This is a genomic window from Fusobacterium sp. IOR10 (assembly GCF_010367435.1).
GTDB lineage: Bacteria > Fusobacteriota > Fusobacteriia > Fusobacteriales > Fusobacteriaceae > Fusobacterium_B.
Window position 1 is genome coordinate 1 of sequence record NZ_WJWY01000019.1, and the last position, 42,307, is coordinate 42,307.

The window sequence follows — 42,307 nt, forward strand, 5'->3', positions numbered from 1 at the left end:
ATTATATTGATTATTATAATAATCAGAGAATTAAAATAAAATTAAAAGGATTAACTCCTGCAGAATACAGGAATCAATCCTTAAATTAAATATTAAATTTCATGTCCAAGAAAATGGGTTCACTACATTTACAGTCCCTCTTTATTTTGAAAAATTAAAAATTGTTGTTATTATATTTTTCAGTTTATTTTTTTTAATATTTGATTCATCTATATATTTTATTGTTAGACCTGTATACCCATAAATTGCTGAAATTACTGGATTTATTAAATTTAAAAAACAATATGGTACATATACCCATGGAGCTATTCCTAAAGTAGCTATCATATAAGCTCCACAACTATTCCAAGGTATAAGAGGCGACGTCATTGTTCCTGAATCTTCTAAAACTCTAGATAAAGTTACTGGATGTAAATTTCTCTTTCTATAGGCATCTTTAAATATTCTTCCTGTTATTACAATTGATAAATATTGCTCTGAAGCTAATGCATTTGCAGCTAAAGCTGTAAGCAATGTTGCAAGAATTAGACTCCCTGTTGAATTTGCTAGTTCTAATATTTTATTTGCTATAGCTGAAAGCATACCAGTTCTTTCCATCACTCCACCAAAGAATAAGGCACAAATTATTAAAGATACTGTCCACATCATACTATTCATTCCACCACGTGTTAAAAGAGAATCAACAACGTTATTTCCTGAATTAGATACATAACCAATTTGAAGAGAAGTAACAAAATCTTTTAATTTAACACCTTGAATAAAAACTGCTGCTATACCACCTATTATACTACCGCACACTAATCCAGGAATTGCAGGTATTTTTTTTATAACCAATCCTATTGTAATAATTGGTACTATAAATAAAACTGGAGTAATTACAAATTGTGAATTCAATGTTTCTAAAATTGAATTTAACACCTCTGTATTTATTTGAGAATTAGAATATTTATTTCCTATTATCATAAATAATATTATTGTTATTATAAAACTAGGTATTGTTGTATATAACATATATTTTATATGTTCAAATAATTTAGACCCTGCCATGGCTGGAGCTAAATTCGTTGTATCTGAAAGAGGGGACAACTTATCCCCCATATAAGCTCCTGAAATTATTGCACCTGCTGTTATTTGAGCAGGTATTCCCAATCCTGCTCCAACTCCCATAAGGGCAATTCCTATAGTGGCAGCTGTACTCCAAGAACTTCCTGTTGCTATTGCCACAATAAAAGAAAGCATTAAAGTTGCTGGTAAAAATATACTAGGGGACATTATCTTTAGCCCATAAAAAATCATTGTTGGTACAACACCAGAAATAATCCAACTTCCCACAACCATACCAATAATCAATAGAATTATTGCTGCTTCCATTGAAGACTTTATAGTTTCTAATATTCCTTCTAATATTTCATCCCAATTATATTTTAACGAGAACATAGCAATACAAGCAGCAAGCATCCCAGACATCATTATAGGTATATGAGGATCTGCCCCTGTAAACTTCAAGGTATAAAAAAGAGAACCTACTAGAAATATCAACGGTATCATAGCATGTATAAATTTAGTTTCTTTTACTTCCTTGGTAGTTCTTCCATTACAATCATTTTTTTTCATTTTTTATTTTTCCTCCTAGCTATTAAATTTTAGTCCTAAAGGCTAAAATTTTAATTATCACCCCTATTTTTCAATATTTTAACAATAAAAAAAACATCATTGATTTTAAAACCAATGATGTTTAACCACTTTTCCATTGGATCCCAAATCTACCTGTCAATATTTAGACGAGGTTAGCTACGGATATTAATCCGATTAGAATGGGTCCCCCGCTTTCTTCTTAATTATAATTGTTAAAAATTATAAATAAAACTAAGCGATTTATTTGCTATTTCAATCTATTATATAATAAAATTAAAATATGTCAATATTTTTTAAACTATTTTTGTTTCTAATTTTTTTCCACCTAAAAGATGAAAATGAATGTGAAATACTTCTTGTCCACCATACTCGTTACAATTGCTTATAACTCTATATCCTTGGTCAGCTATACCTAAATCTTTGGCTATTTTTCCTATAGCTAAATATATTTCCCCAATTAATTCTCTATCTTCTTCTTTTAAATCATTTATTGTTGGTATTTCTTTTTTAGGAACAACTAAAATATGTATTGGAGCTTGTGGATTAATGTCCTTAAAAGCCAACACTTTATCATTTTCAAAAACTATTGTTGCTGGTATTTCTCTATTAATTATTTTTGTAAATATAGTTGCCATTTTAAAATCCTCCATAAATTTTTAAATTAATCTTCTATCATGGATACTCTTCTTAAATGTCTTCCCCCTTGAAACTCTGTATTTAAAAATGTATCTACTATTTCCAATGCAAGAACATCCCCTATAATTCTAGCTCCAAAAGCTAAAACATTTGCATTATTATGTTCTCTTGTAAGTTTAGCCATTGTTGTATTCATACAAAGTCCAGCTCTTACACCTTTTACTTTGTTTGCTGCTATTGAAATTCCTATTCCAGTACCACAAATAACTATTCCACAATCAGCTTTTTTCCCAACAACTGCTTCCCCAACTGCTTTCCCATAAATAGGATAATCTACTGATTCTTTAGAGGCACACCCTAAATCTAATACTTCATACCCTTGTTTTTCTAAATGTTCTTTTACAGTTATCTTTAATTCATATCCACCATGGTCACATCCTAAAGCTACTTTCATTTTTTCTCCTCACATTTATATTAAATTTTTATTAAAAGCCTTCAAACAATGGCTCTCCTGCCTCTACTTCCTTTTCTGTAGGTTCTCTCACACCTTTTACTTCAACTTCAAATCTAACTTCTCTTCCTGAAAAAGGATGATTTCCATCAGCTATTATTTTATCATCTAAAATTTCTTTTATTATAAAAGATTGTTCTTCACCATCTTCTAAATCAGCTATAAAATCAAGTCCTTCATAAATATCTTCAAAATCTAAGAATTGTTCTCTATCCATTTCAATTATTAGATCTTTTTCTCTTTCTCCGTATCCTTCTTCTGGAGTTAAAACTATTTTACTTTTAAAACCTACACCTTTTCCTTCTAAAGCTTCTTCCACCTTTAAAACAAAATTTCCAAAACCTTGGATATAAAGAAATGGTCCCACTTCTTTAGTATCCTCTAGTAATTCGTTGTTCTTATTATCATAAACTTTAAAATCTAAAGTTACTACTTTTCCCTCTTCTATATTCATTTTTTCACCTCACTATTATATTTTATATTTTAAGAATACCATAAATTTATTTAAATTTCATCCTTTATTTTATAACCCATCTCTTTTTCTATTATTTTTCTATTGTCTGCTGAGGTTAACTTTTCTAAAAGTAAAAAAGCTAAATTAATAGCACTTTTAGGATTTGATGAAGTTATTATATTATCATCTTCTACTATTTCTTCCAAAACCCCATTAGCTCCATATTTATTTAATTGATTAAAATATCTTTTGTTTTCACTTAAGTATGTTGTTGCTTTTTTATTATTTAGAGTACCTATACTTCCTAGTGCTATTGCTCCTGTACAAATCCCTAAAATTAATTTTTTTCTTTGTACAAATTTAAAAATAAGTTCCTTTACTTCTTCTCTTAAAAAGTCATCAAAATAACCATATTTTCCAAAGCCTCCAGGTATAACTATTGCATAATAATCTTCCACATTTATTTTTTCTTTATTTAAATCTATTTCAGGTATTATTTTCATTCCACTAAAAGAAATTTTTGAAGACAAATCATCAGTAAATGAAGCTGTCACTACTTTTATTTCCCCATATTTTTTAAAAATTATATTATACCATCCGAATACATCTATAAAGGGAGCTATTTCTAAAATTTCGCTGCCATTGGATATTAAAAGTAATATCTTTTTCATATTATTTTCACCCTTTCAAAACATTATTTTCTTTTTAATTAAAAAAATAAAAAAAATATTGACTTAATGAAAAAAGTCAAATACAATACCTTGTTTGATTATATCATAAAAATAAATTTAAATAACAACTTTTTTTTATTTGTTGTATAATATTAAATAAAATATTAAGGAGGTTTGAATGGCTAAATTAGACCAAAATTTAACACCATTATTTACAGTTTTAAAAGATGTTTATGCAAAAAAAAATATTACTCCTTTCCATGTTCCTGGACACAAACAAGGGAATGGTATGGATAAAGAATTCCTTGAATTTATAGGTAGAAACCCCTTAAAAATAGACGTTACTATTTTTAAAATGGTTGATGGGCTACACCATCCAACAAGTTACATAAAACAAGCGCAAGAATTAGCTGCAGATGCCTATGGAGTAGACCAAAGTTTCTTTGCTGTTAATGGTACTTCTGGGGCCATTCAAGCTATGATCCTTGCAGTTGTAAAATCAGGAGAAAAAATATTAGTTCCTAGAAATGTTCATAAATCTGTTTCTGCTGGAATTATACTATCTGGAGCAATTCCTGTATATATGAATCCTGAAATTGACAATAATTTAGGAATAGCTCACGGGGTTAAACCTCATACTGTTGAAAAAATGTTAGAACAACATCCAGATGCTAAGGCTGTTTTAATTATCAATCCAACTTATTATGGAGTTGCCACTGATATTAAAAAAATAGCTGATATTGTTCATGATTTTGATTTACCATTAATAGTAGATGAAGCTCATGGACCTCATCTTCATTTTCATGAAGATCTACCTATCTCAGCAGTTGATGCAGGAGCTGATATTTGTTGTCAAAGTACACATAAGATAATTGGAGCTATGACTCAAATGTCTTTATTACATGTTAATTCAGATAGAGTTAGCCCTAGTAGAATTCAACAAATACTTAGTCTTTTACATACAACTTCACCTTCATATCCTCTTATGGCATCACTTGATTGTGCTAGGAGGCAAATTGCAACAAATGGTAGAGAACTTATTTCAAAGGCTATTGATCTTGCTAACTTTACTAGATCAGAATTAAATAAAATTCCTGGTGTTTTTTCTTTTGGAGAAGAAATAGTAGGAACAGAAGGAGTATTTGCCTTTGATCCAACAAAGTTGAGTATTTCCATAAAAGAAATGGGAATTACAGGATTTGAATTAGAAAGAATTTTAATTGAAGAATATGATATTCAAATGGAACTTTCAGATTTCTATAATGTTTTAGGAGTAATTACTTTAGGAGATTCTAAAGAAAGTGTTACTAAATTAATTGACGCACTTAAGGATATTAGTTTAAGATTTTTTAACACTAAAGATGTTAAGCCAATAAAATCTATCAGAATTCCTTCTGTTCCAGAACAAGTTTTAATACCAAGAGAAGCTTTCTACAGTGAAACAAATGTAATCCCTTTTGATGAAAGTGAAGGTAAAATTTGCGCTGAAATGATAATGGCTTATCCACCAGGAATTCCAATAATAACTCCTGGGGAAAGAATTAGTAAAGAAATTGTGGATTATGTTTATGAACTTAAAGAAACTAAAATCCAACTTCAAGGAATGGAAGATTCTCAATTAAATACTATTAAAGTAATTGAAGAAGAAGACGCTATGTATATCTATACTGAAAAAATGAAAAATAAATTATTTGGTGTTCCTTTAAATTTAGGGGCAGATAAATCTGGAATAGAATTTGGTATTGACGTTTTAATTGAAAATTATCAAGATACTTTTGATGAAATTGAAGTGATTGAAGTTGAAAAACAAAGGGAGAATTTCAATTCTCCAAATTTAAAATATAAAAACACAATTTTGCACACATGCGAAAAACTTGCTAAAGCAGTTGATGAATCTATTATGGATGGGTATAGGCCTATAATAATTGGTGGAGACCATTCTATTTCCCTTGGAAGTATTTCTGGTGTTGCAAAAACTAATAGAAATCTTGGAGTAGTGTGGATTGATGCCCATGCTGACATGAATACAGATGAAACTACATTAACAGGAAACATTCATGGAATGCCGCTTGCTTTACTTCAAGGAGCTGGAGACTCTGAGTTAGTTAATTGTTTCTTTGAAGGTCAAAAAATAAATCCTAAAAATGTTGTTATTATTGGTGCTAGAGATATTGATGTAAGAGAATATGATGTTATTAAAGAACTAGGAGTTAAAGTTATACATTATGATGATATTATTAGAAAAGGTATGGATAATGTATTAGAAGAAATTAAAGATTACTTGAAAGTTGAAGATATCCATATAAGTTTGGATATTGATTCTATTAATCCTAATTTTGCTCCAGGAGTTAGTACTCCAGTTAAAAATGGTTTAGATGAAGATGATGTTTATAAGAGTTTTAAATTTTTATTTAAAAATTATTTTATAACTTCTGTGGATATTGTTGAGTATAATCCAATATACGATATGAATCATAAAACTGCACATCTTGTTAAAGATTTTACAGATTATATTCTAAACCCTATATATTAAAAAGTATACATTAAGACAAATAAAAGAACATCCTTTAGAAAAACACATATTAGATAGAGCTATAAGTAAAACTTATAGCTCTATTATTTTTTACTATTTTACTTTTATTTTATTTTTTGATAGAATTCATTTATATTAGGTGGAAGAAAATTCCTAATTTCCCATCTAGTTTCCTTAACCTTATAGTTATAAATAAAAAAAAATGGAAAGTTGCCCCTTCCCATTTTTTTTTATTTATAACTATTTTTATTAGAATATAAATTTTATTTATGATAAAATCATAATGATCACTAAAAATATAGGAGGATTTATGATTAAATTAATTGTTTTAGATGTTGATGGAACACTTACAGATGGAAAACTATATATTGATAACTTTGGAAATGAAATGAAATCTTTTGATGTGAAAGATGGACTAGCTATCTCCCAAGCTATTAAACAAGGATTAAAAATAGCTATTATTACAGGAAAAACCTCTAATATTGTAGAAAAACGCTCTAAAGAACTTGGTATAAAGGATGTAATACAAGGAAGTAGAAATAAAGTTAATGATTTAAAAACTATACTAAAAAAATATAATATTTCTTTTGAAGAAACTGCTTATATGGGTGATGACTTAGTTGATTTAAAAGTTATGAAACATTGTGGACTTTCAGGTTGCCCAAAAGACTCTGTTAATGAAATAATTAATATATCGGACTTTATTTCTACAAAAAATGGTGGTAATGGAGCTGTGAGAGAATTTTTAGAATACTTGTTAAAAAAAGAAAATCTTTGGAATAATATTATTGACAACTTTTCTTCAACAGAACAATAATTAAAGGGGGTAATATTAAAATGTTTGAATTTATAAAAATATTTTCATTATTTTTATTTTCTCCTTTTATATTTATTTTGGTATTATTTTTTATTGGATTTTTCAATATTATTAATCGAAAAACTAAAAGTGGAATTTCTTTAATATTAATAAGTTTAATTACTTACTCTTGTTCTTGTAATTTTTTTGTTAGTCCACTTATACATACTTTAGAAAATAATTTTTCAAAAGTATCTGAAAAAAATATTGAACAGTCTGATATTTATATACTACTTGGAGGAGGAATTTTAACTAATAAATCATTAAGTTCTTTTCCAACCAAAAATGCCTATCCAAGACTTTTAAAAACCATTGAACTTTATAATAAAGAACAGAAACCAATTTATATCTCAGGGGGGAAAAGTTTCAACAATAAAGAAAGTGAAAGTTCAATTTATAAAAAAATTCTTATTGATTCTGGAATTAGCAAAGAAAATATTTTTATTGAAGAAAATAGCAGAAACACTGCTGAAAATTCTAAATATATAAAAGAAATAATGCATAATAATAATTTTAAATCTGGAATTTTAATAACATCAGCATATCATATGCCTAGATCTATGGCTATATTTAAGGATGATTCCCTTATTTTTTATCCTGAAAGTGCTGGTTATTTAGAAAATATATCCAATAAAAAATTCTTAAATTATCTTCCTAATTTTGAGAATTTATCTATTTTTAATATTGTCTTACATGAATATATAGGAAGAATTTACTATTATATGAGATACTAAATTAACAAAAAGGGGTTGATATGCTACAAATAATAAGCAAGATTTTTCCAATAATAGTTCTATTTACTATAGGAATTTTTATACGTAAAAATAATTACTTAAGTATTCTAGGAATGAAAGAAATTAAAAAACTAGTTGTCAATATTTCTTTGCCTGCTGTTCTTTTCAAAGCTTTTTTTATTATGAAATTTGATATTAAATTTTTAAAGTTATCTTTAATAACCACATGCCTACTAGTTTTCATGTATTTTCTTGGATTTTTAATCTACAAATTAAAATTTATTTCTTCCAATATGTCTCCTTTTTTTAGTAGTGGATTTGCTTTTGGACTTATTGGAATTCCATTATTTTCAATAATGTATGGAGAAGAAAATCTTGGCCTTTTTTCAATTATTGGACTTGGACATGAATTTTTTATTTGGTTCATATATTATTCTTTAGTTAATATGAAATTGTATAATCATAAATTTTCTATCTCATATTGTAAAGGATTCTTTAAATCTCCTCTAATTATTTCCATTGGTCTTGGACTTTTCTTTAACCAATTAGGTGTCAATGAACTTATTCATACTAATTACCTTGTAAATGGAATCTTTTCTGCTATAACATATGTTGGCTCTCTAGCAACACCTCTTATTTTAATTAGTATTGGATATTCCTCTAAAATTTCATTGAAAAATTCAAAGGAAACTTTTAAACTAATTATAGCTCGGTTTATATGTGTTATAAGTACAGGAATTATTTTTAAAATTTTTGTTATTAATAATTTTTTTGAATCAACATGGCTATTAAATGTTTCCTATACAACTTTATTTGTTCTTCCTCCTGTATACTCTCTAACAGTTTTTCTAGGGGTTGCTGGAGATACTAAAAATGAAGAATTGATTAGTAATGCTACAATTATATATACACTTATAAGTATTGTTTTATTTATAATAACTGCTTTATATTTTAAAATTTAAAAATATAACATTGATAATAAAAACTATTTCATTGTATAATAAGTGAAGAAGAAAAAATTTAGGAGGACTAAGATGCTAGAAGAAATTGCTAAAAAATATTACCATGAAAAAGGCTATAACTGTGCTGAATCAATTTTACTTGCTACAAATGAATATTACCATCTAAATTTAAAGGATAATGATTTTCAACTTGTAACTGCTTTTGGTGGAGGTCTTGGATGTGGAAGAATTTGTGGAGCTTTAACAGGAGGACTTGCAGCTTTAGGGAAAATTTTTATTGTGGAAAAAGAAGTAATGCACGAACTTTCAACTGAATTTATTTCCAATTTTGAAAAAAAATTAGAAACAAGCGTTTGTACTGATTTAAAGGAAAAATATAGAAGTGAAGAATTCCATTGTTTAAAAACTGTTGAACTTGCTGCTAATGTCCTTGAAAATTTTATTTCAGAAAAAAAAAATTATATTAAAGCTAAATAAAAAAAGACTCTCTATAATATGCTGTTCTAAAGAATTTTAAATTCAAATTCTAGGAATCATATAAAAAGAGGGTCTTTTTTTGTTTTAATATATTATTACTCCAATTAATCCAGAAATAATTATTATTCCAATTGGATTCATTTTTCTTTTTTTAAATATTATGTAACAAAATAAAAAAATTCCTAATGCTGTCAGATTTATATCCCTTAACTTTCCTATTTCTTTATTCCCCCAAAAAGCAACTGACATTATTGAAACTCCTGCAGTACCAATTAAGGCTACAACAACTGGTCTTAGAGTTTCTAAAACTTTTTTTACACTTTTTAAATTTTTATATTTATAATAAAAATGAGCTAATGTTATTACAATAATACAAGATGGAGTAACGCATCCTATTGTGGCAACTATTGCCCCTGGAATTCCACCTAATTTAGTTCCAACAAAGGTTGATGCATTTATTGCAATTGGTCCTGGAGTCATAGAAGCTATAGTTATTAAATCTGTAAATTGCCCCATAGTAATCCAATGGTTTTGATTAACTAAAATTTGTTCAATTAAAGGAAGAGCAGCATAACCTCCTCCTATACTAAAAAGACCTATTTGTACAAAGCTTAAAAATATTTTAATGTACATCATTTTCTAATCACCCCAATTATCATTGCAACTATTATTACTATTGCCACATTTACTTTAAATATATAAGCAGCTAAAAATGCTAATATCATTAATAATACCATAAAAATTTTTTTACTTCTTAAAATTGTTATAGCCATTGTGGATACCACATCGAAAATTATAACAGCTACCCCTGCCTGCATTCCTTTTAAAACTGCATTAACTATTCTATTATCTCTAAAAACAGAATAAAACATAGAGACTATTGTAATAATTATTAAAGGAGGTAAAACTGTTCCTGAAATTGTTACAAATGCTCCCTTTAATCCTCCCATTCTATATCCTATTAATATTGAAGTGTTTACTGCAATTGCTCCAGGGGAAGATTGCCCTATTGCAATTAAATCTAACATCTCTTTTTCTTCTATCCATTTTAAATCTTCAACAAATTTCTTTTTCATCAAAGGTACTATTACATATCCTCCACCAAAAGTAAAAGCACTTAAATAAAAGGTAGAAATAAATAATTTTAAATATAAGTGTTTATCTTTATCCATTAATATTCTCCTTTAAATTATTATATATTAATTATACATCAATTCAATTTTTTTACAAATAAAAAGAAAGCTATTTTTCAATAACTTTCTTCACTATAATTAATTTTTTTTCAAAAATTTAAGTTCATAATCTTTTAAAGAATCTATTGCTTGACCAGATAATGGTAAAATAGCCAAAATATTAAATACTGTCATTAAAGCTACACCTAAATCTCCTAAATTCCAAACCCAAGTATATTGAGCAATCCCCCCAAAGAATAACATTGCTATCATAAATATTCTGTAAATATTTTGAGCCTTCCAGCTATCTCCAAATAAAAATGCCACATTTCCTCTAGCATAGAAAGTTAATCCTAAAAAAGTACTAAAACTAAATAAGAATAAAATTATTGCAATAAATATAACTCCAATTTCTCCAATATGATATCTCATTGCCTCTTGTAATAAATCCATCCCCATAAGTCCCTTCATTTTATCACTAGGAACTAATAGTATAATAAAAGCTGAACAACTACAAATAAATAATGTATCTATAAATACTCCTAAAGATTGAATTAAACCTTGCTTTGCAGGATGATCTATATCTGCTGCTGCTGCTGCACAAGGAGCTGACCCTGACCCTGCCTCATTTGAAAACAATCCTCTTTTAACTCCATTCATTAAAACTGCTCCAAATCCTCCTGCTACAACTTGCTTAAAGCCTAAAGCTTGACTTATAATTTCTCTAAACATATTTGGAATAACTGTTATATTTTTAAATAAAATAAATATTGTTATAAGTAAATATAACCCTGCCATAACAGGCACTATCCTATCTAAAATCATAACAACTGCTTGTTTTTTAAATATAACTATTGATGATAAAACTACCAACAATATAGTAGTATATAAAGGAGATATACCAAAAGCATTGTTAAATGATTGGGATACTGAATTAGCAACTATTTGACTTATTCCTCCCCAACATATTAAAGCTGATATTGCAAATAATCCTGCCATCAGTTTAAACTCAGAAGCTTTTCTAAATACTTTCCCACAGCTACCTTTTAATTTATTACTATCTTTTAATTGGATTTTGTTAATATCTTCTTCTTCTATTTTTGTAACTAAAGACATTCTTTTTATATAATAAGCTGGTCCACCTCTATATCCACCATATAATGGATCTTTTTCTTTGTATATCTGTGCTAAGGTAGATTCTATAAAAGCTGTTGCTGAACCTAATAAAGCCACTATCCACATCCAAAACACTGCACCTGCACCACCAAATGTTATTGCTGCTGCAACTCCTGCTAAATTTCCCATACCTACCCTTGTTGCTGTTGCAACAATTAAAGCTTGAAACCCTGAAATACTTTTACTATCATTTGTTTTTTTTGGCTCAACTACAGCCTTTAACATTTGAGGAAATAATCTAAAGGGTAAAAACTTAGTTTTAATAGTAAAATATATACCTGAAGGCAATAATAATAAAACTATTATACTTAATCCTATTTTCACTCCTCCTAAATTAAAAACAATTACATCTCCCCATAAAAATTTATTTAAAGCATCTATTACACTAATAAATACCCTAGCCACTATATTTTCTATCATCTATCCTCCATTTTTTCAAAGAAATTTAAACACTTTTGTAATCTAATATTTATGTTTTTACATACTTATAAAAAAGTATACACTATTAAACATTATAAAGTCAAGACTACTGTTTAATTTTTTTTGTTTAATTTTTTTTTAATCTTTTAAAATAATGTGGGGAATCTCCCTTTTGAAAGTATCCCACTTCCTCTCCTATATTTTTTAAATTTTCATCCAATGATTTCTTTACATCATTTGAATTATCTTTCAATCCTGGTTTTCCATTATATAAATTATAATTTTTTCTTGCATCCTTTTTAGTTACATTTGGCATTATGATATTTGCCCCTGCTTTTATTCCTTGCTCTCTTCCAAATTTATCTAACACTTGTAATGCTGTTGTTGCAGCTATATTTATATTTTGAAGATAAATTCTACAAATTGCAATCATTTTTAAAGATAACTCTAACCTTTTTTTATTTGGAAGAAGTTTGTCTTTAAATTCAATACCCATCGGAGTATCTTCATGTAAAATATAAGGACCCATTCCTATCATATCAATATCTATTTCTTTGAAAAATAAAATATCATTCACAAGATCTTCTTCTGTTTGTCCTGGAAGCCCAATCATAACACCAGTTCCCACTTGGTATCCAATTTTTTTTAAATCTTTTAAAGCTTTTATTCTTTTTTCATAAGAATGTAGTTTATCCTTATAATGTATTTTTGTAAACAAATCTCTATTTGTTGTTTCTATCCTTAAAAGATATCTAGTCGCTCCCGCATCAAACCATCTTTTATATGTTTCATAAGTTTGCTCTCCTAAAGATAATGTTATTCCCATATCTAATTTTGACATATTTTGAATAGAATATACTACGTCTTCAATAAAATCAATATATTTTTTATCATTTCTTTCTCCAGCTTGTATAGCCATAGAAGCGTATCCGCTATCATAAATAATTTTAGCTGAATCTAATATATCTTCTTTACTTAGAATAAATCTATCTACTTTTTTATTTTCGTTTCTTATTCCGCAATATTTACAGTTTTTTATACAAATATTACTGCATTCTATTAAGCCTCTATAAAAAACTTTGTTACTTCTATATTTTAATTTAATCTCATATGCTTTTTCTAAAAGTATATTTAAATCTTCTTGGTTATCTATTAACATTAATTTTAATAAATCTTCTTTATTTAATACTTTTTTTTCTAATATTCTCTTTATCATTTTTCCTCCTTAAATTAAATTTTATAACATCTATATAATAACATTTTTTTTGTTTTTTAAAAAAATTCTTTACAAAATAGTTACATACATGATAATATTTATACATATGGGGGTATATCCTAAAACGGAGGTCTATTATGAAATTAGAATTAACTGTACATAACTTAAGCTGTGCCCATTGTGCTCAAAAAATTGAAACTGCTCTTAAGGATTTACCTGAAGTAGAAACATGTCATTTAAATTTCTATTCAAAAAAATTATTTATAACTTCAACTGAAAATTTAAATAAAGATTCCCTTGCTAAAAAAATTAACTTAATTGCTGGAAAAATAGAACATGGAGTTACTTTCAACTTAGAAAGTCTTAATGAAAATAAAAATTTAGATTCTAAAGAAAATTTCTATTTTCATGATAAATTAGAAGGTTTTACTTTAATTGCTGTTAGTATTGTTTTGGCAGTTTCATTTTTATTTCAAAATAATTTATATAAAACAATAGTTTTAATAATTTTATATTTAATAATTGGTTATGATATTCTTTGGAAATCAGTTGTTAATTTAAAGAACAAAAACTTTTTAGATGAAAATTTTTTAATGTCCATTGCAACTATAGGAGCTATTTCAATAGGAGAATACACTGAAGCTATTGGAGTTATGATCTTTTATAAAATAGGAGAACATTTTCAAGAAAAAGCTGTTGAAAATTCTAAAAAATCAATTGAATCACTTTTAAAATTAAAAAATATTAATGCTAATCTTAAAACTAAATCAGGGGACATGAAGGTTGTTAAACCTGAAACTTTAAAAAAAGATGATATTATTATTGTCAAAGTTGGAGAAAGTATTCCTGTAGATGGAATTGTAGTAAAGGGAAACTCTAACCTTAATACGTCCACATTAACTGGAGAATCATTACCTCTCTTTGTAGAAGAAAGATCAGAAGTTTTAAGTGGTAGTGTTAATCTTGGAAAAGTTCTTGAAATTAGAGTACTTCGAGAATATAAAAATTCTGCTATTAATAAAATTATTAAAATGGTTGAAGAATCAAATGTCAATAAAGCTGATGTGGAAAAATTTATTACTAAATTTGCAAGATACTATACTCCAATGGTTGTTGTTTCAGCAATTATTATTGGAATTTTCCCTCCATTATTTTTTGGAAATTTCCAAATTTGGTTTAAAAAATCTTTAATATTTTTAGTTATATCATGTCCTTGTGCACTTGTATTATCTATTCCTTTAACTTTCTTTAGTAGTATTGGGTTAGCTTCCAAAAGAGGAATTCTCATAAAAGGAGCAAATTTTTTAGAAAGATTAACTAATATTGATTCTGTTGTCTTTGATAAAACAGGAACTTTAACTAAGGGGATTTTTATGGTTAATAAAGTTATAAATTTCAATTCTTCTGAAAAGGAAATTATTGAACTTGCAAAGGCTGGTGAGCTTTATTCAAATCATCCTTTAGCAAAGGCAATTCTAAAATATAAAAATATAAAAATAGATGAAAGTGAAATAAAAAATCATGAAGAAATTTCTGGAAAAGGAACTTCTTGCATCTATAAAAATAATTCTATATTAGTTGGAAACATTAAATTAATGGAGCATTTTAAAATTGATTGTCATCTTTCAAAATTAAAAGAAACAAATTCTGTTATATATATTGCTAAAAACAATGCTCTTATTGGAGCTATTTTGTTATCAGATGAAATAAAAAAAGATTCTAAGGAAACTATAGAGTTCCTTGATACTCTTAATATTTCTTCATATTTATTAACTGGCGATAACAAGGAAACTGGAGAAATGATAGGAAGACAAATTGGTTTTAAAAAAGAAAATATTTTCACCAATTTGCTTCCTGAAAATAAAGTTTCTATTTTAAATAATATTAAAAATAAAAGCGTTGGAACAATTTTCATTGGGGATGGTATAAATGATGCACCTTCTTTAAATGTATCGGATATTGGTATTGCCATGGGTGGAATTGGAAGTGACCTTGCTATTGAATCAGCAAATATTGTTTTAATAAACGACGAACCTTCTAAATTAATTGAACTTTTAAAAATTGTCAAAATTAATAAAAAGGTTGTTAAAGAAAACATTGTTTTTTCCATTGGAATAAAACTTGCTGTAATGTTACTTAGCCTTTTTGGATTTGCTAATATATGGATGGCTATCTTTGCAGATGTTGGTGTCTCATTAATTGCTGTTTTAAATGCTTCTAAAATATTAACCATTAAAAAACTATAATTTATGATATAATACAAATGTTAGTTCAAAACATTTAAAGGTTCCTGTACTAAATATAGGAACCTTTTTTAGGAGGTTATAATTTTGATTTATTTTTTATATGGAGATACACTATTACAACTTAAGTATGAAACTCTATTGAAAAAAGTGAGAGCTGAAAATAAAAATTTAACTGAAAAAATTTTTGATGCTTCTCAAGATAATATAGAAATAATTTTTCAATCATTATCATCTAATAACATGTTTTCTCCTATGGAGCTTATTATTGTAAAAAAAACTGAAACTTTAAAAAATTTATCTAAATTTTTTAAAGGTCTGAATGAATTTAATTATTCTAAAAAAATTATAATTTTATTATATAATGAAATTTTTAATGATTTTGGAGTTATACAAAATGAAGTTTCAAAAACCACTTTAAAATCTGCTGAAAAAATATGTAAACTAATTTCAGCTAGAAAAAATGATGAAAAAAAAGCATTATTATTCTATGCTAAAGAAAAATTAAATTGTTCCAATTATGAAGCTGAAAAAGTTTTAGAAATGGTAGGAGAGGATTTTATTAAATTAAAAAATGAAATTGATAAAGTTAACTTATTTTTAAATAATACACCCTTTAACTTGGAAAAAATTATTCCTATTTTATCAATAAGTAATGAGTTTAATTTAAATTTTCTTTCTCAAAATTTAATATATAAAAATCAAAGTAAAGATTTAATATTAAATTTAAAAAACACAAAAAATTATATGCTCTTTTTAAATATTATTTCTGAAGAAATTTCCTTACTAATAAAATTAAAAGATTTAGAAGAAAGAGGTATTATTAACTCCACAATGAATTTCAATTTGTTTAAAAATGAAGTTTATACAGGTATAAAAGAAATATTTAAAAATAAAAATCGCTATACTCATCCTTATCCCTTATTTTTAAAATTTAAATATCTTAAGAATTTCAAAATTGATTTTTTAGAAAAAAAATTAATAGAGTGTTTAAAAGCTGAATTCAAATTTAAAGCTGGATTAATGGATAGTTTCTCCTCTATTGAATTATTTATATTAAATTTTAATAACTAATAAAGGTGGTAATTTATGAAAAAAATATTAATAGGGCTATTTTTAACAACATCTTTAATCTCCTTTGGAATTGAAAAAGAAGGATATGTTGACTCTAAAATAAAAGAAAATATGACTAAGAATGATAAACTTTCATTTCTTATTGTACATTTTGGAACAACTTTTGATGACACTAGAGTCAAAACTATTGATGCACTTAATAATGACGCTAAAAATAAATTTTCTGACTTTAAAGTTGTTGAAGCTTATACTTCTAGAATTATAATGAGACGATTAAAAAGTAGAAATATTATAAAAGATAATCCTGCTGAAGCTATTGATAAACTTGAAAAAGAAGGATACACTTACTTAATAGTTCAACCTAGTAATATTATTCCTGGGATAGAATTTAAAACTTTAGAAAAACAAATTGAATTATATAAAACTAAATTTAAAGATATTAGAATCGGAGCTCCTCTTCTTGGAGAAAATGAAAACTATAAAAAAGTATTAACTATTCTAAAAAAAGATATTGGAGATTTAGAGGATAATGAAGGAGTTGTTCTTGTGGGACATGGAACTAGAGATTCTGCCAATTCCACTTATGCTTGTGTTGACTACACTGCTAAAGATCTTGGACTTCCTTTTTATGTTGGTACCATTGAAGGCTATCCAACTATTGATAATGTCATTAAAAATTTAAAAAAAGACAATATTAAAAAAGTTATCCTTACTCCTTTTATGTTTGTTGCTGGAGATCATGCAAATAACGATATTGCAGTTGATTGGAAAGAAAAACTTGAAGAAAATGGTTTCATTGTTATAAATAGAGTTAAAGGGCTAGGGGAAATAAAAGAAATTAGAGAATTAATGATTGAAAATGCTAATTTTATGATCACTCATAAAAAAGAAGATATGATTTCTAAAAAACTTTTCTATAGCAAACAAAAGGATAAATAATTTAATTAATATATTAAAAGGATTGTATTTTATAAGATACAATCCTTTTAATAATTTTTCAACGCCTCTAAAAAATCTTGTTTCATTTCTTCTCTTAAATCTAGTGGTTCTAATATTATAGCTTCTTTTAAAAACTGTCTAAAATATAATTTTGCATTCTCATTAGAAGCTTCAAAAATATAAATATCATTCTTTTTACTTACTAATTGTGGTCTATAATTGGTAAGCCCTTTAAGAAGTTTTTTTCCTTCCTCTGAAAGTTTAACTTTAACAAAATTTCCATTTCCTAAAAAAGGATCAAATTTTTTCCTGACGCTTTCTATGTATTTTTTATTTTTCCCTTTTATTTTTTCTTCTAATATTGAAATAACCTCTAAATCTTTCAATTTGTAATTGTGATAAACTTTTTCTAAATCTGTGAAACAAAACAAGAAATTTTCATCCCCTTGTTCTTCTCTTTTTAAAAAATAAGGTTCTATTGTTTCAATTTTATTATTATATTTTATTTTTATTTTTTTCTTGTTTCTTATGGCTTCTAGTATTATCTTAACCTTATCTTCAAAAACAAATAATTCCCTTATATATTTAAATTTAGAACAGTATCTTTCAAATAATTCTCTAAAAAATTCAGCTTCTATTTCAACATTATTTTCTTTTAAGATATCATAATAAATTTTTTTATTTGAAACATTTAAATCAAATTGAACTATTTTTTTTAAAGGTCTACCTTGGGTTTCTAGTTCTTTTTCAATATCTATTTCTTTTTTATACTTTAATTTATCTAAAATATAATTGCAAAGTTTATTATTATTTATTCCAAATTCTTCAATATCATTTTTCATCATACGCCAAATATCTTCTGGTACTGTCACTCTTATTTTTTTCATTTTGACCACCTTCCAAAAAATAATAAATTATTTTCTCTATTATAACATAATTTATATTTTTTAGTGTATAATATATTCAATATAATCACTTCTAAAAAAGGAGAAATTTATGAAACTTTTAAAATTTATTTCAAAAAACTCAAAGCAAGAAAATCTTGGTATTCTGTCAAAATGTGAAAAATTTGTTATTGAATTAAAGTCTATTGATTCTGCCTTTAATTTTCATTCAACTTTAGAATTAATAGAAACTCTTAGTGAAAAAGATATTCTCAAATTAAATAAAGTAAGTACTTCTAATAGTTTGGAAAAATATACTATTTTTCCAGTTGAAAACATTATTATTTTATCTCCCTTTAAAAGTACAAAACACGACATAATTTGTGCTGGATTTAATTATATGGATCACTTAAAAGAAATAAAAAAATCAATAGATAATAATAAAAAAAATACAATTTATTTTTCTAAAAGAGCTACTTACATACTTGGACCAGAGGATTATATTATTCCTCATTTTGATATTAATGATTCTTTAGACTACGAAGTTGAATTAGCTGTTATTATTGGGAAGAAAGGTTTTCAAATACAGGAAGAAAATGTTGAAGATTATATATTTGGCTATACTATTATGAATGATATTTCTTCTAGAAATCTTCAAGGTAAATATAGACAATGGTATATAGGTAAAAGTTTAGATTCCTTTACATCTCTTGGACCTTTTATTGTTCATAAATCTTCACTACCAATGCCTTTTAATCTTGAAATTTCAAGCTCTTTAAATGGAGAACTTAGACAAAAATCAAATACTGAAAATATGATTACCCCAATTAATAAAATGATCTCAGAGCTCTCTCAAGGCATTACTCTTGAACCAGGGGATATTATTGCCACTGGAACATGCTCAGGAGTTGGAGTAGGCTTTAATCCTCCAAAATACATGCATTCTGGTGATAAAATAGAATGTTTTATAGAAAGAATTGGAAATCTTATAAATATTGTTAAATAAAAAAGTGGAGCTATTGATATAGCTCCACTTTTAATTAATTTATTAATTATTAGAAATTTTCTGAAAAAGCTTGTAAAGAAGTTCTTGCTTGACCAAAATCTACCATTTGTTGGTCAAAACCAAATTTAACATGAGGCATTCCAGCTTCATCTAAAGCTTTTCTTAATGATGGATATTCCATTTCTTCTGGGTCACAGAATTGCATCATACCTATGATAACACCTTCAGCACCTGCTTTTTTAGCTTGTTCTGCTACATAAGTTGGTCTTGTAAATATAGTTGGATCGTATAAGATAGTATCGTTATCTTGATTAGCAAATTGAGTTGCTAAAGCTCTCATTGGATCTTTTTCATCCATAGGAACGTCTTCTCTTATTGCTCTTGTTTCTTGAGCTACATCATCACCAACTATTACTAATCCATATTCATCAAATAATTGTAATAATTTTGGATTATCCATAATAATTCCAGAAGTGAATACTTTTGCTCCTTTAGGAGTTACTTCTGCCATTTTCTTTAATTCTTCATTTAATTCTTTTACTAAAGCTGTATGTTCATCTTTTAATGTAAAGAATGCACTTTTTAATACTGCTGATCTTGAAACTGCTGATATTACATCTGAATGTTTTCCAGCAAGTTCTATAAATTCTCTTCTTGCTGCTCTACTTTCATTGTATACTTTAAATGCATTAACTAATTTTTCATCAGTTATTTTTTCTCCAGCTATTTCTTCTAGTTGTCCTTTTATTCTATTATATTCAGTCATTGTATATTTAATTCCATATTCAGGTTTTCTGCTTTGTGGATGTGCAAGAAACATGAATGGTAATTGAGGAACTGCAACACGGAAATTTTGAGTAAATGGACGTAAAGTATCACATATTGAACTTAATATTACTCCTGACAATCCATCTAAAGTTCCGTCTAATCCCATTTCTAATCCCATTTGTGCTATTGTACAATAGAATGATGGAAAATATTCTTTTGCTTTATTAGGAGTTCCACTTTTTCCCCAAACTCCCATTGGTACCATATCTGCTGCATAAACTAATTCTTCTGGAATATAGTATGGAAAACATCCTATAACTTTTTTACCTTGTGATTTATATTTAGCTAATTGATTTTTTGGATTATATGCAATGTCTTTAAATTCTTTTATTAATTCTTCTATTCTAGTCATTATTTGTTTCCTCCCTCTTTTGCAGCTTTATTTGCTTCCATTACTTCAAAAAGTCCTTCTACACGAGTATTATATTGTTCTTCAGAGAAGTTTCTTGGATCAGCTTGGTCACCATCAAATCCTGCAACTGCTACACCTAAATCTTTACGGAATCTTCTTTCCATTTCTGGCATGTAACCACTCCATGGTTTACAACTTCTATTATAATGTACTAAAATTCCATCAACATTATTTTCTTTACAAATTGTTTCTCTCCATTCTACACCTTTTTCTATACAAACTGAGTTTGGAGCTTTACAATATGCTGCCATTAATTCATCCATATTATTATATTCAAAACCAAATGCAGGAGCATATACAACAGCTGTTGTATTTATTCCTCTTTCTTTTAATGGTTTAAATAATTTTCCTAATTGAGGCCAACAAGGGATTCCTTCAAACATAATTCTATGATTTTCATCATATTTCCATGTTGATTTTCCTGTTTTTACATTTTCTTCTAATTCTTCAGCTAATTGTTCAAAAGCTAATGCTGTTGATTTTTTTGCACGGGCAGTAACTATATCTGCCATATGGTTAAATAAATCAAATCCTGCAAAAGGAGCTGGAGTATATTGTAAGTAACTACATACTTTTAACCATGCTTTTGCTGCTCTATTTGCGTTAGAACAAGCTTCTTCAAATTTTGCCATATCCATTTTACGACCAGCTATTTCTTCTAATTTTTTTATAGCATCGTCAAATTGCCCACGAATGTAGTCTATTTTATTTTGATCTGGTTCTTTTGTATTTGCATAAGGAACATCTATCATAATTAGAGGAATATTATGCATTCTTGCTAGATTTTCATACCATTTTGTCATACAATTACAAATGTTATTACAACATAAAACAAAATCTGGTTGTGGCATTGGTTTTTCTGCTGCTTCATGTCCTGCAGCGTAAGCTAAGTTTATTCTTGCATAAGCACAAATATCATTGTCAAATCCCATAGCTTCAGCATGTTCACACATTCTTTCTCCACCATGTTTTGCCCCTATTGCTGCTGCTTGATTTTCTGGATAAACTAAATTTAGTCCTAAAGCTTCTGTTATTTCAGAAGGGAATTTAGAAGATGACCACCCTACAGGTTCTCCTCTTTTTTTAGCATCCCATGCTGCTTGGTAAACTTCTCTCTCTACTACTTCTCTAAGTACATATTTTGCAGCTTTTTTTTCTTCAGCTGGTTTATTTATTGCTTCGCTCATTTCTTATCCACTCCTTCATATTTTTTATATGCAAACAATGCTGCCCCTATTGCTCCTGTATATTGTGTCAATGGAGATCTCTTTATTTTATGATTTAAAGTTTCTTCTAGGGCTTCAACCACACCACCATTTAATGCAACTCCCCCTGTCATTACTAAATCATCTTCTATTCCAATTCTTTTTGCTAATCCTCCAACTCTTCCTGCTACTGAACGATGGATTCCTTTAATTATATCATTTTTATGAACCCCTTTAGATAATTGAGAAATAACTTCTGATTCTGCAAATACAGTACAAGTTGAACTTATACTAACATCTTCAGTAGATTTTTCTCCTAATCCCTCAAGCTCACCAATATTAACTTCTAATATTTTAGCCATTACATCTAAAAATCTTCCTGTTCCTGCTGCACATTTATCATTCATTACAAAATTAATTAGAACTCCGTTTGGACCAACTTTTAAGACTTTAGCATCTTGACCACCAATATCTATTACTGTTCGTACATTTGGAAATAAATAATTGGCTCCTTTTGCATGACAACTTAATTCACTCATTTGGTTATCTGCCCATTCTAATAAAGAATTACGACCATATCCTGTAGCTAAAATATAGCTGATATCTTCTCTAGAAAGACCTGCTGCCTTAGTTACTTCTTCTATAACTCTTTTTGGCCCACTAGTTCCTGCCCCTACATCAATAACTGCTTTACTTATTATTTCTTTTCCGTCTTTTAGTATAACACTTTTTGATGCTGTAGAACCTATATCAATTCCCATTGTATATATAGCGCTCATTATTCCTCCAATCAAAATTATATCTGTCAATATTTCATTTTCCATAACTTTATAGTTATATATGATAATGCAAGATTATCTCTCCCCTCTTAAAGAGGAAAGAGATAATCTCAGCTATTTCATATTTTTAAATTTTTATTACTTTTTAAAAGTTTGAAATTCACGTATAGCTCTTGGTAATAACATTTGATGGAATGCACATATTGATTTTGGATTTTGATAAGCTGCCTCTGCGAAAGCTTCTATATATCCACGCATTGCCTTCATATCAATAATCTCATCAATCATTCCTGCTGCTGCACATGGTAAAGGTCTTGATTCAGCAGTGAATTTCTCAATTAATTTATTCATTTTATCTATTGTTGGTTGTAAATCTTTTCCAGCTTTTTTATCTTTAGCAAGTCTTCTTGAGTACATTGCTGAAGCTGCTGTTTCTCCATTCATTACATAAACTTCAGATGCTGCTGTTCCTAGTGAGAATACATTTGTATTATTCCCTTGAGGTCCTCCAAGAACATAATGAGCTGCAGCTGATGCTTTTCTTAAAGTTAATTCTACTTGAGGTACTTTTGAGTTTTCAATTGAATATATTAAAGATTGACCTAATCCTAATAATTCAGCTTTTTCTGCCTCATCCCCAACATCTATTCCTGTTGTATCTTGTAACCAAACTATTGGAAGACGATCTCTACCACATAAAGTTACAAATTCATTCATTTTTACAAGTCCTTGACGGTATAGTTTTCCACCAATTCCTATTGAATTTTCTTTATATTCTGGATATTTCATTAGTAATCCTTGAGCATTAGCAACGACTCCTACTAATAATCCGTTTACTTTTGCCATTCCTGTAACAACTTCTGGTCCATAACCTTTTTTATATTCAGAAAATTCACTGTTATCAAATAAACGTCCTATTACTTGGTATACGTCATAAGTTTTCTTTTGGTTCATAGGAATTATTGTATATAAATCTTCTGAATCAAATTTAGGTAATGCTGGATCATCTACTCTAAAGAAATCTAAATTATAAGCAGGAAGCATTCCTAAATATTTTTTAATTCCTTCTAGTACTCCTAATTCTTCTTGATATACTTCTCTCATGAATCCAGTTTCATTGAAATGAACTGAAACTGATCCTGGTGGTAATTGTTTTTTAGAATTGTTAACCATGTCTGCCATTTGTTCTGCAGATTCCATGTCAACATATCCTTTAGGATTCATTCCACCTAATATTCCTGCTCCACCAACTGCCATATTAGCATTTCTATGAGCAACTAATATTGTTGGACTGATACTGTGGTATCCTCCACCAGCTGGGTTTGTTCCATAAATTCCTACAATTACAGGAATTCCTAATTGTTGTAATTCTGCATTTCTAAAGAATGGAGTTCCTCCACCACGTCTGTTAGGATAAACTCTATCTTGTTCGTCGAATTTAACACCACTACAGTTTAAAATATATACTAAAGGTATATTTAATAATTTTGCTGTGTCAGATCCTCTTAATAAACTTTCTGCTTGACCTTTTATCCAAGCTCCAGCTAATTTTTTGTTGTCAGATGCAACTATTACAGCCCATCTTCCATCTATTTTACCTAAACCTTTTACAATCCCAACAGTTCCATGATCGTTTCCTTCTGGATTAAATAAAGAGTTTAATGGACACCAAGTCCCTTTATCTATTAACGCATCAATACGTTGTAAAGCTGTCATTTGTCCAGATTTATTTAAAGATTCTGTTGGACGCCCTGCTTCTTGAGCTGCTTTTATAGCTGCTTGTATTTCTTTTTCAACTTTTTTTATAGCTTCTTTATTTTCCTCGTTTGCTGCAGGAATAGGTTTACCTACTACAGGCATACCTTGAAAATATCTTGGCATTGAATAATTTTTCATTCTTTCCTCCTGAATTTTTATTTTACTTCAAAATTAACTATTTAGATTCCGCAGGCACTTTTATAAAAGCTTGTCCTGGATCAATTTCTTCTCTTATTAATTTTATTACTTCTGGATCAGGAGCGTCTAATTTAACTGCTCTTGAAACATCTATATCAAAACCTGTATTTGCTATTACATCTTCTGGAGATGAAGTTGGATAGTATCCTGCTAAATACATACGTTTAGTTTCATCATCAAACTTAAGTATTCCTCTATCTGTTACTACCATAACTGGTCCTCTGTTTCCAGGAAGTCCTACTTTTTCACGACCTCCAGGTCCGTCCATCCATCCTGCAGATGTTATGTAATCAACCTCTTTCATAAATCTTCTTTTTTCATGTTGCATCATGATTATTGTATTTGAATAAGTAGCTATACCATTTGCTCCACCTGAACCTGTGAATCTAGTTTTTGGATGGTTATAGTCTCCTATTGATGTTGAGTTAACATTTCCATATGGATCTATTTGAGCTCCACCTATGAAAGCTATTAATCTATCTGTATCATGTAACCATTCATTTGCTTCAAATCCTATGAATCTTACATTTGGCCATTGAACACCACAATGTGCCATGAATCTGTTGTCACCAACACTTCTTGGAACTTCTATTGGAGCGCAATCCATTAAACCACTTTCTACTATTAAGTTACATCCTGGAGCAAATACTCTTTTAGCAAGAGAAGCACCTATTAAAGGAAGCCCTGTCCCTACTATAACTATTTGTCCATCTTTTATTTGTCTTCCTATTGTAACTGCTTGCATTTCTTTATTAGTATATTTAGTATAATCTGCCATTGCTATTTTACCTCCTTAGCTGCTTTAGCATATCCAAGTCCTGGAACATTTTTTAAATCAATTAAACGCATAGCACCTAATTTATTCAAATAAGCCTCATGAGTTGGTACATCATATATCCACTCTTGTAAGAAAGCATCAAAATCTTCTTGTGTTTTACTTACAACATCATACATTTTTAAGAATTTATTATCATAATCATAATAATCATAACATTGAGATGGATGTGCTCCATAAGGGGCATGGATAACTGCGTCAACACAGAATCCAGGTATTGATGTTAATGCTGGATTTAAACGAATTTGTTCATTACTTATTACTTCTTCACAAGTAACTATACAACGTTTCCCTGCTACAGCTATATCTACATCATGGAATTCGTCTCCTAAAATTACACAAGTTCCATCTGGTGAAGCTTGTTGTACATGAATTATAGCTAAATCTATTGTAGGAACTGGAACAGCTACTACTTTTTCTCCTTCTTTAAAAGGATTATCTACATAAATAAATTTATCATTAGGTAATTTGTCTATTGTTTTTCTAACTTCTTTAGATATTCCCCATTTGTTTACAAGATCTGTTCCCATCATTAAACGAACTGGTAAATAAGGTAATCCTAATGATGCAGCATGTAACATTAACATGATTACATCTTGAGAATAATCTTCCATATTTAATTTTCCTTGTTCGAACCAAGCTCTGAAACGTCTTGAAACATTTGTTACTCCTGAATTTGCAGTATAACAGTTAATATAAGCTTTTACTCTCCCTGCTCCTATTAATGTATCCCAGTCTCCTCCTGCAGGTCCTGATTCACCTACAAAATCTGTAAATCCTTGTCTTAAAATTTCATTAACTATTGCGTATGGTTTTCTATTTGTAGTAAAACCACCTATAACCATGTGATCTCCATTTTTGACATATTTTGCTACTGCCTCTTTTAAAGACATTACTTTGTTCTCCACGTCAAAAACCTCCCTTTAATTTTATTTTTTTAATTAAATTATAATCTTATACTTTATTTATATTTAAAACAATTTTTTACCCAAATATCATCATAAAGAATCCAGCAGCTACTGCTGAACCTATAACACCTGCAACATTAGGACCCATTGCATGCATTAATAAGAAATTAGTTGGATTTGCTTTTGCTCCTTCAACTTGTGCAACTCTAGCTGCCATTGGTACTGCAGAAACTCCAGCTGCTCCTATTAATGGATTTATTTTCCCTTTTGTTAAGAAACATAGTAATTTTCCTAATAACAATCCACCTGTAGTAGAGAAACAGAAAGCTAAAAGTCCCATTCCTATAATTGCTAAAGTTTGAGTTCTTAAGAATATAACTCCATCAGATGTTGCTCCAACTGCTAATCCTAACATAATTGTTACTATGTTACACAAAGCATTTTGACATGTATCTGTTAAACGACCTACTACTCCTGATTCTCTCATTAGATTTCCATACATTAACATTCCAATTAATGGAGCTACTGAAGGAAGTAATAAAGAACAGAATAATGTTACGAATACTGGGAATACAACTTTTTCAGTTTTAGTAACTTTTCTTAATTGTCCCATTTTTATTTTTCTTTCTTTTTCTGTAGTTAATAGTCTCATAATTGGCGGTTGAATCATTGGAATTAACGCCATATAAGAATAGGCTGCAACTGCTATTGGAGCTACTAGTTGTGGAGCTAAATTATTTGCAATATATATTGCTGTTGGTCCATCTGCTCCTCCTATAATTCCTATAGCTGCTGCTTCACCAACTGAGAATAATCCAGTTGCATTAGCTAACATAAAGGCTATATAAATACCAAATTGAGCTGCTGCTCCTAAAACCAAACTAATTGGGTTTGCAATTAAAGGTCCAAAATCAGTCATTGCTCCAACACACATAAATATTAAACATGGGAATAAACTACTTTTTACCCCGTTATATATTATTCTTAAAATTCCTGATGAATACCAAGGATCTGCATGCTTCATCAAGTCTGCTAAAGGTAAGTTTGCTAAAAACATCCCAAAAGCTATTGGTAAAAGTAATAATGGTTCAAATTTTTTAACAATAGCTAGATATATTAGTACAAAAGCTACTAACATCATAACAGCTTGCTGCCAACTTATTGCTAAGAAACCTGATTGCATCAGTAATTCTTTTAATACTGTAAAAAAGTTCATTTAATGTTCCTCCTTATTTAAGAACAACTAAAGTTGCGTCTGTATCTACTGCATCACCTTTTTTAACAAGAACAGATTCTACTGTTCCGTCAGCTGAAGCAACTACTTCTGTTTCCATCTTCATAGCTTCTAGTATAACTACTACTTGTCCGTATTTAACTGTATCCCCAGCTTGAACTTTAACTTCTAAAACAGTTCCTGGTAAAGGACTTACTATACTTGAATCTCCTGCTGCTACTGGTGCTGGAGTTGCTGCTACTGGTGCTGGTGCTGCTTGAACTGGTGCTGCTTGAACTGGTGCTGCTGCAATAACTACATTAGGATTTGTTATTTCTTCACGTGTTAAAGCTCTGTACTCTTCAACTTTTTCTAATTCAACCTCATATTTTTTTCCGTTTAATGTTGCTATGTATTTCATATTAATATACCCCACCTTTCAATTTTTATTTTAGTTTTTAGTTTATTTTACTTCTTTAATTTCTTTAATTTTATATTCACCTTTTAAAGAACGTACTTCTTCTGATACTGCTGCCATAACAACTGCATAAACATCATCATTATTCTCTTTTTTTGCTTGAACTACTGGTTTTTTAGTTTCATCTTGTCCTGAAAATTTTCCAAATATTTTAGAAAATATTACTATTGACAAGGCTAATGTTACCAAAGCTGAAAAAACTATAGAAATACCCAATCCAGATATAACAAGTGATTCTGCAAAAGACATTACATTACCTTCGAACATTTAATAATACACCTCCTTGTGTTATTATTTTTGTTTTAAATTCCACATTATGGAATGCGTTCCACCAATTTTATAAAAAGATTATAATACAACCTTCCTTAGAAGTCAATAGTTTTTTTTAACTATAGTCGTATTACATAATATTTTCTCCTATTCAATTCATTGCATTCTACAACCGTACAGATAACAGTTGTCGTATATAAAATTTATATCTTTTTAGAATACCCCATACATTGAGATAATTCTTGTCCTTTTATTTTTACCACTTCTTTTAAAAACCCTATCCTTTCTTCTGTTAGGCTTTTATTTCTCAACACAACAATACCAATTGATGAAATAACTTTTCCGCTACTATTGAATATCGGAGCAGCTATCCCCATAGTTCCTTTCACATAATCTCCAGAAGAAGTTGAAATACCATCCTTCCTTATTTTTTCTAATTTTTTTAAAAGTTGTTCCCCCGTCATTTTTAATTTACTTTTTTTTCCTTCTATGATTTTTTTAATATACGCGTCTATAAAGTTCTCATCTTGATAGGCTAATATGGCTCTTCTAATTGCTCCATAATGTAAATATAATTCATCTCCAAATTCTTCTACTATTTTTAAAGTCCTTGGCCCATCAATTCTTTCCAAAACTATTCCTTTATTACCTACAGGTATAACTAAAAATGTATCCTCTCCTGTTAGTGAAACTAATGTCTTTAAAATTGGATATGCTATTTTTTGCAAATGAATATTTTTAGAAGCAGCGCTACCTAATGAAATTAAAGCTGGTCCTAACATATAATAGTGAGACTCTCCATCCTTAACAACATATTTTTCAGAACATAACGTTTTTAATATACGGTGCACTGTGCTAGGTGGAAGATTTAATTCTTCTACTATTTGAGCTATTGTACAGCTTTCTTTATCCTTCAAAACTCCCAATACTTCCATAGATTTTAATAAACTTTGAATCATAATGTTTTATTTGTTAATAAAAATTTTAAAAAATTTCTATAACTTTTCCCTCCTTCCCTACATTAATATAATGTAAAATCCCATTAACTTAATGTAAAATCATCTTTAAATATTTGTGCTATAAATTTAAATCCTCTATTTTTTAGTATACTATTTTTTTTTGAAATAGCAAATTTTTTTGAATTTGTTTTTTTGATATTGAGTTTATCATTAGAAATAAAGAGTTTATGCACTGGTTATATATGGTATATATATTATATGTATGGTATTATTGAAAATATAAATTTTATAAAATTTAGATTATGTGATACTATCGTTTATGAAGTGACAGTTAAGTACAATTTTCTTATACTTTTAATTGAAACTGAACAAAATTATTTTTTTCATTCAGTAGAGCTTATCTTTTAGCGCTATTAATGATATATATATAATACAAATAGGGGGTAATATTTTATGACGTTTAATTTTAATATTTATGAAACTCTTGCAATTGCAATCGTTATACTTTTAGTTGGAGATTTTTTAAAGAAAAGAATTTCTGTACTTGAAAGATTTTTCATTCCTGAACCAGTAATTGGTGGGGTACTATTTTCTATAATTTTACTTATAGGACATAATACTGAATTATTTAATTTCACTTTTGATGGTACTTTAAAAACTTTCTTAATGGTTTCTTTCTACGCAACAGTTGGATTCCTAGCAAGTTTTGAACTTCTAAAAAAAGGTGGAGTTGGAGTTGCTTTATTCTTAGTTTGTGCGATTATACTAGTTACTATACAAGATATAGTTGGTGTATCTCTAGCTAAGATGTTTGGACTACATCCTTTCATAGGTCTTGCAGCTGGTTCTGTTCCTTTAACAGGTGGACATGGAACTTCAGGAGCCTTTGGACCTATACTAGAACAAGCTGGAGCTACTGGAGCAATGTCTGTTGCTATGGCTTCTGCTACATTTGGTCTTGTTGCTGGTTGTTTAATCGGTGGACCTATCGCTAAAAAGTTAATTGAGAAACATACACTTCACGGACCTAGTGAAGAATCTATTATCAATGAAAACAATGAAAATGGAGTTGTTGAACACAAAATAACTGAAAAAAGTATCACACATGCAGTTGTTGCTATTGGTTTAGCTGTAGGTTGTGGAGTTTGGATTCCTGCTTTCTCTAAAGCTCATGGATTAGCTTTACCTATCTACTTAGGACCAATGATTATCGCAGCTTTAATTAGAAACTTAATGGATGCTTCTAAAAAGAAACTTCCTTTAAAAGAAATCTCTTTAATTGGAAACATTGCTCTTGCTTTATTCCTAGCTATGGCATTAATGTCTATGAAGTTATGGCAATTAGCTGACCTTGCTTTACCATTAATTGTTATCTTACTAGTTCAAACTTTCTTAATGGGTGTTTTCGCTTACTTTGTAACATTCAATGTTATGGGTAAAGATTACGACGCTGCTGTTATAGCATGTGGACATTGTGGATTTGGAATGGGAGCTACACCTAATGCAATGGCTAATATGGAATCTTTCACTAAAGCAAATGGACCATCTATAAAGGCATTCTTCGTAATACCTTTAGTTGGATCTCTATTTATAGATTTCTTTAATGCTTTCATAATCACAACTTTTATGAATATATTCAAATAAAAATATACAATTAATAGAAATACCTTTGACTGAAATAGTCAAAGGTATTTTTTTATTAAGAAATAATAAAAATTCCTTCAACTTAAGTTGAAGGAATAATAATTTTTTATGAATATATAATTTTACTATCTTGAGAAAATATCTGCAACATGATATAAATCTAAAATATCTTGTTTCTTTTCACCTTCCCAAGCATAAGAAATAGGATGAGTGACTATAGTTCCATTTTCTATACCAACCATAATTCCACCTTCTCCCTCTTCCAAGGCTTCAATAGCTTTTATCGCCATTCTAGTTGCAATAATTCTATCTCTTCCAGAAGGAGTTCCACCTCTTTGAACATGTCCTAAAATAACTGACCTTACTTCAGTGGAAACTTTCTCTCTTAATTTCTTTTCTATTTCTAAAATATCTCCTGCACCTTCTGCAACAAGTATTATATCATGAAGTCTTCCTGTATTTCTTCTTTGTTTTATTTGAAAAGCGAGCATCTCTATTGAATTCTCAACTTCTGGTATAAGTAATCCATCACCGCCACCAGCAAGACAAGCATGCACAGCTAAATCTCCTGCACTTCTTCCCATAACTTCAATTAATATAGTTCTTTCATGAGAAGTTGCTGTATCTCTTAATTTAGATATTGCATCTAAAATTGTATTTAAACATGTATCGAATCCTATTGTAAAATCAGTACCTATAATATCGTTATCTATGGTTCCTGGCAATCCAACTACCTTTATTCCATGTTCCTTAGCTAGGAGATCTGCACCACGATAAGACCCATCACCACCTATTACCACAAGACCTTCTATGCCTCTTCTTTTTAGATTTTCTGCTGCGATCGCTCTATATTTAGGATCTTTAAATTCTGGACATCTTGCTGTTAGAAGAGCAGTTCCCCCTCTCTCTATGATTCCAGATAAAAATAACCCTTCCATTAAAAAGATTTCATCCATTAACATACCATGATAACCTCTTCTAACACCATAAACTTCCATGCCTTTGTATTGTGCCATTTTTGCAGCTGCTCTTATTGCTGCATTCATTCCAGGAGCGTCTCCTCCACTTGTTAAAATAGCTATTTTTTTCATCTTATCCCTCCAAGTCCTACACATGTTTTACTCTTCTATAAATATACCTATCTTTCTATATTTATTATATCTATTTTCTAATAAAGTATCCATATCTATTTTTTTTAACTCTTGAATTGATGATAATACTGCTTTTTTAAGATTAATTTCTGAGCATTCTTTATTTTTATGAGCTCCACCTAATGGCTCTGGTATTATTTCATCTATTATTTCTAATTTTTTTAAATTTTGAGCTGATATTTTTAAATTCTTTGCAGCTTTTTCAGATAAATTTCCATCTTTAAAAAGTATAGCTGCGCATCCCTCTGGGGAAATAACTGAATAAACAGAATGTTCAAACATCATAACTTTATCTGCCACTGCAAGGGCTAAAGCTCCACCACTTCCCCCTTCACCTATTATTACAGCTATTATTTGTGTCTTCAACCCTGACATTTCCATTAGATTTCTAGCTATCGCTTCTCCTTGTCCTCTTTCTTCAGCTTCTAAGCCAGGATAAGCTCCTGCTGTATCTATTAGTGTTAGTACTGGTATGGAGAACCTTTCAGCTGTTCTCATGAGCCTAAGAGCCTTTCTATACCCTTCAGGACTAGCCATCCCAAAGTTACTATGAAGTTTCTCATCCATACCTCTTCCCTTTTGTATTCCTATAACCATAAACTTTTCTCCAGATATTTTGCATAATCCACCTACAATTGCTCCATCATCACCAAAAAGTCTGTCTCCATGTAGTTCTACAAAATCATCTGTTATACCATTTATATATTCAACTGAATTTGGTCTTTCAGAATTTCTAGCTATAAAAACTTTTTCCCAATCACTCAGATTTGAATATACTTCTTTAGCTTTCTTTTCATATTTTTTATCTAATTTTTCAATTTCATCATCTAAATTAATATTTTTATCTTCAGAAAACTGCTTTAATTCTTCTATTTTATTTTCTATTTCAAAAAGTTCGTTTTCAAATTTCACCATAACCTCCTAACCGCTACAAGATATTGCTTAAAATTTTAGCAACTGTCTCTTTCATATCTTCTCTTTTAACAATCATATCAACCATTCCATGTTTCAACAAAAATTCACTTCTTTGAAATCCTTTTGGTAATTTTTGCTTAATAGTTTCTTCTATAACTCTTTGACCTGCAAACCCTATTAGTGCATTAGGTTCAGTTATTATTATATCTCCTAACATTGCAAAGGAAGCTGTCACTCCACCTGTTGTAGGATTTACTGGAATTGATATAAATGGAATCCCAGCTTGTTTTAATTTTTCAACAGCTGCTGAGGTTTTAGCCATTTGCATTAAAGAAACTATTCCTTCATACATCCTAGCTCCCCCTGAACTAGCAACAATAACCACTGGCAATTTTTCTTTTAGTCCTCTTTCTAATGCTCTTGTTATTTTTTCACCAACAACAGATCCCATACTTCCACCCAAAAAATTAAAATCCATAATAGCTATACTTACTTTTATACCTAAAATATTTCCTATTCCAGACAATACCCCTTCATTCATCTTTGTTTTTTCTTTTGACTTTTCTATCTTTTTTTCATAACCTTCAAATTCTAAAAAATCTTTAGTTTCTAAGTTTTTATCCTTTTCCTCAAATGTATTTTCATCAATTAATAAATTCATCCTTTCTTCTGCAGTCATTTTATAATAATAACCACATTGAGGACATTTTTTTAAATTTCTACCTATATCCTTTTTTATTGTTATCTCTCCACACTCTGGACATTTTTCCCATAATTCTGATACCTCTTCTGTTATTCCATTTTTTTCTTTTTCTATTACTGTACTAGTTTGATCTGAATCCTTAACTGTCAATGTTGCGTACTTTTTCTTTCTTAGAGAAAAAAATCTCATTCTCTTCCTCCTTATTTTTGATTTCGTAACCACTATTTTATATGATTTTTAAAAATATTTCAACATTTATTTGCATTCTATTACATTATAATATAGAATAAACTTAAAAATCTATAACTATTACGAGGTGATTATCATTAATAAAAATTTAACAAACTTACGGCTTGAACTAGATAATATCGACAATAAAATAGCTAAACTTATTTTAGAAAGAATTAACATTGTTAAACAAGTTGGCCACATAAAAAAACAAGAAAAAAATAATTTCTATGTTCCTAATAGAGAAGATGAAATAATATCTAAAATTTCTTCAAATTATCCTGAATTAAATATTTCTATAATTAAAGCTATCTTTACAGAAATAATTTCTGCTTGTAGAAGTTATGAAAAAATTTTTAATATAGCCATCCAAAATAATTCTTTATCTAGAACCGCTACTCAAAAAATATTTGGTTCTTTTTGCAATACTTATATTTTTTCAGATTTAAAAGAAATTAATTTAAAAGATACTGACTATGTTATCCTTACTTTAGATGATTATTATGGTAAATTAGTTGAAATTAATTTAAATTTTTTATTACTAAAAAAAATATCTGTAGAAAACATTGAATTTTGCCTATTACAAAGCAATAAAAAATAATTTTGCTAAATATATAAATAGACTGTATAATTTTAATATGTCTAATTAATTTATTTGGAGGTTTTATAATGAAAAAAATATTAGCATTTATAATAACAGCTGTTTTTGTAGGATGTTCTGGATTGCCATCTGTTCCTTCTAACACTTCTCCAACAGTTTTAAACAAAGTATCTGAATATGTTGATTTAAAAAGTGAAATTTATGGATTAGGATATAATAGAATATCATCTGCAGGGACCTTTGTAGCTGAGGGAAAAGCAAAAAAAGAATCTTTAGCTAAACTTAAAAAAAATGTAGCCAGTGAAGTAGATACTTACTTCAATGATTTTTTGAAAAATGTTGATCCTTATTCAAAATCTATGTTTCTTAGTTCTAGAAATGAATTGAAAAATTATGCTATTGACTCAATCTTATTAAATGCATCCCAAAAAGAAACTTTTGAAATTGACAATAAAATATATATGATTTCAACTGTTGAAAGAAAGGATGTTTTTGAAAAAAGTAAATTTACATTCTTAGAGTATACTTCAAATATAAAAAAAAGATTAGAAAATATATATTCTGATGTAAATACCAATTCTTTTGAAAATATAAATAACAAATCTCCACAAACTAATTTAGTACCTGAAGCTACAATTTCTCAAGAATCATCTGAAAATAGTGAAACAAATATTTCTTCAACTGATTTTACATCTCTTGAAGATGATCCTTTATTCCTGTAAAACTTTAATATGAAAGGAGTTTATTTAAAATTATGAAAAAATTATCTTTATTATTCCTTACTTTATTTTTCATGATAGGTTGTAGTAATTTAGAAAAAAATGTTCCTTTGAAAACTGGAACTTTTAAAACATTTTATGAAAATGGTAATTGTAAAAAAATAAAAAACTATACTGATGGACTTTTAGATGGAGAATTTATAGAGTTTTTTGAAAATTCTAATATAAAAACTAAAGTTAATTACAAAAATGGAAAAAAAGATGGAATTTTCCAAAATTTCTATGAAGATGGAGATTTAAAAGAAACTGGACTTTATAAAGATGGATTGAAATTTGGAATTTGGACTTATTTTAATAAAGATAAAAGTATAAATTTTAAAACTGATTTCAAAAATAAAGGTTATTTTAATCCTGAAATACTAAATAATTCTAAAGAAAAAATTCCTTCAGATTAATCTGAAGGAATTTTTCATATAATTAAATTTTTAATTTATTCAGGAACAATCATAACTATACAATGAGAATGCTTAACTACATAATTAGTTACGGATCCTATCATACGAGTCAATCCCTTCTTTGTAGATTTAGTCATTACTATTATATCACTACTTTCTGTTTTTGCTATTCTTAATATTTCTCTACCTGGTTCAACAAATCCAACTCTAGTAGTTACATCATAATTTTCCAATTGATCAACAGCTTCAGCTACTTTTTCTTGCATTTCTTTTTCTGCTTCTGAATAATCCATTTCTTCAATAAATAATTTAGCATCTTCTTTAACATATAACAGTGTAATTGAGACATCTTCAGGTTTATAAAGATTTTTAACTAAGTTAATTGAATGCATGCTTCTTTCTGTCCCATCTAAAGGTATTAACAATTTTTTCATAACAAAGCCTCCTTATACAGATTAATAAAGTAAAAATTTAAAAAACTCCTATTATTATAGTATTCTAAATTTATTTAATTTTTCCTTTATTTTTAATCAATTCTTAGGAAAAAAATATTTTTATCATCCATTAATTTAACAATGTCATGCATTTTATCGTTTGTAATCTCTTGTGTTATGTATATATTATAATCATTAATTTTTTCTTCTTTTTCTATAAAATTTAATTGTTCAAGATTAAATTTTTTCACTGTTCTAATATAATATTTTCCTTTTATCAATGAAGAATCTTTTGTCAATTTTTTATTAAAGTTTGGATAATCATATTCTTTTTCCTCTAATATTTCTATTAAATCTTGAACTCCTGCATTTCCAGTTGGATATTTTCCCGCACCTTGTCCAAAAAATTTAAGCTCTCCTATTGTTTCACCTTTTAAAAAAGCAATATTGAAATTTGTAGGAACAGTTGCCTCAATTTTATTAAAATCAAAAGCAACTGGTTCAACACAACAAATATAATTGTCATTCTCTTTTTTCCCTATGGCCATTAATTTAATGACTCTATCTTGTTTCTTAAAGTAATCTATATCTATTTTTAAAATATTTCTAATTCCAAAAACTTTAACTTCTTCCTTTGGAACTAAAAAATCAAAAGCAATTGAAGAAGAAATAATTATTTTTCTCAAAATATCTATTCCATCTATGTCAGCAGAAGGATCCGCTTCAGCATAACCTTTTTCTTGAGCTTCTTCTAATGCTTCTTTAAATTCAGCAGAATATTTAGTCATTTTGTCCAAAATAAAATTTGTAGTACCGTTAAATATTCCACCAATCTCAGAGACTTCATCTACTTTTTTAACTTTTTTTAATCCTTCTATTATAGGAACTCCCCCGCATACACTAGGTTCATAATAAAATTTTACTTTATTTTTTTTTGCAACTTCTATAAATTCTTCGAAATTCTCAGCTACAACAGCTTTATTTGCTGTTACTACATTTTTACCAGCCTTTAAAGAGTCTATAATATAGTTATAAGCTGGATATATCCCTCCCATAACTTCTACTACAGTGTCAATCTCTTCATCTTGTATTATTTCCTGAGGATTTATGGTTAGAATATTTAAAGTTCTCCCTTTAATTGAACTTACCAAAGCTTTTTTCACTTCAATTTTTTTTAAATTTAAAGTTTTTTTAGTGTCTATAATGTCGTAAATACCTTTTCCTACTACTCCAAAACCAAATAATCCTACTTTCATAATTACCTCCATTTAATATATGTAATATATTTTTTTATGTATTACTGAGTATTATACCACATTTATTAGTCTATTTGGAACATAAAAAATATCCAACACTATATGAAAGACTTTTATCCTTGAAAGTTCTTATTTTACGAACAGATGATTTTGAATTTATCCCTACACCTGTTTTTTTCAAATGTCTCAATGCATCTAATGGTTCTTCAAAATTAATAACCTTATCTTCTTCCCAGCTTTCAACTTCTGAAAAATTTTTCTTTAATAATAACATGATTTCTTCCCTTGTTTTGTAATCTAAGCTAATATTAAAATGTTCTTGAATTTCTTTTAAATTACCCTTTAGATATACAGAAAACGCTAATTTGTCAGTAGTTTTAGAAATATCCTTAAATAAGCTTTCTAAATCCTCTATCCATTGAAAACTAGAGCTTGAAATAACTAAATCATATTTTTCTTTTAAACATTTAGACATATCTTCTTTTATAAATTTATGATATTTTATATCTGATAAATATTCTCTAGTATCAAAATAATCATTTAGATTTAGTTTTTCTACTTCTAAATTTTTTATAACATATCTTGTAAATATTCCTGTTCCACACCCCAATTCAATAACTTTGGAATAATTAGTTTTTTTAAATTTATTATTTATTAAATCAATTAGTTTTTTGGCCACTTGTTTTTGTACTATTGCATTATCATCATATGTTGAAAAGTTTTTATTAAATTCTTTCATAATTATCTTAATATATCCTCCCAGCTTTTTAATTGAGAAAAAATATAATGACCTCCATCTACTTTTTTTATCTCTACGTCCTTTGATTCATAATATTTATTTTGATTTTTACTTTTTATTATTTTATCATTTATGCTAATAATAGCCTTTGAAACTTTATTTTCTTGAGGACTGTAGTTGTCTTTTAAATATTGAAGTTCATAAATTAATTCATCTATTTTCTTGCTTTTGGTCATAAATTTGTAATCCATATTAATATAAAATTTTTCTAAATTTTCTTCATTCATATGCTTTAAAGTTAAGTTATAAACTTTTTCTGGAATTCCATTTTTACCAATTATTTCAGGAGTTCCATTTATAGCTATAACATCTTCGTAGCTAATGTCTTTATTTTTATTTAAAAATTCACACATATAATACACACCAAAAGACCATCCTACAAATATTTTTCTTTTGTAATTTTCTAATTTAACTTTATCTATTTTATAAGGAAAGGATATATTTAAGACTTCATAATTTGTTTTGTTTTCTAATTTTTTTAAAATTTTTTCATCCATTCCCCAGCCATTAAAAAATATTATTATATTCATATTTAAATTCCTTTAAAAAAATTTCCATATCCTTTTTTGTTATATTTGGATTTAAACCTATTCTTATTCTCTCTGTTCCTTTCCCCACTGTTGGACTTTTAATAGAATAAACTATATATCCTTTGCTTCTTAAATTTTTTGAAATTATATCCACTTTTTGGTTATCTCCCACAACTAAACCTAATATATGGGAATCTGAAACTACATTTATTTCTAATTCTTTTATTTTAAGAAAAGTAAATTCTATTAATTCTTTTAATTTCTTTCTTCTGTCTTCAAATTTATCCATATTTTTTAAGATAAATAAATTCCAAAAAATATTAACTGGAGGTAAACTTGTAGTATAAATAAATTCTTTCCCACAATTTATTAAATAATCCTTATAATAATCTTCACAAATTATATAAGCTCCTATGGATCCTCCGCCTTTTCCCAATGGAATAACTAAAAAATCAATATCCTTGATTAAGTTTAAATTATAAGAAATCCCATATCCAAAAACTCCATAAGAATGTGCCTCATCTATCATTAAAGAACAATTGTACTTTTTTTTAAGCTCTACTAATTTTTTTAAGTTAGCTGTATCTCCTTCCATACTGTAAATAGTTTCAGAAACAATTAATATATCCTTATATTTTTCTGAGTATTTTTTCAATATGCTTTCAAGGTGATCCATATCTAGATGTTTATATCTAGATATTTTACAATTACTTAATATTATTCCATTATATATACTTGCATGATTTAGTTTGTCTGTTATTATTAGGGAATTTTTATTATAAAAAGTTTCTATTATTGTCTTATTTGCTGAAAATCCACTATTCATAACAAGAGCTGGTTTTTCATAAATTTCCTCTAATTGTACTTCTAATTTTATAATTCCATTATAATTTCCTGTGATTAATCTAGAAGAACTAGATGATAAATATACTTCCTCTTTAAATTCTTCATAAAATTTTTCTTTCAATTTATCGTCATGAGCCAATCCTAAATAATCATTTGAAGATAAATTTAAATCTTTTTCATTGAAAATTTTCAATGTTCTAAAGTTATTTTCTTGTTTTTTTTTATTTAACTCTAATATTATTTCATCTTTTTTCATAGTTATAATCTTCCTTATATTTCAAAATTAAAGTTTATTTTTTATTTGAAAGAAATTCATCAATTGAAATTTTACAAATACTTACCATTTCATCTATTTCTTCTTTTGATATTATAAATGGAGGTAAGAAATAAATAGTATCTCCCAATGGTCTCAATATTGCTCCATTTTTTAAAGCAGTTTTATATATCCCATATCCAACTCTTTCCTTTGAAGAAAATCTTTCTTTTGTTTTTTTATCTTTTACAATTTCTAAAACACCTATCATTCCTATTCTTCTTATTTCTCCTATGTTTTCATTTTCTCCAAAAACTTCTTTCATTTTTGCCTCTAGATAGTCTCCTTTTTCATTTATTTGAGCTAATATATTTTCCTCTTCATAAATTTTTAGAACTTCCAAGGCAATTCTACACCCTAAAGGATTTCCTGAGAAACTGTGAGAATGTAAAAAAGATTTTCCTTCTGAATAATCAGCATAGAAAGAATCATATATTTCTTCTCTCATACAAACTATAGACATTGGATAGTATCCTGCTGTTAAGGCTTTTCCCACAGTCATTATATCTGGAGAAATTCCTGCCCATTCACTGGCAAACATTTTCCCAGTTCTTCCAAATCCCATAGCTATTTCATCAACAATCATAACTATATTTAATTCCTCTGTTACTTCTCTTAATTTTCTTAAATATTTTGGAGAATATATTTTCATTCCCCCTGCTCCTTGAACAATAGGCTCAACAATTACTGCTGCTATTTCTTCATGATTTTCTCTTAATTCTTTTTCCATATATGAAAAACATTCTGCTCCACAAGTTTTGTATTCTTTATTAAATTTACATTTAAAACATTCAGGGCCCTCAACTTTAACTGCTTCTTTTATTAATGGTCTATATGTTTTTGTGAAAAAATCAATATCTCCAACAGCTAACGCTCCTATTGTTTCACCGTGATATGAATTTTTAATTGTTACAAATTTTCTTTTCTTTTCATAACCCCTTTGGTTTTGAGATTGGTAAGCTAGCTTTAAAGCTATCTCTACACCTGAGGATCCATTATCTGCAAAAAATAATTTTGATAACCCCTCTGGTAAAAGTTCAACTAATTTTTCTGAAAGTTCTATAGCAGGCTTATGGGAAAAATTAGAAAAAATTACATGCTCTAAAGTATTCGCTTGATCAATTAACACCTTATTTATTCTTTCATTACAATGTCCTAAAGGATTTAACCACCAACTTGCAATACAATCCATATATTTTTTTCCAAATTCATCATACACGTACATCCCCTTTGCTTTTTCTATAACAATTGGAGGAAAATCTTCATAATCTTTCATTTGAGAACAAGGATGGAATATATGTTTTAAATCTCTTTTTTGTAATTCACTTAAATTTTTATTTATTTTCATTTTTTTTCTCCCCTAATAAATTAATTAAATCATTTTTTTCTAAACTTTTTTGACCTTTTTTTACTGTTATATAATTTTTTATTTCACTATCCTCTAATACCACGCTAATATTATCATCTTCATATTTTTCCCCAGTATATCCATTAAAAACTATTCCTTGAATTTCAATTCCTTTTGTTTTTAAAAATTCTATTGTTAGCATAGTATGATTTATTCCTCCAACCTTAGTACTTGAAACTAAAATAATCGGTAATTTTAACTCTTTCATAATATCAAACATATAAACTTTATTTCTTATAACTGGAACGTATACTCCCCCTGCTCCTTCAACTATAACAGTTGAGTATTCTTTCTTTTTTATTTTTATTTTTTCATAAATTTTATTAATATCTATTTCCTTATTTTCCATTTCAGCTGCAAGATGAGGTGATACTTCTGGCATTAAAGTAACAGTACACATATCCTTATCATATTCAACTCCACTAAAATCACATACAAATTTAACATCTGGAGCTATTATTTTATCAGCTTTATAAAAACATCCACTTTGAATAGGTTTATAATAACCTGCATTCTCCCTTTCTTTTAAAGCTTTGTAGAGTAAAGCACTTATGTAAGTTTTCCCTATATCTGTCCCTATCCCAGTAACAAAATATCCTGATTTTAATTCTTTTTCCAAAAAAATCACTCCCTTTAAACTTTTATCAAACACAATCATTATATATTTAAAATGGTTAATATTACAATAAAAAATATCTTGAAGGTTAACATTAAGAAATATAAAAAAGTCCCCCTTAATGTAGTGCACCCAAAATCTTAGACAAATAAGATGGAGGGTGCATTTCTTATGTCCAAATTAACAAATAAACAAAAAATAGAAATTTATGAAAGAAGGTTGAAAGGAGAAACAGTAAAATCTTTAG

Annotated in this window: 44 protein-coding genes; 14 read left to right on the plus strand and 30 right to left on the minus strand. The window is 28.0% G+C overall.

All coding sequences use genetic code 11. The features are described 5' to 3' along the window. On the plus strand, nucleotides 1–89 hold an 89-nt coding region (locus GIL12_RS06490; protein WP_163469728.1), incomplete at its 5' end, for an IS3 family transposase. A 52-nt stretch (nucleotides 90–141) separates the two neighbouring features. On the opposite strand, the gene nhaC is transcribed toward GIL12_RS06490, so the two are convergent. The 5 genes from nhaC to GIL12_RS06515 form a co-directional block, all read right to left on the minus strand. Continuing rightward, a complete protein-coding gene (gene nhaC, locus GIL12_RS06495; protein WP_163469690.1) occupies nucleotides 142–1,614 on the minus strand; it encodes a Na+/H+ antiporter NhaC in 1,473 nt (490 codons plus the stop codon). A gap of 314 nt (nucleotides 1,615–1,928) precedes the next feature. Then, nucleotides 1,929–2,270: a histidine triad nucleotide-binding protein gene (locus GIL12_RS06500; RefSeq protein WP_163469691.1), complete on the minus strand. Its 342-nt coding sequence runs from the start codon at nucleotides 2,268–2,270 to the stop codon at nucleotides 1,929–1,931. A 26-nt stretch (nucleotides 2,271–2,296) separates the two neighbouring features. Then, nucleotides 2,297–2,725, minus strand: a complete 429-nt coding sequence (gene rpiB, locus GIL12_RS06505; protein ID WP_163469692.1) for a ribose 5-phosphate isomerase B — start codon at nucleotides 2,723–2,725, stop codon at nucleotides 2,297–2,299. Nucleotides 2,726–2,756: 31 nt separating this feature from the next. Continuing rightward, the gene (locus GIL12_RS06510) at nucleotides 2,757–3,236 is read right to left on the minus strand and encodes a peptidylprolyl isomerase (protein ID WP_163469693.1); all 480 of its coding nucleotides are present in this window, start codon (nucleotides 3,234–3,236) and stop codon (nucleotides 2,757–2,759) included. 50 nt (nucleotides 3,237–3,286) lie between these two features. Further along, nucleotides 3,287–3,907, minus strand: a complete 621-nt coding sequence (locus GIL12_RS06515) for a DJ-1/PfpI family protein (RefSeq protein ID WP_163469694.1) — start codon at nucleotides 3,905–3,907, stop codon at nucleotides 3,287–3,289. Nucleotides 3,908–4,085: 178 nt separating this feature from the next. On the opposite strand from GIL12_RS06515, the gene GIL12_RS06520 reads away from it, so the two are divergent. The 5 genes from GIL12_RS06520 to GIL12_RS06540 all read left to right on the plus strand — a co-directional run bounded on the left by GIL12_RS06520 (nucleotide 4,086) and on the right by GIL12_RS06540 (nucleotide 9,469). Beyond that, nucleotides 4,086–6,440: an aminotransferase class I/II-fold pyridoxal phosphate-dependent enzyme gene (locus GIL12_RS06520; protein WP_163469695.1), complete on the plus strand. Its 2,355-nt coding sequence runs from the start codon at nucleotides 4,086–4,088 to the stop codon at nucleotides 6,438–6,440. 310 nt (nucleotides 6,441–6,750) lie between these two features. Further along, complete coding sequence (locus GIL12_RS06525) at nucleotides 6,751–7,257, plus strand: HAD family hydrolase (protein WP_163469696.1); 507 nt, start codon at nucleotides 6,751–6,753, stop codon at nucleotides 7,255–7,257. A gap of 20 nt (nucleotides 7,258–7,277) precedes the next feature. Then, nucleotides 7,278–8,030: a YdcF family protein gene (locus GIL12_RS06530; RefSeq protein WP_163469697.1), complete on the plus strand. Its 753-nt coding sequence runs from the start codon at nucleotides 7,278–7,280 to the stop codon at nucleotides 8,028–8,030. 20 nt (nucleotides 8,031–8,050) lie between these two features. Continuing rightward, complete coding sequence (locus GIL12_RS06535; protein ID WP_163469698.1) at nucleotides 8,051–8,992, plus strand: AEC family transporter; 942 nt, start codon at nucleotides 8,051–8,053, stop codon at nucleotides 8,990–8,992. Between the two features lie 72 nt (nucleotides 8,993–9,064). Further along, nucleotides 9,065–9,469: a C-GCAxxG-C-C family (seleno)protein gene (locus tag GIL12_RS06540; RefSeq protein ID WP_163469699.1), complete on the plus strand. Its 405-nt coding sequence runs from the start codon at nucleotides 9,065–9,067 to the stop codon at nucleotides 9,467–9,469. Between the two features lie 84 nt (nucleotides 9,470–9,553). On the opposite strand, the gene GIL12_RS06545 is transcribed toward GIL12_RS06540, so the two are convergent. From GIL12_RS06545 to hydE, 4 genes are all read right to left on the minus strand, one after another. After that, nucleotides 9,554–10,105 carry a chromate transporter gene (locus tag GIL12_RS06545; protein ID WP_163469700.1) on the minus strand — a complete coding sequence of 184 codons (552 nt, stop codon included), beginning with the start codon at nucleotides 10,103–10,105 and terminating at the stop codon, nucleotides 9,554–9,556. Next, nucleotides 10,102–10,641 (minus strand): chromate transporter, encoded by a 540-nt coding sequence (locus GIL12_RS06550; protein ID WP_163469701.1) that lies wholly within the window; start codon nucleotides 10,639–10,641, stop codon nucleotides 10,102–10,104. The genes GIL12_RS06545 and GIL12_RS06550 overlap by 4 nt, the downstream gene beginning before the upstream one ends. Nucleotides 10,642–10,740: 99 nt before the next feature. After that, the gene (locus GIL12_RS06555; protein WP_163469702.1) at nucleotides 10,741–12,237 is read right to left on the minus strand and encodes a sodium:alanine symporter family protein; all 1,497 of its coding nucleotides are present in this window, start codon (nucleotides 12,235–12,237) and stop codon (nucleotides 10,741–10,743) included. A 127-nt stretch (nucleotides 12,238–12,364) separates the two neighbouring features. Then, entirely contained in the window at nucleotides 12,365–13,453 is a 1,089-nt protein-coding gene (hydE, locus tag GIL12_RS06560) for a [FeFe] hydrogenase H-cluster radical SAM maturase HydE (RefSeq protein ID WP_163469703.1), read from the minus strand. Between the two features lie 137 nt (nucleotides 13,454–13,590). Between hydE and GIL12_RS06565 the strand changes: the two genes are divergently transcribed. The 3 genes from GIL12_RS06565 to GIL12_RS06575 all read left to right on the plus strand — a co-directional run bounded on the left by GIL12_RS06565 (nucleotide 13,591) and on the right by GIL12_RS06575 (nucleotide 17,709). After that, entirely contained in the window at nucleotides 13,591–15,699 is a 2,109-nt protein-coding gene (locus GIL12_RS06565) for a heavy metal translocating P-type ATPase (protein WP_239056074.1), read from the plus strand. Between the two features lie 84 nt (nucleotides 15,700–15,783). Further along, nucleotides 15,784–16,770: a DNA polymerase III subunit delta gene (locus GIL12_RS06570; RefSeq protein ID WP_163469704.1), complete on the plus strand. Its 987-nt coding sequence runs from the start codon at nucleotides 15,784–15,786 to the stop codon at nucleotides 16,768–16,770. A 15-nt stretch (nucleotides 16,771–16,785) separates the two neighbouring features. Further along, nucleotides 16,786–17,709, plus strand: a complete 924-nt coding sequence (locus GIL12_RS06575) for a sirohydrochlorin cobaltochelatase (RefSeq protein WP_163469705.1) — start codon at nucleotides 16,786–16,788, stop codon at nucleotides 17,707–17,709. Between the two features lie 47 nt (nucleotides 17,710–17,756). On the opposite strand, the gene GIL12_RS06580 is transcribed toward GIL12_RS06575, so the two are convergent. Continuing rightward, nucleotides 17,757–18,596: a WYL domain-containing protein gene (locus tag GIL12_RS06580; RefSeq protein WP_163469706.1), complete on the minus strand. Its 840-nt coding sequence runs from the start codon at nucleotides 18,594–18,596 to the stop codon at nucleotides 17,757–17,759. 109 nt (nucleotides 18,597–18,705) lie between these two features. On the opposite strand from GIL12_RS06580, the gene GIL12_RS06585 reads away from it, so the two are divergent. Continuing rightward, entirely contained in the window at nucleotides 18,706–19,599 is an 894-nt protein-coding gene (locus tag GIL12_RS06585) for a fumarylacetoacetate hydrolase family protein (RefSeq protein WP_163469707.1), read from the plus strand. A 49-nt stretch (nucleotides 19,600–19,648) separates the two neighbouring features. Here GIL12_RS06585 and GIL12_RS06590 read toward each other — a convergent pair whose 3' ends face one another. The 10 genes from GIL12_RS06590 to GIL12_RS06635 form a co-directional block, all read right to left on the minus strand. Continuing rightward, nucleotides 19,649–20,779, minus strand: a complete 1,131-nt coding sequence (locus GIL12_RS06590; protein WP_163469708.1) for a 2-hydroxyacyl-CoA dehydratase subunit D — start codon at nucleotides 20,777–20,779, stop codon at nucleotides 19,649–19,651. Next, nucleotides 20,779–22,026 (minus strand): 2-hydroxyacyl-CoA dehydratase subunit D, encoded by a 1,248-nt coding sequence (locus GIL12_RS06595; RefSeq protein WP_163469709.1) that lies wholly within the window; start codon nucleotides 22,024–22,026, stop codon nucleotides 20,779–20,781. The genes GIL12_RS06590 and GIL12_RS06595 overlap by 1 nt, the downstream gene beginning before the upstream one ends. Continuing rightward, a complete protein-coding gene (locus GIL12_RS06600; RefSeq protein WP_203522559.1) occupies nucleotides 22,023–22,823 on the minus strand; it encodes an acyl-CoA dehydratase activase in 801 nt (266 codons plus the stop codon). Before GIL12_RS06600 ends, GIL12_RS06595 begins: the two co-directional genes overlap by 4 nt. A 138-nt stretch (nucleotides 22,824–22,961) precedes the next feature. Continuing rightward, nucleotides 22,962–24,719 carry an acyl-CoA carboxylase subunit beta gene (locus GIL12_RS06605; RefSeq protein ID WP_163469710.1) on the minus strand — a complete coding sequence of 586 codons (1,758 nt, stop codon included), beginning with the start codon at nucleotides 24,717–24,719 and terminating at the stop codon, nucleotides 22,962–22,964. A gap of 37 nt (nucleotides 24,720–24,756) precedes the next feature. After that, the gene (gene gctB, locus GIL12_RS06610; protein WP_163469711.1) at nucleotides 24,757–25,557 is read right to left on the minus strand and encodes a glutaconate CoA-transferase subunit B; all 801 of its coding nucleotides are present in this window, start codon (nucleotides 25,555–25,557) and stop codon (nucleotides 24,757–24,759) included. Nucleotides 25,558–25,559: 2 nt separating this feature from the next. Then, the gene (gctA, locus tag GIL12_RS06615; protein WP_163469731.1) at nucleotides 25,560–26,507 is read right to left on the minus strand and encodes a glutaconate CoA-transferase subunit A; all 948 of its coding nucleotides are present in this window, start codon (nucleotides 26,505–26,507) and stop codon (nucleotides 25,560–25,562) included. A gap of 91 nt (nucleotides 26,508–26,598) precedes the next feature. After that, nucleotides 26,599–27,738 (minus strand): sodium ion-translocating decarboxylase subunit beta, encoded by a 1,140-nt coding sequence (locus GIL12_RS06620; RefSeq protein WP_163469712.1) that lies wholly within the window; start codon nucleotides 27,736–27,738, stop codon nucleotides 26,599–26,601. Between the two features lie 13 nt (nucleotides 27,739–27,751). Beyond that, complete coding sequence (locus tag GIL12_RS06625; protein WP_163469713.1) at nucleotides 27,752–28,156, minus strand: biotin/lipoyl-containing protein; 405 nt, start codon at nucleotides 28,154–28,156, stop codon at nucleotides 27,752–27,754. Between the two features lie 42 nt (nucleotides 28,157–28,198). Further along, nucleotides 28,199–28,480, minus strand: coding sequence for an OadG family protein (locus tag GIL12_RS06630; RefSeq protein ID WP_163469714.1), 282 nt, complete (start codon nucleotides 28,478–28,480; stop codon nucleotides 28,199–28,201). A gap of 206 nt (nucleotides 28,481–28,686) precedes the next feature. Further along, a complete protein-coding gene (locus GIL12_RS06635) occupies nucleotides 28,687–29,442 on the minus strand; it encodes an IclR family transcriptional regulator (RefSeq protein WP_255461057.1) in 756 nt (251 codons plus the stop codon). A gap of 453 nt (nucleotides 29,443–29,895) precedes the next feature. Here GIL12_RS06635 and gltS point away from each other — a divergent pair, with 453 nt between their 5' ends. Further along, nucleotides 29,896–31,086 carry a sodium/glutamate symporter gene (gltS, locus tag GIL12_RS06640; RefSeq protein ID WP_163469716.1) on the plus strand — a complete coding sequence of 397 codons (1,191 nt, stop codon included), beginning with the start codon at nucleotides 29,896–29,898 and terminating at the stop codon, nucleotides 31,084–31,086. A 125-nt stretch (nucleotides 31,087–31,211) separates the two neighbouring features. Here the strand turns inward: gltS and pfkA are convergent, their stop codons facing one another. The 3 genes from pfkA to accD are packed head-to-tail and all read right to left on the minus strand — an operon-like array spanning nucleotide 31,212 to nucleotide 34,044. Continuing rightward, nucleotides 31,212–32,177, minus strand: a complete 966-nt coding sequence (gene pfkA / locus GIL12_RS06645) for a 6-phosphofructokinase (protein ID WP_163469717.1) — start codon at nucleotides 32,175–32,177, stop codon at nucleotides 31,212–31,214. Nucleotides 32,178–32,204: 27 nt separating this feature from the next. Beyond that, the gene (locus GIL12_RS06650; protein WP_163469732.1) at nucleotides 32,205–33,149 is read right to left on the minus strand and encodes an acetyl-CoA carboxylase carboxyltransferase subunit alpha; all 945 of its coding nucleotides are present in this window, start codon (nucleotides 33,147–33,149) and stop codon (nucleotides 32,205–32,207) included. A gap of 16 nt (nucleotides 33,150–33,165) precedes the next feature. After that, on the minus strand, nucleotides 33,166–34,044 hold the full coding sequence (accD, locus tag GIL12_RS06655; RefSeq protein ID WP_163469718.1) for an acetyl-CoA carboxylase, carboxyltransferase subunit beta: 879 nt from the start codon (nucleotides 34,042–34,044) through the stop codon (nucleotides 33,166–33,168). Between the two features lie 127 nt (nucleotides 34,045–34,171). Here accD and GIL12_RS06660 point away from each other — a divergent pair, with 127 nt between their 5' ends. The 3 genes from GIL12_RS06660 to GIL12_RS06670 all read left to right on the plus strand — a co-directional run bounded on the left by GIL12_RS06660 (nucleotide 34,172) and on the right by GIL12_RS06670 (nucleotide 35,858). Then, on the plus strand, nucleotides 34,172–34,684 hold the full coding sequence (locus GIL12_RS06660; protein WP_163469719.1) for a chorismate mutase: 513 nt from the start codon (nucleotides 34,172–34,174) through the stop codon (nucleotides 34,682–34,684). A 68-nt stretch (nucleotides 34,685–34,752) separates the two neighbouring features. Beyond that, nucleotides 34,753–35,406 carry a hypothetical protein gene (locus tag GIL12_RS06665; RefSeq protein ID WP_163469720.1) on the plus strand — a complete coding sequence of 218 codons (654 nt, stop codon included), beginning with the start codon at nucleotides 34,753–34,755 and terminating at the stop codon, nucleotides 35,404–35,406. A gap of 32 nt (nucleotides 35,407–35,438) precedes the next feature. Further along, nucleotides 35,439–35,858, plus strand: a complete 420-nt coding sequence (locus tag GIL12_RS06670) for a toxin-antitoxin system YwqK family antitoxin (RefSeq protein WP_163469721.1) — start codon at nucleotides 35,439–35,441, stop codon at nucleotides 35,856–35,858. A gap of 35 nt (nucleotides 35,859–35,893) precedes the next feature. On the opposite strand, the gene GIL12_RS06675 is transcribed toward GIL12_RS06670, so the two are convergent. The 7 genes from GIL12_RS06675 to bioD all read right to left on the minus strand — a co-directional run bounded on the left by GIL12_RS06675 (nucleotide 35,894) and on the right by bioD (nucleotide 42,063). After that, nucleotides 35,894–36,292 carry a universal stress protein gene (locus GIL12_RS06675; RefSeq protein ID WP_163469722.1) on the minus strand — a complete coding sequence of 133 codons (399 nt, stop codon included), beginning with the start codon at nucleotides 36,290–36,292 and terminating at the stop codon, nucleotides 35,894–35,896. A 92-nt stretch (nucleotides 36,293–36,384) separates the two neighbouring features. Then, on the minus strand, nucleotides 36,385–37,548 hold the full coding sequence (locus GIL12_RS06680; protein WP_163469723.1) for a homoserine dehydrogenase: 1,164 nt from the start codon (nucleotides 37,546–37,548) through the stop codon (nucleotides 36,385–36,387). Between the two features lie 70 nt (nucleotides 37,549–37,618). Further along, complete coding sequence (locus GIL12_RS06685; protein ID WP_163469724.1) at nucleotides 37,619–38,287, minus strand: methyltransferase domain-containing protein; 669 nt, start codon at nucleotides 38,285–38,287, stop codon at nucleotides 37,619–37,621. A 2-nt stretch (nucleotides 38,288–38,289) separates the two neighbouring features. After that, nucleotides 38,290–38,877, minus strand: a complete 588-nt coding sequence (locus GIL12_RS06690) for a pimeloyl-ACP methyl esterase BioG family protein (protein ID WP_163469725.1) — start codon at nucleotides 38,875–38,877, stop codon at nucleotides 38,290–38,292. Further along, nucleotides 38,855–39,979: an aminotransferase class I/II-fold pyridoxal phosphate-dependent enzyme gene (locus GIL12_RS06695; protein ID WP_163469726.1), complete on the minus strand. Its 1,125-nt coding sequence runs from the start codon at nucleotides 39,977–39,979 to the stop codon at nucleotides 38,855–38,857. Before GIL12_RS06695 ends, GIL12_RS06690 begins: the two co-directional genes overlap by 23 nt. A 34-nt stretch (nucleotides 39,980–40,013) precedes the next feature. Next, nucleotides 40,014–41,384 (minus strand): adenosylmethionine--8-amino-7-oxononanoate transaminase, encoded by a 1,371-nt coding sequence (gene bioA, locus GIL12_RS06700; protein WP_370456703.1) that lies wholly within the window; start codon nucleotides 41,382–41,384, stop codon nucleotides 40,014–40,016. Then, on the minus strand, nucleotides 41,371–42,063 hold the full coding sequence (bioD, locus tag GIL12_RS06705) for a dethiobiotin synthase (RefSeq protein WP_239056076.1): 693 nt from the start codon (nucleotides 42,061–42,063) through the stop codon (nucleotides 41,371–41,373). Before bioD ends, bioA begins: the two co-directional genes overlap by 14 nt. Nucleotides 42,064–42,307: the final 244 nt, after the last annotated feature.

Bases quoted from the DNA above. Each gene is read 5' to 3' on its own strand.
- nhaC (WP_163469690.1), bottom strand. From the start codon at position 1,614: ATGAAAAAAAATGATTGTAATGGAAGAACTACCAAGGAAGTAAAAGAA.
- GIL12_RS06500 (WP_163469691.1), bottom strand. From the start codon at position 2,270: ATGGCAACTATATTTACAAAAATAATTAATAGAGAAATACCAGCAACA.
- rpiB (WP_163469692.1), bottom strand. From the start codon at position 2,725: ATGAAAGTAGCTTTAGGATGTGACCATGGTGGATATGAATTAAAGATA.
- GIL12_RS06510 (WP_163469693.1), bottom strand. From the start codon at position 3,236: ATGAATATAGAAGAGGGAAAAGTAGTAACTTTAGATTTTAAAGTTTAT.
- GIL12_RS06515 (WP_163469694.1), bottom strand. From the start codon at position 3,907: ATGAAAAAGATATTACTTTTAATATCCAATGGCAGCGAAATTTTAGAA.
- GIL12_RS06520 (WP_163469695.1), top strand. From the start codon at position 4,086: ATGGCTAAATTAGACCAAAATTTAACACCATTATTTACAGTTTTAAAA.
- GIL12_RS06525 (WP_163469696.1), top strand. From the start codon at position 6,751: ATGATTAAATTAATTGTTTTAGATGTTGATGGAACACTTACAGATGGA.
- GIL12_RS06530 (WP_163469697.1), top strand. From the start codon at position 7,278: ATGTTTGAATTTATAAAAATATTTTCATTATTTTTATTTTCTCCTTTT.
- GIL12_RS06535 (WP_163469698.1), top strand. From the start codon at position 8,051: ATGCTACAAATAATAAGCAAGATTTTTCCAATAATAGTTCTATTTACT.
- GIL12_RS06540 (WP_163469699.1), top strand. From the start codon at position 9,065: ATGCTAGAAGAAATTGCTAAAAAATATTACCATGAAAAAGGCTATAAC.
- GIL12_RS06545 (WP_163469700.1), bottom strand. From the start codon at position 10,105: ATGATGTACATTAAAATATTTTTAAGCTTTGTACAAATAGGTCTTTTT.
- GIL12_RS06550 (WP_163469701.1), bottom strand. From the start codon at position 10,641: ATGGATAAAGATAAACACTTATATTTAAAATTATTTATTTCTACCTTT.
- GIL12_RS06555 (WP_163469702.1), bottom strand. From the start codon at position 12,237: ATGATAGAAAATATAGTGGCTAGGGTATTTATTAGTGTAATAGATGCT.
- hydE (WP_163469703.1), bottom strand. From the start codon at position 13,453: ATGATAAAGAGAATATTAGAAAAAAAAGTATTAAATAAAGAAGATTTA.
- GIL12_RS06565 (WP_239056074.1), top strand. From the start codon at position 13,591: ATGAAATTAGAATTAACTGTACATAACTTAAGCTGTGCCCATTGTGCT.
- GIL12_RS06575 (WP_163469705.1), top strand. From the start codon at position 16,786: ATGAAAAAAATATTAATAGGGCTATTTTTAACAACATCTTTAATCTCC.
- GIL12_RS06580 (WP_163469706.1), bottom strand. From the start codon at position 18,596: ATGAAAAAAATAAGAGTGACAGTACCAGAAGATATTTGGCGTATGATG.
- GIL12_RS06585 (WP_163469707.1), top strand. From the start codon at position 18,706: ATGAAACTTTTAAAATTTATTTCAAAAAACTCAAAGCAAGAAAATCTT.
- GIL12_RS06590 (WP_163469708.1), bottom strand. From the start codon at position 20,779: ATGACTAGAATAGAAGAATTAATAAAAGAATTTAAAGACATTGCATAT.
- GIL12_RS06595 (WP_163469709.1), bottom strand. From the start codon at position 22,026: ATGAGCGAAGCAATAAATAAACCAGCTGAAGAAAAAAAAGCTGCAAAA.
- GIL12_RS06600 (WP_203522559.1), bottom strand. From the start codon at position 22,823: ATGAGCGCTATATATACAATGGGAATTGATATAGGTTCTACAGCATCA.
- GIL12_RS06605 (WP_163469710.1), bottom strand. From the start codon at position 24,719: ATGAAAAATTATTCAATGCCAAGATATTTTCAAGGTATGCCTGTAGTA.
- gctB (WP_163469711.1), bottom strand. From the start codon at position 25,557: ATGGCAGATTATACTAAATATACTAATAAAGAAATGCAAGCAGTTACA.
- gctA (WP_163469731.1), bottom strand. From the start codon at position 26,507: ATGTCTTTAAAAGAGGCAGTAGCAAAATATGTCAAAAATGGAGATCAC.
- GIL12_RS06620 (WP_163469712.1), bottom strand. From the start codon at position 27,738: ATGAACTTTTTTACAGTATTAAAAGAATTACTGATGCAATCAGGTTTC.
- GIL12_RS06625 (WP_163469713.1), bottom strand. From the start codon at position 28,156: ATGAAATACATAGCAACATTAAACGGAAAAAAATATGAGGTTGAATTA.
- GIL12_RS06630 (WP_163469714.1), bottom strand. From the start codon at position 28,480: ATGTTCGAAGGTAATGTAATGTCTTTTGCAGAATCACTTGTTATATCT.
- GIL12_RS06635 (WP_255461057.1), bottom strand. From the start codon at position 29,442: ATGATTCAAAGTTTATTAAAATCTATGGAAGTATTGGGAGTTTTGAAG.
- gltS (WP_163469716.1), top strand. From the start codon at position 29,896: ATGACGTTTAATTTTAATATTTATGAAACTCTTGCAATTGCAATCGTT.
- pfkA (WP_163469717.1), bottom strand. From the start codon at position 32,177: ATGAAAAAAATAGCTATTTTAACAAGTGGAGGAGACGCTCCTGGAATG.
- accD (WP_163469718.1), bottom strand. From the start codon at position 34,044: ATGAGATTTTTTTCTCTAAGAAAGAAAAAGTACGCAACATTGACAGTT.
- GIL12_RS06665 (WP_163469720.1), top strand. From the start codon at position 34,753: ATGAAAAAAATATTAGCATTTATAATAACAGCTGTTTTTGTAGGATGT.
- GIL12_RS06670 (WP_163469721.1), top strand. From the start codon at position 35,439: ATGAAAAAATTATCTTTATTATTCCTTACTTTATTTTTCATGATAGGT.
- GIL12_RS06675 (WP_163469722.1), bottom strand. From the start codon at position 36,292: ATGAAAAAATTGTTAATACCTTTAGATGGGACAGAAAGAAGCATGCAT.
- GIL12_RS06680 (WP_163469723.1), bottom strand. From the start codon at position 37,548: ATGAAAGTAGGATTATTTGGTTTTGGAGTAGTAGGAAAAGGTATTTAC.
- GIL12_RS06685 (WP_163469724.1), bottom strand. From the start codon at position 38,287: ATGAAAGAATTTAATAAAAACTTTTCAACATATGATGATAATGCAATA.
- GIL12_RS06690 (WP_163469725.1), bottom strand. From the start codon at position 38,877: ATGAATATAATAATATTTTTTAATGGCTGGGGAATGGATGAAAAAATT.
- GIL12_RS06695 (WP_163469726.1), bottom strand. From the start codon at position 39,979: ATGAAAAAAGATGAAATAATATTAGAGTTAAATAAAAAAAAACAAGAA.
- bioA (WP_370456703.1), bottom strand. From the start codon at position 41,384: ATGAAAATAAATAAAAATTTAAGTGAATTACAAAAAAGAGATTTAAAA.